The organism is Rhodococcus sp. P4_B6 (assembly GCF_056402215.1).
Genome location: NZ_JBFUHV010000035.1, coordinates 1 through 56,376 on the forward strand (window position 1 = coordinate 1; position 56,376 = coordinate 56,376).

Here is a 56,376-nt window from a genome sequence, read left to right on the forward strand (position 1 = left end):
GAACGTACCCGATGCCGGCCTCTCCCCTCAACTTCGCCGAATCGGGACGACTCCCCGCACGTCGCGCCCCCCAACTGGGCGAGCACACGGACGAAATCCTCACCGACGTACTCGGTTTGGCCGACCATGAGATCGGAAAACTCCACGATTGCGGCGTCGTCGCAGGGCTGCTGAAGTAATTTCCGAGAGCACGGGGTGTGCCCATCTCTGATTTCCGATCGACTTCAATAGCGTCAACAACGTTGACTGACCACGTCACAGACGGTGCGCGTCAGGTCGGTCCAGACCAACCGACCGACACTCGGGGCACCGTTCGCATGTAGAGGAGAATCATGGTTGAGAACTCGAACAACACGAAGGCGCTCGAGGGCCTTCGCGTGATCGACGCAGCGTCGCTCGCCGCAGCGCCATTGGTCGCGACTTACCTCGCGGAGTTCGGCGCGGAAGTGGTCAAAATCGAAGAACCCCAAGGTGGGGACGCACTTCGCGCATGGGGAGTCCGCAAGGACGGTATCGGCCTCATGTGGAAGAGCGTCGCACGCAACAAGAAGACTGCCACCGCCAACCTGCGTACCGCCGAAGGGCAACAGCTGATACGAGACCTGGCCGCCGAGGCGGACGTAATTGTCTTCAACACAAGGCCGAGCACACTCGAGAAGTGGGGACTCGACTACGAGTCGATGCGCCACACTCACCCGCATCTAATTTATCTACACATCACGGCGTTCGGCGAGGGTGGCCCCGACAGCGACCGTCCTGGCTTCGGAACCCTCGGCGAAGCAATGAGCGGTTTCGCGTACACCACCGGTGAAGCCGGAGGCCCGCCGACTCTCCCCTCCTTCATGCTCGCAGACGGTGTCGCCTCTCTCAACGCTGTCTACGCCACCATGATTGCGCTCTATCACCGCGACCTTCGAGGTGGAGGTGGACAGAAGATAGACGTAAACCTCGTCGAGCCCCTCGCGCGACTGCTCGAGCAGTCCGTTCTCACCTACGATCAACTCGGAATCAATACCACACGCCAAGGCAATCGGTGGGCGATCACCGTTCCGCGCAACACCTATCGAACCAAAGATGACCGATGGATTGTCATGTCGGGCAGTGCACCCTCGATCGCGCTGCGCGTCTACAAGGCGATCGGGCGACCCGAACTGGTCGACGTACCGGAGTTCGCGGACCCGCAGATGCGGCTCGAACACGCCGATGAGATCGATGAAATGGTCGCGAACTGGGTAGAGGCCCGCACATTTGACGAGGTCATGGAGACCTTCAGTCGCGAGCAGGTTGCCGTGGCACCGGTGTATAACGCACAGCAACTGCTCGATGATGAGCATCACATGGCCCGCGGAACGTTTGTCCGCGTATCAGATTCCGACCTGGGCAGCATGCAGGTGCAAGGACCAGTACCTCGCTTGTCGGCGACGCCGGGCAGGGTGGAGCACCTAGGGCGCGACCTGGGAGCCGACACGGAGACAATCTACACATCATGGCTTGGCCTTGAAGCCGATGAGATCGCAAAACTCAAGGCGGCGGGAACAATATAGTGTTCGCCGACCCAGCATGAGTTCGGGTCGCCGCCGGCCGGCCACCAACACCGTGTATCCGTCTTCGACGACACGAAGTCACGAACTGGATGCCCTTGGGCCGAGGTCGTCCAGAAGCGTTTGACGATCGACCGGATGCGGTGACGTCGCCCCGGTCGGCGGCCGGCCGGGGCGGGGCTTCCCGACTACCTCACGCGAAGGTGTCGGAAAATCCGTGGAACGCCCGGCGGAAGTAGACTGTCGGAACCCGGGGGCTGAGTTGAGTATCCTCCACTCTTCCAATCAAAATCGTGTGGTCTCCGCCGTCGGACTTTGCATGAGCCACGCACCWGAGGAGAACGCTCGCGTCAGGGAGGACCGGTATTCCGTGTCGGTCGGCCTGAAATGTGCCGCCTGCAAATTTGTCCGCACCTCGAGTTGCAAACCGACCCGCAATATCCTGCTGTTGATCATGGATGATGTGAACGTTCCAGCGAGATGCTTTCTCGAATGCGGTATGACATTGCGCTGTCTTGGCGAGACAGGAGAGGACGAGGGGCGGATCCATTGATACGGAGCAAAACGACGACGCCGTGAATCCCCACCATTCTCCTCGGTCGTCCACAGTCGTCACGATTGTCACGCCACTCGGAAAAGAAGCCATTGCATCCTTGAATAGTTTGGCTTCGGTAATACTCGGATCTGAGCCGAGATCAGACAATGCTCGCGAGTTCATGAGGGTCCTTCCAGCTTTGGGGCTTCGATGTACGCGTTCGTCCGCAGGTGCATGGCAGAAGTGCCGAAGAGTCTCCAATATATCAGAATGACCTGATATATTGGAGACTCGTTCGGGCGTGCGTCGGGAGTCGGGTGACGCAGCAGAAACGGTCGAAATCAACTCGGTCACCACCGCACACCCACCGAACGCAACGACCACTCGACCGACGCCCGCGCAAGGGTCAAAGATCCCGGCATTTTCCGAGGTCAGGCGCCTCATTGCATATTTCGACCGATTGGTCTAATGTTGCCTCCGTCACACACGTTCAATTGCCTTTGCTTGTTACTCGACCCACTTCGTCCCCGCATGGTCGTCGACCGGTCCATCCAAGAGAGTGACCGGCATGTCCGAGAGAGTCAGTATCGATGTCTTCAGAAGTCAGCGACAGCGTTCGGCCGCTACGACCACTTTCGGTCATCATCGGAATCCTTCTCTTCGCAGACATAGTCAGCGGATTCGAATCGACGATGATGTTCACCGCACTTCCGCGGTTGATGACGGCGTTCGACGCCTCTCCTGCTGATGTCAGCTGGGTGTTGACCGCGTTCCTGCTCACCGCCGCCGCCTCCGCAGCCGTATGCGGAAGACTCGGTGACATCTACGGACGCCGCCGAATGCTGATCCTCCTGCTGCTGATCTCGGCAATTGGGTCGATCATCAGCGTGTCAACAGGAACGCTCATCGGGGTTATCGTCGGTCGAGCGGTTCAAGGCGTGGCTGGAGGGATCCTGCCGTTGTGCTTTGGGCTCGCACGCGAGTACCTCCCGAAGGAACGCGTCCCAGTAGCAGTGGCGGTAATCGCGGGGAGCGCAATGCTCGCCGGCGCATCCGGAAACATCATCGCCGGCGCGCTGATCGACACATTGGATTGGCACTACATCTTCATCGCCGCCACGGGGGTCGCCCTGCTCGCGGCAGCGGCTTGCACAGCACTCCCCCGATCGACGGTCGTCGCACAGGTCGCGCGCATCGATTGGATCGGCGCCGTACTGTTCGCGCCGGCAATTGCATTGGTGCTTTTCGGTATTACCAACTCCAAGTCGTGGACGTGGATGGACAGCCGGACGATCGGTACCATCCTCGCCGGAATCGCATTGTTCGGGCTGTGGGCTTGGTGGGAGCTTCGTATCGACTCTCCGATGATCAATTTACGTCTGTTCTTCCATCGGAATCTCATGCTGACGATGTTTGCGACCGCCTTTCTTGCGATCGGCACGATGGGTTCGACGGGTTTCCTTCTCCCGCTCATCATGCAGAATCCGACAACCGCGCCCGTCGGTCTGGGTCTCAGCCCAACCGCAGCGGGTGCGCTGGCATTCTGCACGGCAATCGTGGGGTTCCTGTTCTCACCGGTCAGCGGTTGGGTGTCTGCACGTGCTGGGTCCCGGCGAGCGTTGATTATCGGCACCGTTTTCGCCATGCTCGGGGCGGTCGCCCTCTCGGTGCTTCATACGACCGTCGCGGGCATGATCGTCGCTGCGTTGTTCCTGACGATGGCCACGTCATTCATACTCTCGTCGCTGCCGAACCTCGTCGTCGAAGCCGTTCCGGCGGAGAACACCAGCGAAGCCACCGGCGTCAACGCGGTTGCCCGCCAAGCCTTCGCCGGGATCGGAACCTCGATCTCCACGATGATTCTGAGCATGTCCGTCGTTCCGGGAACAAACTTCAGCACGGAAAGCGCCTATCTGCAGGTCTTCGCTCTCATCGGCGTATGCAGCCTTGCCGCTCTACTTCTCGCGCTCCTCATTCGTACGCCCGCCCGCAAAGTTGTCGGGGAGAGCAAGACTTCCTTGGCCCGCGCGAACTGAAGGGGACGAGTGACGTGCCGCATCAGTAACAAATGCGCACCGGATCAGGAGAATCGTATGCGGGACTCATAGGGCGGCGCCCGCGATGGTGCGCCGCTCCCGTCACTCAGTTCTGGTCGACAGAGATCCGAGTCAGGGGCGGTCGCACCATGTCGGACAATGCGAGGGAACGGTCACGTGCAGCTGTCAGTGCTTCCTGAAAAGTCCGTCGAATCTCGGATCCTTCGAAGACCTCCAACGCCGCGGCAGTTGTCCCCGCAGGCGATGTCACGGCTGCCCGTAATTCGACCAGGTCGACATCACCGATACCTAGCATCGCGGCTGAACCGGCCAACGTTCCGGTCACCAACCGGCCTGCCGTATCCCGGTCCAGTCCCAGTGCCATTGCGGCGTCGATCATCATCTCCGCGACGAGGAACACGTACGCAGGACCCGATCCGGAGACTGCGGTGACGGCATCGAGCTGGTCCTCGGAAACGCGCAGTACCTCACCGACCGATTCCAGCACGGACTCGACAAGCCTCAAATCGTGTTCGGTTGCTGCGGCGCCACGCGCGATCGCGGTGACCGCCGCGCCCACCGTCATCGGCGTGTTCGGCATCGCGCGTACCACCGGCATCACCGAGGGAAGAAATTGCTCGATCCGCTTGGTAGCCACCCCGGCCACCACCGACAGCACGACAGGGCGAATAGTCGAGCCGCGCAACGCTGACCCGAGGCCGGTCAGCACCTCCTCGATCTGCTGCGGCTTCACCGCCACGACCAGGACGTCACATTCGTCGGGAAGATCGCGCAGATCGGTTACTCGGACCCCGTGCCTACGCGCGACCTCGAATGTCCGTTCCACGCTGCGACCGATGACGGTGATCGATTCGGCGGGCATCCCCGCTCGACACAGTCCTGCTACGAGTGCCTCGCCTATCCGGCCGACACCAATGACGGTAACTCTCACCCAAGAATGTTCACACGACATGGGTTGTGCCACAAACTGTCTCGGGCACCCACTGTCCAGAAGCTTCCTCAACGGTCAGGTGTCCGCCCCACGAGGTCGACAACCGGATGAACACTCGCAGTGCCCACGGCAATTCGGAACCGCCGAACCTTGCCGACACTGGTGCGTGGGAGTTCATCGATGACGTGCCACGATCGCGGCCTCGCTGCAGGCGCCAAGTTGCCGATCGCCCATTGTTCCAGGGCATCGACATCTGGTGGTTGCGTGCTGTCCCGCGGCACCACGTACGCCACAGGAACATGATCGCGGATGGGGTCTGGTTGCGCGATCACGGCGGCCTCCAATACTCCCGGCGCCTGCGCGACTATTGACTCCACCTCGGTAAGACTGACGTTTTCGCCAGATACCTTGATGACGTCGTCGGCACGACCCACGAACTGGTACATACCGCTGTCCGGATCGGCTACCACGAGGTCGCCGGTGTCGAACCAGCTCGTGCCGTCCGGGAGATCGGTGAAGGCGCGGTTCGTCGTCTCCTGGTCGTCCAAATAGCACTGAAAGAGGTCAGAACCCCGCACTCCCCGTACGCGGAGCTTTCCCGGCGTGCCGGGTGGAGTCGGTTGGCCATCTTCGGCATCGACAACGTCCACCACACGACTGCCTAACGGTTCCCCGATGACGTCATGACGCAAGGGGACACTGGTGTCGCCGGTCACCGCGGCAACCGTCTCCGTCATGCCGTAGAGCTGGCGAGGACGGCAACCCACGAGCTCGGCGAAATGCTCATAGTGCTCACGGCCGAGGCTCTGGGCGAACCACACGTGTTCGAGATGCAGTGGCGGACGATCGATGCCGCATCGAGCGAGAATCATACGAATGGGTGCGGCGAACAGGCTGGCGTGGGTGGCCCCCAATTCGTGTGCTTGATGAACCCAGCGCGAGGCCGAGAAGGTTCGGGTCAGTGCGACACTCGCTCCGGTCACGATGGCAGGGGCAAAACAGTAGTACTGAGCGTTGGCGTGGAAGAGCGGCAGTGCCACCAGCCAGCGGTGATCTGGACGGAGACCGACGGCAGCAGCCATGACTTCTCCGACCGTGCTGTAGTTCTCCTGGGTGAGGCTTACGCCCTTCGGCTCGGAGGTTGTGCCTGACGTGAACATCACCGCGAGTCGATCGAATAGTGCGATGTCACAGGTTGCCACGGTGACCGGTTGGTCAGCGACAAGTGGCCCGTCAGGCGATACGTCGGAGGTCGTTTCGTCCATCTCGAGAATTGTGGGGACCATTCCCTGTGCCCCAGCCCGGTACGTCTCCGCCCGGGATCGGGCACATACCCCCACCGTGGGTTGGGTCCGTCGAATCTGGCTGGCGATATCGCGTACTGCAGAGGCTGGGTCAACCGGCACCAGGAAGGCACCGAGTCGCGCGGTTGCGAGCCAGAGCGCCACGAACGCGGGACTGTTTCGCAGGGCGACGTGTACTGCAGAGCCTCGCCGGACCCCGTGCCGGCAGAGGGTGCCCCCGGTCTCTGCAACGATCTGATCGAAGTCTCGGTATGAATACGTCGTTGTGTCCGTGTCGTCGTGAAACACCAGGAACGGTTGGTCGCCGTGGTCGGCGACGGCAGCTTCCCAGTGCTCGTTGAACGTTCGGCGGAGACTCTGACCTCTCACGAGTCGGCTCCGGTCAGCCGGTTACTCGCAAGCGCCACGGAAAGCCCGACGCCTACGGTGCCCGCCATCGGGTTCAGCACTCTGTCCTCGAGATTCACAACACCCGCCTCAATCCCGGTAGGACGGGTCGGTGCGGTCGAGCTTGCGCAGCAGAGACGGCCATTCCCGGTCGTTGGAGGTGCCGAGATCATTGAGCCACTGCCGGACGGTCAGTTCGATTACCTCCGTTGGAGGAATGATCAGGGGCCTGCCTGTGGACAGTGCGAGTAGCTGGGTCCGAGCGGACTTGTCCAGATAGTAGGTTTCGGTGAACGCATGTCCCACACTGCGTCCAACCGTGAGGGTGCCGTGGTTGCGCAGGATCAGACCAATATTGTCGCCGAGGTCGGTGATGAATCGCTGCTGCTCGTCCGAGCTGAGCGCAATGCCTTCGTAGTCGTGATATCCGAGACGACCGTGGAAGCGCATCGCGTGCTGGGTTAGCGGCAGCAGTCCGTTCTCGAAGGTGGACAAGGCCATGCCCGCTTCAGTGTGTAGGTGCATCACACACTGAGCGTCTTCCCGCGCGCCGTGGATCGCACCGTGGATGACGAAGCCGGCAGCGTTTGGCCGGTGCGGACTGTCACCGATGACGTTGCCGTCGAGGTCGATCTTGACCAGGTTCGAGGCGGTGACCTCGTCGAAGCCGAGGCCGAGAGGGTTGACAAGGAAATGATGCTCCGGCCCTGGTACGCGAGCTGAGATGTGGGTGTAGATCAGGTCGTCCCAGCCGAATAGTGCACAGAGTCGGTAAGCGGCGGCCAGGTCGCAGCGGACGGCGAGCTCTGCATCCGAGATCGGGCCGTTGTCTTCCCTTCGAGTGACTGGCAATTCGAAGGAGGAGTACTCCGGATCGGGGGCAGTAGACATTGGCGCTCTTCTTTCGGGAGGTCTGTCCGAACTTATAATAGAACTGAACGTTCAGTTCATAACAGTGGCCTTCATTGTTGGAGGCGGATGGCTCTATGTCAACACCCGACAGGCGGAGAACAGCGATAGAGGCGCACAGAAGCATCCGGACAGACGGACGGCCATTCATGCAATGAGCCGGTCAGGGCCGCGCGAGCAAATAGACGATCTACGACCGGCCGTCTACGGTGGCGGGCGGACAATTGAACTGAACTGTGCGTTCAGACGATGCAGTGAGGTGCCCCTATGCCAACTCCGACAGAAGCCGAGTCGACCAAACCTGGGACCACGCGCCCACGGCGAACCCAGAACGGTCCGCGTGCCGAAGCAGCGATCCTCGACGCGGCCTATCAGCTGCTACTGGAGCAGGGCCTGGAGGCCGCGACAGTCGAGGCCATCGCCGCGAAAGCCGGCGTCAGTAAGGTAACCATCTACAAGTGGTGGCCGAACCGAGCCGCGGTCATAATGTCGGCCTTTCTTCGCGAATCGGGGGACGTGTTGCCGTACCCGGACAACTTCCAACTCGATCAGGTCGAGGACCGACTGCTGCAGATGGCCGAGTCCTTCCGCGGCGCCACAGGCACCGCGATGGCCGCCCTTATCGCCGCGGGACAGTTCGATCCCGAGATTGCGCAAGCCTTCCGCGACGGCTACATCAACGAACGGCGACGCCACGGGCTGGATATTGTGCGCGCAGCTATCGACGCCGGACAGATCCGACCTGCCGACCCTGATGTCGTACTCGACTTGCTCTATGCACCCCTCTACTTCCGCCTTGTCGTCGGCCACAGGCCGCTCGATGACGATGCCGTCCGTGAACACGTCCGCCTCGTGTTGGCTGGCCTCGAGCCCGAGTGAAGAGACGAGCAGCACGTCCGCATCCGCCCGCGAATGCCCCATGCGATACGGGTTCTGCCGGCAGACCCAGGCACCTACCGGCAAATCCCCACTGCCGGAGCGGTACCCCAGGCTGGAGTGAAGCGAGATGTCCTCCGCCCACTGACACTTCGGACCCTTTCACATTCACCACGGCCGCAATCTAGCGGAATTTTCGACCGGACGATACATTAAACCTGCCGAGCGACGCACGTGCCGGAGACGCTGTTCTGAGGCCATGAACACGGAAGAGATGACGAGCAAGCCCGATTGAGGGTGGTTCGCCGACTCTCAGGTCGAGAAAAGCCTCCGTCGAACAATGAGCGACGAGATGCGGACGTCGCTGTGGAATGACCGATGAAGTCAACATGCGCACCGGCGAAGTCCGCAGCGCAGGAGGGAAAATGCGAATGCGTTTAGAGGACAGGGTCGCAGTCATCACCGGCGCGGGTTCGGGCATCGGAAAGGCCATGGCACATCGATTCGCCAGCGAAGGAGCGAAGGTCGTCTGCGTAAGCATCAGCCGGAATGGCATCGACGTCGCCGACGAGATCGGTACCGCGGCCGTCGGGGTTCAAGCAGATGTCAGTGAGGAAGCGGATGTTCGACGATTCATCGCGACGGCCGAGGAAGAATACGGCCGGATCGACATCCTTGTGAACAACGCGGGATTCGGCGGCGGACTGATGCCACTGCACGAGCAGACCACAGAGAATTGGGACCGTGTTCATGGAGTCAACCTCAGAGGGGTCTTCTTCTGCATGAAGTACGGCATCCTTTCCATGCGGGAGTCCGGCGGCGGATCGATTGTCAATATCTCATCGGCAACGGCGGTCGTCGGCTGGAAGCATCATGGCGTGTACAGCGCGGCGAAGGCGGGCGTCAACCAGCTCACGAAGGCCGCCGCACTCGACTACGCCGACGACAACATCCGGGTGAATGCAGTGTGCCCCGGCACGATCTGGACGGGCCTTGTGCCGCACGCCCGACTGTTCCCAACTCCGCCGGCAGGCACATCCCGAGTCGCGGGAATCCCTATGGATCGTTGGGGTCTATCTGATGAGATCGCCGCTGCTGCGCTGTTCTTGGCAAGCGATGAATCCTCTTACATGACTGGAGTAGTGATGCCAGTGGACGGTGGTTACTCAGTGGGGTTCTCAGGTATGGGCGCAGAGAAGACCGGCCAGTCCAGTGYGTGAGACATGCCAAACGGCGTGATCGTGGTTCCAGAACTGGCGCGCAGAAACACCTTCGATCCTCCACCCGTCGCAGAAGGGCACGATCACCGGGGTCGTCCGTGCACCCCGCACCAACGCCACGAAGCGGCGCCCCGTCTCCGGGGCGCCGCTCTTCGGGACGCTCAGTAACTCGGCACCGATGCGCCGATGGCTTCGGCCGCCGCGGACACGGTGTCGCGCTGTGAACCCGCGACCATGAGCGACACGAGGTCGAATACCACGGTAGCGGCTGCGACACAGGTGATTTCGGCGTGATCATAGGCCGGGGCCACCTCGACGACGTCGGCGCCGACGACGTTGAGCCCGGTCAGCTGGCGCAGCATCCGGAGCAGTTCGCGGGATGTCAGGCCACCTGCTTCCGGCGTGCCGGTTCCGGGGGCGAATGCGGGGTCGAGGACGTCGATGTCGATCGACACGTACACCGGGACGTCCCCGACGCGCCGGCGGACCACGTCGACGGCCGCCTCGATGCCCATCACGTCCAGATCGCCCGCGCGGATGATCMGGAATCCCATCCGCGCGTCGTCGTTCAGGTCGGCCTGGTCGTAGATCGGACCGCGGATTCCGACGTGGATGGAGTGGTCCTCGACCAGAAGACCCTCTTCGAACGCGCGCCGGAAGATCGTCCCGTGCGTCACCGGTGCGTTGAAATAGGTGTCCCAGGTGTCGAGGTGAGCGTCGAAGTGCACCAGGGCAATCGGTCCGTGCTTGGCGTGCAGCGCCCGCAGATTCGGCAGGGCGATCGTGTGGTCGCCGCCGATCGAGACGATCTTGCGGTCGCCGCCGCCGAGAATCTCGGCGGCGTGTGCCTCGATCTGCCGGCAGGCCTCGCCGATGTCGTACGGCGTCACTGTCACGTCACCGGCGTCGACGACCTGCACTTCTTCGAGCGGTGCGACGCCGAGTTCGACGTGATAGCCGGGGCGCAGCGCACGCGCCGCCTGCCGGACGGCCATGGGGCCGAACCGGGCGCCGGGCCGGTACGACGTGCCGCCGTCGAAGGGGACACCGAGGATCGCGATGTCGTAGTCGTCGACCTCGTGGATGTCGGCGATGCGGGCGAACGTGCCCTTGCCGGCGTAGCGGGGAACCTGGGTTGCGGGCAGTGCACCGACGAGGGATTCTCTGGGCTGGGGCATGGCTGTCTCTCCTGTACTCGGGAAGGTTCTTGTCAGGTCAGGCGCGGGTCACGGGCGCCGGGTCGGGATCGGCGGACTTCTCTACTTCTGATTCGGTTTTCGACGCGGTGTCCGACAGCGACGCGCCGCGGGTCTCCGGTGCGAGGAAAATGGAGGCGACGAGTCCGACCAGGGTGACCACCGCGCCGATCATCAACGCCCCGCTGGCTCCGAACGTCACCAGCGCCATCGGCATCAGATAGGTGCCTGCGGCAGAGCCGATGCGGCTGATCGCCGTGCCCATACCGACCGCGGTGGCCCGAACCTCGGTGGGGAACAACTCGTTCGGGTAGACCACCTCGAGGAAGCTCGAGGCACCCGAGCTGATGGCGAACACCGCGAGTGCGAGGAAGAAGATCTTCGCCGAGACGTCGGGAATCAGCGCGGGCACGGCGAGGGCGACGACGATGATCGCGAACGACCCGATCAGCAACTTCCGGCGGCCGATCTTCTCGACCAGCCACAGTCCGGGTATGCCGCCGACCACGAACAGGATCGCGATGAGGAGCGAGCCGCCGTACAGGTTGGCGTCGCCGTACAGCCCGAAGGACTCGAGAAGGTCGGGGGCGAACGTGTACACCGCGAACAGCGGGATCACCTGGGCCGTCCAGAAGATCGCCACGAAGATGGTGCGTCGCAGGTAGGGCTTCTGGAACACCCGGAAGAAGGACGTGCTGACGACGGGTTCCTCGGGAAGGTCGGCGACGCCGTACTGCTCGCCGAAGACGCGCTTGATGGACGCGTCGGCCTCCGCCATCCGCCCCTTGCTCATCAGCCAGCGGGGAGACTCCGGGGTGCCCATCCGGGCGAGCAGCGTGATGATCGCGAAGATCGCCGGGCTCGCCAGCAGGAAGCGCCACGCGTCGGGTCCGAGGCCTCTCGCGAAGAAACCGACCACGTACGCGGCCGCGGCGCCGACGGCCCACACCACGAACATGGCACCCAGCAGTCGGCCACGCTGCCGTTTCGGCAGGAACTCGGCGAGCAGCGACGTGGCGATCGGATAGTCGGCGCCGATGGCGACACCCAGCAGGAACCGCAGCAGGATGACCTGCCAGGCCTCACCGCAGAACGCGGAGAGGACGGAGAACACGGCGAGCGCGACGAGGTCGGCGATGTACATGACGTGCCGGCCGATCTTGTCCGTCACGTACCCGAACACACCGCCGCCGACGAAGATACCGACCAGACTGGCCGCGCCGATGAGACCGATCTCGGTGGCACTGAGATCCATGGCCGGTTCGAGGGTGATCAGCGCGACGCCGATGATCGACAACGCGAAGCCGTCGATGAACGGCCCGCCGGAGGAGAACGCTGTCAGCTTCTTGTGGAAGGAGGTCAACGGTGCATCGTCTATGAGATGACCGGTACTAGTCATTGGGGCTCCTGGACTGGATCAAGTGCGGGTGCTGCCGGTTGTGACGTCCAACACAGACTGCCTGGCCGTTCCGGCGCAGCACGAGTAGCCAATGCGCAAAACCGGTGGTTACGCTTTATTCGATCGCACAAACGTGATTGGGCATTGACGCAGAGGAGGCTCCGTGGCTGTCACCGTCGGCGAGCTGGTCGAGATCCCGCACCTGCGCCTGGAGGTGTATTCCGGGGCGTCCGGTCTCGGTCGCGAGGTCTCCTGGACCCACACCTCCGACCTGCCCGAACCGTGGCGATGGGTCACCGGCGGCGAGTTCCTGATGACCAACGGCATGTCGTTCCCGAAGTCGGCGAAGGAGCAGGCCGACCTGGTCCGGCACCTCGCGGACGCCGGAGTAGCCGGGCTGGGCATCGGCGAGAACATGTACTGCCCGCGCCTGACGGCGGCATTCACACGCACCAGCGACGAACTGGGCTTCCCGGTCCTGTGGATCCGGTACCCCCTCCCCTTCGTCGCCATTTCCCGGTCGGTGGCCGAAGCCACCCTCGTCGACCAGTCGCATCGCCTCGCTCGCACCGTCCGGATCTACGACCTGATCCGCAGGCACACCGCCCGCGGCGCCGCGCCCGCCGACCTTCTGTCTGCACTCGCGCGCGAACTGGGTTGCGAGATTCAGGTGTGCGACCGCGCCACCGGGGAGCCCTGGTTTCCGGGCACGACCCCGCTGGACCCGACGATCAGCGACGCCGTGGTGGCGTTGTCCGAGGCGTCGAAGAACGTGGCGGGCGGCGCGTACGGACTTCCGTCGGTCGGCGACCGGGCGGCGATGCTCACCGACATCCCCCGCCACGCGGGCGCCGCACTCGTCACGCTGAGCGATCCACGGGTCGGCGTCGACCCGATCCAACTCCAGCACGCTGCCACCGTGGTCGCCATCGAACTGTCCCAGACACAGTTGATGCTCGAACACGAACGCCGTTACGGTTCAGGGCTTCTCACCCAGATGCTCGAAGGACGCATGGATATCGCCGGGGTCACCGCCCAGCTCGCCGATCTCGGCTTGAAACCCGAGTCCGCCGTGTTGGTGGCGGCGCGCAGCGAAGAGCCGGAACGGATGCTCGAACTGCACAATTCGCTGTGGCGGCACACCCTTCCGTATCTGTGCCTGGTGCGCATGGGTACCGCGCACGTCCTGGTGCCGGACGGCCCGGACACCGACTCCGTGCTGTCCCGCGCGCTGGGCCCGACCGCCCGCATCGGCATCAGCCGAACCCTCGGGTCCCTCGCACGTTTTCAGGATGCGGCCCGGGAGGCCCTGTGGGCACTGTCGATCGCCGAACGACGCGAGACGATCGTTTCCCGATACGGCAGCGCCGTCCCGTGGGTCGGGCTGTCGAGCGTGGCCGACGCACAAACCCTGGTGGACAGGATCCTGCGCCCGGTTCTGGACTACGACGAACAGCACAACTCGAGACTCGTCGAAACACTCGACGCGTTCCTGCAGAACCAGCGGTCGTGGCAGCAGACCGCGCAGGCGATGCACATTCACCGGCAGACCGTCATGTACCGCATCCGCAAGGTCGAGGCGCTGACGTCCCGCGACCTGGCGGACACCAATTCACTGTCCGAGCTCTGGCTCGCCGTGCGCGCTGCGGAACTGCTCTACACCCGCGACCGGGACTGGTCGGAGTCGACGGACGACAATCTCAGGCCGACACCGAGAAGACGTCGGCCAGGTGGGTGATTCGCAAGGCGCGAGCGAGTTTGGGGAGGTCGCTACCGTCGGCGACGTTCTCGCCCTGTGCGCCGAGTTGTGCGATGACCTCGGTGGCCCATGCCACGTCGGTGTGTTGCGGGGACAGTTCACGATTGACGGTCGCCGTGTCACCGGCACGCATGCAGAGCTTGCCGGTCATGCCCATCGTCCTGGTGACGGCCAGGGCGTCGGTGAGATCGGGTTCGCCTGTCAGGCACGGGCCGTCGATGGGACCGGAGATCCCGGCGGCGCGGCTGGCGACGACGAGTCGCCCCCGCGCGTACGCCAATGCGTCGGGGGCATCGCCCGCGCCGGTGTCCCGGCGGAAGTCGCCGGTGCCGAACGCTATTCGGGTCGTCGAGTCCGCCGAGGCGATGTCGAAGGCGAACTCCACGCCCCGCGCCGATTCGACCAGGGCGAGGATCGGCGTCTGCGGCAGCTCGGCGGCCGTGCGGTCGACGTGGTCCGCGGATTCGGTCTTGGCGAGCATCACGCCGCGCAGGCCGGGGAGCCCGCGGATCGCGTCCAGATCATCGGCCCAGTCCGCGGTGGTGACATTGTTGATGCGCACCCACCCAGCACCCCCACCGGCGAGGAAGCCGGCCACATGGTCGCGGGCCCGCGTTTTCGAGGCCGGAACGACGCCGTCCTCGAGGTCGAAGATGACTGCGTCGGCCGCCGAGTTCGTGGCTGCGGCGAACTCTTCCGGGCGCGAGCCCGCGACCAGGAGCCAGGAGCGCGCATGTGTCGCGGGGACTGCGACGGCCTGTGCCGGAGATGTGAGGGTCATCCGATTCTCGTTTCTCTCGATAGTGCGGGGTGGGATGCGTCGATCAGTGCGCGGCGACACCGGTGACGGGGTCGAGCGCGGCGAATTCGCGGTCCACGGTGGGCGCGGTGAGCAGGCCGGCGAGCCGACGGGGCGACAGGATGTCGTCGACCTGCGCCTGGGTGAGCAGACCGTCGTCGACGGCGAGGTCGCCGACGTAGGCGCCGGTCGCCAGGGCCCGCTTGGCGATGTCCGCGCTGGCGGTGTACCCGATGAACGGCGAGAGCGCGGTGACGATGCCGATCGAGCGCCGCACCCCCCTCTCGAGGTGGTCGCGGTTGGCGGTGATCCCGTCGACGCACTTCACAGCCAGGGTGTCCGCTGCCGCGGCCAGGTGCGTCGTCGAGCGCAGCAAGCTGTAGACGATCACGGGTTCGAACGCGTTGAGCTGAAGTTGCCCACCCTCGGCGGCCATCGTGACCGTCAGATCGTTCCCGATCACCTCGAACGCGACCTGGTTGACCATTTCGGGGATGACCGGGTTGACCTTGCCGGGCATGATCGACGAACCGGCCTGGGCCGGAGGCAGATTGATCTCGCCGAGCCCCGCCGTCGGCCCTGAGGACGTGAGCCGCAGATCGTTGCACGTCTTGGACAGTTTCACGGCGACACGTTTGAGGATGCCGGAGACCTGGACGAATGCTCCGCAATCCTGGGTGGCCTCGATGAGATTGCCTGCCGGGACGACCGGTTCACCGGTCAACTCACGCAAATAGTTGCAGGCGAGCGCGGAGTACTCGGGATGGCCGTTGATCCCGGTACCGATGGCGGTGCCACCGAGGTTGGATTCCAACAGCAGAAGCGCTCCCTCGGAGAGCCGGGCGCAGTCCTCGTTCAACATGATCGAGTAGGCCGCGAACTCCTGCCCCAGGGTCATCGGTACCGCGTCCTGCAGTTGGGTGCGACCCATCTTGACGATGTCGTCGAATTCGATCGACTTGCGCTCGAACGACTCCGCGAGCCGGCCGAGCGACGCGATCAACCGCCGGAGATGCTCGACCAGCGCCAGCTTGATCGCGGTCGGATACACGTCGTTGGTGGACTGCCCCAGGTTCACATGAGTGAGGGGGTCGAGTTCGGTGTAGGCGCCGCGTCCGAACCCCAGGATCTCGAGAGCACGATTCGCAATGACCTCGTTGGCGTTCATGTTCGACGAGGTACCCGCTCCGCCCTGGATCGGGTCGATCGGAAACTGGTCGAACAGCGCCCCGCCGCGGATCTCCGCGCACGCGGCGACAATGGCATCGGCGCGCCGGTCATCGATGAGACCCAGGTCTCGGTTCGCTTGGCAAGCAGCCTGTTTCACTGTCGCCAGCGATGCAACCAGCGCCGGGTACTGACCGATCGCTGACCCGGTGATCGCGAAATTCTCCATCGCGCGGGTGGTGTGGACGCCGTAGTACGCCCGCGCCGGTACCGCCAGATCTCCAATCGAGTCGTGCTCGATCCGCACATCGCACTCGCTCAACTTTTCCACCAACACCTATTCGCCGTTCTTCTCGACAGGGTCTATGACGTCGATCGCCGCTCGTCGAACAGTACACCACATCCAATATATTGGTTTGGTGACGGAAGATGTTCTCGGTGTCTTCACGGCAAGGGCGCCGGGCAGTCGCCCACGCGCCCCCAGGAGCGTGCGGCCTGCAGAGTTACAGTATCCAGTATGTTGCGTGATAATCCGGTGGAGCGCCCTCGCATGAGCGACGTCGCGTTCGAGCGGATCTGCGACGCGATCGTCACCGGTGAACTCGCGCCCGGATCCAAGGTCAAAGACAGCGAACTGGCCGAACATCTGGGCTTGAGCCGGACCCCGGTCCGTGAGGCGCTTGCACGGCTGATCGACACCGGACTCGTCGAGGCCAAACCCGCCGCCTTCACCCGGATCACCCCGTTGAACCGCGCCGACGTCGAATCAACGCTCGCAGTGATGGAAGTTCTGGACCAGCTGGCCGTGAAGACGGGGGTTCCCAACCTTACCGACGACATGATCGCCGTGATGCGCGGCGCCAACGACGACCTCGCGCAGGCGATCAAGGCCAACGACATCGGTGCCGCCCTCGCCGCGGACGACACCCTTCACGGCATCATCGTCGAGGCGGCCGCCAACCCACTGCTCAAGCGGCTCATGCACCAGGTGCACCCGCAGATCCACCGGATCTACTACCGCAAGTTCTCCAGCCTCCGCGGCTGGCAGGACGCCATCGAACACCACGACAAACTGATCGCCCTGTGCGCAACCCGGGACGGCGAAGCGGCGGCCGAAGTGTCCTCGCAGCACCGGCGATTCCTGGGCGGTCTGATCGGCGAACTCTTCGACATCGACGAGTCCGCCTCCGACACGTCGTAACCAGCTACAACAGACCGAACTCCTGTCAATACATACGTACGTATGGTCAGGCGAGCCGCACCCGCACCGGCACCGATTCCCACGACCGCAGCGTGTTGTTGAGGTGACGGCGCACCGGCCCGGCGATCTCCAGCGACTCCACCCGGGATGCCAGCGCCGTCAGCAACGCCTCCGATTCGAGGCGGGCGACATGCTGGCCGACGCACTGGTGGATGCCCATCCCGTACCCCACGTGCCCGGACGGATTCCGGTCGAGATCGAACGCGTCCGGATCGTCCCACCTGCGCGGATCACGGTTCGCGGCGCCGAGGAACATCAGAATCTTCCTGCCGTCGGGGATCACCGTGCCGCCGATCTCGGTGTCACGCGTGGCCGTGCGGAAGAACGTCTGCACCGGTGACTCCCACCGCACGGCCTCGTCGAACGCCGTCCGGGCCAGCGTGCGATTCTCGCGCAGCCTCGCCCACTGCTCCGGATGCCGCGCGAACGCGTAGAGCACGGCCGCGAGCCCGTTGACCGTGGTGTCCACGCCTGCCGTCAACAGCGAGCGCACGGCGAGCGGCGCCTGCTCGTACGTGATGTCGCCGCGGTCCGCCGCCGCCCAGATCTGCGCACCGAAGCCGTCGCCGGTGAGCGCGTCGCGCGCGCACTGCTCGTTGACCCAGCCGGACAGTTCGGCTACCCGGGGCGCCCCCTTCTCCACCAGGCTGTTGAGCGGACCGAAACTGTTGAAGGCGTGGTCCCCGTACGGCAGCAGGTTCTCCCGTCCGGTGCCGGAGATGCCGACGGCATCCGGGAAGACCCGCAGCGGGAACGCGGCAGCGAGGTCGGTGACCACGTCGAATTCGGTTGTGTTAGAGAGCAACTGGTCGACAAGGATGTCTGCGTCCCGAATCCACGACGCCCTGAGCTTCTGCAGTGCGCGCGGACCCAGAATTTTGCTCAGCACCGCCCGCGGGGCGTCGTGGTGCGGCGGGTCGGCCTCGAGCAGGATGCTCGGGGGCCGCCACGGGGTCTCGTACCGGAAGTTGCTCAACCCGACCCCGGCGGCGGAGTGGAACGACTGCCAGTCGGTCAGCGCGGCATGGACCTGCTCGTAGCGACCGAGCGCGAAGACGTCGTAGCGCCGCAGGTACACGACCGGGCCCGCATCCCGCAGGTCCGCCTGGAACGGCAACGGGTCCTGCAGGACGTCGAGGGCGAACGGGTCGGCGTCGCTGACGGGCAACGCGGGGGCGGGGGCGAACATCGTCACGGGAAATCCCTTCGCTGGGTGTGTCAGAGATCGAGCACGAGACGGTCGGAGCACGACCGTGAGACGCAGATGAGCATGCAGTCGCCTGCGGATCGCTCGTCGTCATCGAGGACGGAATCGCGGTGGTCGGGGGCGCCGGCGAGGACGGTCGTCTCGCAGGTCCCGCACGTGCCCTCGCGGCACGAGGACAGGACGTTGACCCCGGCCGCCTGCACCGCGTCGAGGACGCTGGCGCCGGGAGTCACCGTCACCGCGAGGCCGGAGCGCGCGAGTTCCACCTCGAACGGTACGTCGCGCAGCGGTGCGCCCCGGTCCTGCGGCACGAAACGCTCGGTCCGTAGCGAGCCCACACGCCAGTCGGCGCAACAGCTTTCGACGGCCGCGAGCAGCGGCCCGGGTCCGCACACGTAGACCTTCGCCTCGGCGGCGGCCGCGGCGGCGAGATACGCGGGCAGGTCGGGGTGGCCCTGCTCGTCCCGGGGCACGACGACCACCCGGTCGCCGTAGCCGGCGAGTTCGTCCCGGAACGCCATGGACGTCCGGGTGCGGCCGCCGTACAGGAGTTGCCAGTCGATTCCCATCAGTTCTGCCTGGCGGATCATCGGCAGCAGCGGAGTGATTCCGATACCGCCGGCGATGAACAGGTACCTCGGCGCGGGGGCGAGCGGGAAGTTGTTGCGCGGGCCGCCGACCCCGACGAGGTCGCCCTCGGCCAGTTCGTCGTGGACGTACGCGGACCCGCCGCGGCCGGCGGGTTCCCGCAGCACCCCGACCCGGTAGGTGTGCGCCTCCCAACGGTCACCGCACAGCGAGTACTGGCGGGTCAGCCCGTTCGGGAGCATCAGGTCGATGTGGGCGCCGGGCGCCCAGTCCGGCAGCCGCCGGCCGTCCGGGTGCCGCAAGGTCAGCGCTACGACACCCTCCGCGACAACCTCTTTGGCGACAACTCGCAGCGCCGCGTCCGCTGGCGCACCGGAAGAAACCGGGTTCTGTGGCATCTCGACTCCTCGATCTCGCGTTTGTTCGAGGATCTTCCGAGCAGGGGCCGAGCCGCCAGAGCATTTTCAATAGTTGAAAGTCGAGGCCGCAACCGAGGTCACTCCCCCAGGCGAATTTCCGGTGCCGTCACACGCTCGAGTCCGTCCAGAACGAGATCCAGCCCGTACTCGTACTCGTCGCCGAAGTCGTAGCCGGGAGCCATCGCGTGCTCCGTCACGAACTCGGTGAGGTGGGGGTACTCGTCGGCCCGGACACTCGCCAGGATCGCCTCCGCCACGTCGGCGAGTTCGCCGGAGGAGCCGAACGGCAGACTCGCCTCCTGCATCGCGAACCCGTAGATATAGCTGTCCAGCACCGAGAAGGCGTGCGCGGCAAGCTCGATGGAGAATCCCGCTGCCCGCAGAATCCCCAGCACCGCGTCGTGGTGGCGGAGCGTCGCGGGACCGGGCGTCACGCGGGACTCCATCAGAACGGTGGCCCAGCGGTGCCGCGCGAGCACGTCGCGTGCGGAGATCGCCCGCCGGCGCATCGCGGTCGTCCAATCGAGCCCGGTCTGCGGCAGGTCGATCTCGCCGAAGACGACGTCGACCATGCCGTCGAGGAGGTCGGGCTTGTTCTTCACGTGGCGGTACAGCGACATCGCCTCCACCCCGAGCGTCTGCGCGATCCGGCGCATGGTGAGTGCGTCGACACCGCTGTCGTCGGCCAGGTCGACGGCGGCGCGCAGGACACGCTCCCGGGTCAGGGGAACACGGAGTTCCGTCATCGCTCATTCTCCATCGGGACAGTCAACGTTGTAAGCATCAGACTTACATTGTAAGCGTACGCTGTAAGCAGATGGCCGATCACTCTCCGAACGGAGCCCCGACAATGGAGTCACCGACCGAACCCGAACGCCCCACTTCCGCGTCCGAGCACCAACGCGGCACGATGAAGGCCGTCGTCCGGGACGTCTACGGGCCGCCCGAGATCCTCGAACTGGGGGACGTCGCGATACCCGTTCCCGCCGCCGAACAGGTGCTGGTCCGAGTGCACGCGGCGGGAGTCGATCGCGGCGTGGCGCACCTCGTGACCGGACTCCCGTACCCGTTGCGCCTCGCCGGGTACGGCCTCCGCAGGCCCAAGGTCGCCGTTCCCGGGATGGACCTCGCCGGGCGCGTCGAAGCGGTCGGCCCCGGCGTCACCGGATTCCGGCCCGGCGACGACGTGTTCGGCATCGGCACCGGGACGTTCGCGGAGTACGCGTGCGCGCCCGCGGCCAAACTCGCACACAAGCCGGCCGACCTGACGTTCGAGCAGGCCGCGGCGATCGCGATCTCCGGGCTCACCGCGCTGCAGGCGGTACGCGACCACGGCAGGGTCGCGGCGGGGCAGTCGGTGTTGATCCTCGGCGCCTCTGGCGGTGTGGGCACGTTCGCCGTGCAGATCGCCAAGGCGTACGGCGCGGAGGTCACCGGCGTGTGCAGCACCGCGAAGGTCGACCTGGTCCGGTCGATCGGCGCCGATCACGTCGTCGACTACACAACCGAAGACGTCACCCGGCTCGGACGACGCTACGACGTCGTCCTCGACATCGGCGGCAACACGTCGCTGTCGCGGCTGCGCCGGGTCCTCACTCCGCGCGGGAGACTCGTCATCGTCGGCGGCGAAACGGATGGACGGTGGCTGGGCGGCACGGATCGCCAACTCCGCGCGCTGGCGCTGTCCCCCTTCGTGAGTCAGACACTGTGCGTGTTCGTCTCGAAGGAGGACGGTAACGACCTGCTCGTGCTTCGCGACCTCGTCGAGTCGGGAGACGTCAGACCGATCGTCGAGCGGACGTACCCGCTGGGCGACGCCGCCACGGCCCTCCGTCGCCTCGTCGACGGGCAGGTGCGCGGAAAAGTCGTGCTCTCCGTGTCTGCCGACTGAGTCAGGAGGTGTGTGCCCGTCGGCTGATGTCCTTGTCGACCGCGGTGGCGATGTCGTGCACGAGCCGGGAATGCCAGAGTTTGTGTGCCTCGAGATCCGCGGTGAGGGCGTGGCAGTCCGGGCATTCCAGGGGGCTGGGTTGTGCGGTGCTTTCCATGGTGCTGCGCTTTCCGGGAGAAGTGGTTCCGATTCCACCGTGGCACGGGCGGGTCGGATAGTCCACCGCAGAGGGCCTACTTCGACGCGGTCGCCATCACCCGGGTGATGCCCTTCGCGGCCGCCTGCAGCGCGGGGATCTGCGCGTACGCCTTCTCGTCGTTCGGCACGACGACCGACAGCGCTGCGACCACCTTGCCGGTGCCGTCCCGCACCGGAACGGCGACACCCGTCGTGTCCGGGTACAGGTGACCGGCACAGAGGATGTAGCCGTGCCGGCGCACGTCCGCCAGCACACCCCGCAACTGTCGTGGGGTACGAATCGTCTTGTCGGTGAACACCTTCAACGGCTCTCCGAGGATCCGTTCCTGGAGCTCCGACGGTCCGTGCGCGAGCAGGATCAGCCCGGACGAAGAGACGTGCAGCGGCATCCGGCCGGCGATGCGCGTGTAGTTGACGACGGCTCCGGGCGCCGTGAGTCGCTCGATGAACAACACCTCGTCGCCTTCGAGGACACCGAGTTGCGTGTGCTGCCCGACGACGGCGTGTAGGTCCTCCATGAACGGCATCGCCGCTTCCCTGAGCCCGAGGGTCGGGGACGCCCGCGACGCGACCTCCCACAGGCGCACCCCGATCCGCACCTTCCGGTCCTCACGCTCGAGCCAGCCGCATCCCACCAGTTCGTCGATCAGCCGCGACGTCGTGGAGATGTGGAGACCGGACCGCCGGGCGATCTCGGACACCGTGAGCAGCGAATCGTCGGAACGGAACGATTCGACGATCCGCACCGTCCGGGCCAGGACGGACTCGCCGGTGTGCACACGTGCCATGCCTTCAGTGTGCACACCGGCCGGGGATCAGCGCAGATCGCGCCGCCGGAACGCCGCCACACCCACCACGATCAGCGCGGCCGTGATCAGCAGCAGCCACCCGATCGGCGCCCATTCGAACTGGCCGCCCGGCAGCTTCGGAGCGTGGCTGAACGGTTCGAGATTCAGTACCGCCTGCGGGAACTGCGCGATCGACCCCACCATGAAGATCAGCAGGAACGCGACGAGCACTCCCCACGCCACCGGCGTGAACCGCGGAACGACACCGAACAGCAGGACCGTCACTCCGGCCAGCATCCAGATCGCGGGAAGCTGCACGAGCGCCGCCCCGACCACGCCGGGCAGGGCCCCACCCACGTCGCCGACGGACGCGCCGTAGGTGAGCCCGCCGGCCACCCCGGCCACCACCATCGCGACCGCCGGACCCAGCAACGCGAACAGGATGTGGCTCGACGCCCACCGGACCCGGCCGACGGAACCGGCGGTCACGGGCTCGAGACGCTGCGCGTTCTCCTCCGAGTACAACCGCAACGACGCGGAGATCGCGTAGGCCGCGGCCGCGATGGCGAGCATGGTGAACGCGTAGCCGATGAACGATTCCTCCAGCGACTGCGACCCACCCATCCGCAGGATGATGTCGCGGATCGTCTGACTGTTGCCGACCTGGCCGCCGACGCCGTTCGCGGCGCTGCCGATCAGCAGTCCGTACAGTCCGAGCCCGGCGGTCCAGGCCGCGAGTGTGCCGCGGTGCATCCGCCACGCAAGCCCGAGGGTTCCGGCGAGCGCAGGCGATGCGTCGGTGGGACCGGGCCGTTCGGCGATCAGGCCGGCGCCGACATCGCGACGGCGCAGGAGAGCGTATGCCGCCCAGGTGAGTACGGCCGCCGTAACCAGGCTGGGGATAACGACCCACCAGCGTTCGTCGGCATACGGACGGATCTGCAAGGCCCAGCCGAGCGGCGAGAACCACGACAGGGTGCCGCTGCCGGCGTCACCGACCGCGCGCAACGCGAACGCGACGCCCAGCACCGTCAACGCGATGCCGCGCGCGACGCGGGCGCCGGTGCTCACCTGGGCCGCAACGGTCGCCACCGCCGTCAACACCAGACCGGAGCAGGCCAGCGACGTCCCGAAGGCCACCGAGCCGCCCACCGGGAGGTCGCGGGCGAGTAACGCTGCCGCACAGAAAATCCCGGTGACGACGGAGGCACCACCGGCGAGGATCAGCGCCGCGGTCAGACCTGAATACCGTCCGACGGCGGTGGAGTCGAGAAGCTCGGCCCGGCCGGTCTCTTCCTCGGCGCGGGTGTGCCGGATGACGGTCAGGATCACCACCAGCCCGATCAGCGTGTAGTAGATGCCGGCCTTCCAGACCCCCACCGAACCGAGGCTGGAGTTGAAGATCGGCCCGTACATGGCGATCTGCGCGGGGCTGGCCGCCGTGGTGGCCGCGAACTCCGCCAGGTCGGCCGGCGAGGTGTAGATGTCGGCGATGCTCGTGACGTACAGCGCGGGCGCGAACGCGAAGATCAGCACCCACAGGGGCAGCGCGATCCGGTCCCGGCGCAGGAACAACCGCAGAAAGTGCAGCGTCCCCGTGAAATCCGAGGAAGATACCGGCGCCGGTTCCACGGGCCGGAACCGGGACACCGTCGCGGTAGTCATGCCCGCACCTTCTCCACCGTGTCGGACGACGCCGTCGGGCCGTCGTCGATCTCGTAGTGCCGCAGGAAGAGTTCTTCGAGGGTCGGGGGCTTGCTGACGAGGCTCCGCACCCCCGTGTCGCCGAGCACCCGGATGAGTTGGCCGAGATGCTCGCTGTCGACCTGGCAGTGCAGCGTGGTCCCGTCGAACTGGATGTCCGCCACACCGTCGATGCGACTCAGATCGCCGGGATCACCGAGAAGTTCGGCAGTGATCGATGTTCGGCTGAGATGCCGCATCGACGCCAGTGTCCCGGATTCGACGGTCCGCCCCGACCGGATGATGGTCACCCGCTCGCACAGCGCCTCCACCTCGGACAGGATGTGACTGGACAGCAGCACCGTCACCCCGCGGTCGCGGGCCTCGCCCACGCACTCACGGAACACCTGCTCCATCAACGGATCCAGCCCGGACGTCGGCTCGTCGAGCAGCAGCAGGCGGGCGTCGGACGAAAACGCCGACACCAGGGCCACCTTCTGCCGATTGCCCTTCGAATACGCTCGCCCCTTCTTCCGCGGGTCGAGGTCGAAACGCTCGATCAGATCCTTCTTGCGGGTCTCGTCCAGTCCGCCGCGCATCCGCGCGAGGAGGTCGATGGTCTCGCCGCCGGACAACGACGGCCACAGTGTCACGTCGCCGGGGACGTACGCCATGTCGAGGTGCAGTGCGACGGCGTCGCGCCACGGATCGCGGCCGAACACGATGGCCTCACCGCTGTCGGGGTGCAGGCTGCCGAGGAGGACGCGGATGGTGGTGGACTTGCCTGCCCCGTTCGGCCCGAGGAATCCATGTACTTCCCCTTCGCCGACCTCGAGGTCGAGTCCGTCCAGCGCCCGGGTTCGTCCGAACGTCTTCACCAGGTTGCGCACTTCGATGATCGCGCTCATAGCTGCTCCTAGTTCGGGGAGTCGGTATGTTCTGGGGGTGCCGCACCCGCCTGCGCGGCGCCGTCTTCGGTGGCCAGATATGCCTCGAGCATCGACGAATCCGGCAGCAGACCCTCGGTGTACATCTCGAGGGCGGGCAGCGTGACGTCGGTGGCGAGGTCGCGGATGGCGGTGGCGTAATCGAGCGGAACTTCCTTGTCTGCGCGCATCTGCAGGTAGAGCAGCATCGCGCCGACGTTGTAGAGGGTCAGGTAGCGCGCCCGCGCCGCTGGGTTGCGGCTGGGCCGGACATTTCCGGTCGCCACTCCCAGTTCGAGGTACTGCGTGGTGTCTTCCACCATGTGCTCGAAGAGGGATTCGCCGAGACCTCCGCCCGCCTGGAAACTCCGCACGATATACGCGACCAATGGGGCGTACTGCTCGATGTCGGCGAGGGCCTGCATGGCTCCCGCCGGTCCGGGCGTCGATATTGCCTCCGCCTTCTGCTCCCGGATGATCCGCAGAACGTGCTCGTCGCATTCGGCACGCAGGCCGTCCTTCGAACCGAAATGGTGGATGACCAGGCCGGGTGACACCCCGGCGGCGGTGGCGATCGCCCGCACTCCGGTGCCGAAACCGTGATTGCCGAACACCGTGATGGCCGCGTCGCGCACTCGGGCGCGGGTGGTCATGTCGGGTTGCGGAACCCCGGAAGCGGCATTGGTTGAACGCATGTTTAATACGCTAAACGCGCGTTCAACCGGGCGCAAGGGGTGACTGCGTCAAGATTTCGTCAAGGCGGAAACAGCCGGGCGCCCAGTGAACACGACACTCGGGCGGGGGAACCGATTCCGGGCGCAGGTCTCGTCCAGGGCTTCGTCGACAGCCTCGCGCAGATCGACCCGATCCGCGTCCGCCAGGACCAGCTCCGTCAGGATCACCCCGTGGTCGCGCCGGACCTGTTCCATCAGCCCGATCGCGTCGTCGATGGCTTCGGAATCCGCGGCGCAGCGAAAACCGACGAGCCGCGGTTGCGGCTGTTCCATCACCGCACGCAGCGCATCCTCGATGCCCGGGCCGGTCGCGCCGAGGACCGACAGGTCGAGCAGCGTGTTCTGCCGCGACTGCTCGTGCGCGAACAGATGGGGAAGATGAAGCGTCATCGGAACCTCCTCGATCCGTCGACGGCCGTGGGTGGGCCGACTCGGGGATTCAGTTCCAGATCTACCCCCGTCGCGCGAGGATTCGGCGGGTCTTGACGCCGATCTGACTCCGGCGACCGCAATCCTGACGCGGTGTTGGCGCGGCCCTATGCCGTGGTGGCCTTCGCGACCGCGTCGCGCGTGAGACCGGTCAGCTTGTCGACGTTCTCGGGAGTGGCCGGATAGCCGGCCGAGGTCACCCCGATGACGTACTCACCGGCGAGCGCGCCGTACCCGATGTGCGTGTCTTCGCCCTGAGTGACGGCACCGGCGAACGCCTTGTCGCCGACGCCTGCCGGCGCGGGCAGCGCCACGAAACCCGGCACGACTTCACTCTTGCCGATCGCCTGCTCGAACGCGGTGGACGCCGCAGCGGAGCTGGCGTATTGATCCACGGAGATGGTGACCCTTCGCCCGTCGCCGCCTTCGTAGATGACCATTCGCGTCGCTTCGGGGGCACCGGCCGCCGTGGAGTTCTCACCCGTCGCGGTCTGTCGCTCGATCTCAGGGAAGTAGCTCTGCACTCCGTCCAGCGCGACGACCACGTCCTCGGGCACGAGGTTCGCCTCGGACGTCGTCTGATCCTGCTGCGACTCGGCATCGGACCCGGAGTCCTGCTGCCCGCACCCCGCCGCGAGCACGACCCCGGCCAGGACGATCGAGAGGAAGGCGAGAGATCCGCGACCGCCGCGCGTGCGCACGCCGTGCCGCTCCGTCGATTGCACCACGCCGGATACCCCCTACTGCTCGGGACGAACCACCCGTCGAGCCTAGTATGGAAAAGATCCGAGTACCTGCAGTTTCGACGCCGCCCACCCGGTTTCGGCGTCCGGCCAACACTGTGAGGAGTCCACGTGACGAGCGAGGGAAGCATCCGGATCGGCAGCCGGACCATCACGTATCTCGAAGCCGGTGACCCGAGCGGGCCGCTCGTGCTGCACAACCACGGCGGACCGTCGAGCCGATTGGAGGCCGAACTGTTCGACTCGTACGCGAAGGCCAACGGACTGCGATTCGTCTGCGCGGATCGGCCGGGCATCGGTCGGTCCGACCTCCAGCCGGGTCGCACCTTCGAAAGCTGGACCGACGACCTCCTGCTGCTGGCCGACTCGTTCGACGCCGACCGGTTCGCGGTGACCGGCTGGTCCGAGGGCGGACCGTGGGCCCTGGCGGCGGCCGCGTATCTGGACCCGATGCGACTGGTCAGCGTCGTGTGCATCGCCGGCGGCAACTACGGAACGTTCGGCGCGAACTGGGCCGCGGATCATCTGAGCAGCGTGGACGCGCTGGGCGGTCGCCTGGCGCTGCACTTCCACCCCGGTTTCACCCTTATGTACGAGCTGCTCGGCATGAGCGCCACACATTTCGAGGAGCGTTACGGGCAGGCGATCACAAAGTCGGCGTGCGCGGCAGACCGGGAGGTACTGGCCGACGAGGAAGTCCTCACAACATTCCTGAAGGCAAGCCGGGAGTGCTTTCGTCACGGCGCAGACGGACTCGTCGTCGACGCCACGATGCTCTACGAGGCCTGGCCGTTCGACATGACCAAAGTGAAACGCCCGGTGCACTTCTGGCAGGGCGGCGCAGACACCCTCGTCCCCGAGATCATCAACAAGACGGTGGCCGACAGGACTCCGGGCGCCGTCTGGCACCCGGTCAGCGGTGGTGGTCATTTCATCGCCGTCAGCCACGCCGACGACATCCTCGCGCTGACAGCGAGCGACCTTGCGTCAGCATCCAACTGAAGGGCCCGGCCGAGAACTGCCACGCCACTGCCGCTTCCGGCATCCGGTCGGGACCGAAATTCACTGTGTAATGGTCATGTTCCGAGTTACTTTGGGTTAATGCCACCCTGCTACCACGTCACCTCGGTGTTGAATCGTGCATCCATTTCCCGATACGGATTGGACTGGAGTCGGATGGGTGCGGCTCGCGGTATCGCAGGGAGCTACCGCCCCGAGCAGCAGGGCTGTTTCCTCGCTGCAGGCGAGCGGGAACGCGACTGGTTCGTGCGGATGAACAACACCGGTGGAGCAGTGGACGTGTGGGAAGTCCACGGCATCGATGATGCCGATCTGGTCCAGTCTCCGGAAGGCTACTTCTACTTTCCCGGTGTCATCGAAGCCTCCGAATTGCTGTTGGTGCAACGCGACCTGCCACCGGCCCGGAACTAGTGAATGCGTGTGCGTGAGAGAGGCCCGACTCGCACGAGCTGTAACGAATTCTTGTCCGCCGCCGAAAGTCCAGGGGGCGAGGTACGTCTCGAGTCTCGGGGAATGAAGAAATGGGAGGGCTCATGAGCAACCAGTTGGGGCGCCGCGCATGCGCTGCGGCACTCACTGCTGTCGGGTTGGGAACCGCTGTCGTGGCAGGAGGGGGTGCGGTCGCACATGCTCAGCCCGCACCACCGACATCGACGACGATGACGTGCTCGAGCGCGAATCCGCTCGTCTGGGCGCCGCCGTTCACGTGGACCGTCAATGCTTCGTCCGGGGAGTCGCTGCGACCGGGTGGGTCGGTGTTGGAGCCGGCGATCCTGCTCAGCGGCGGGAACGAACTGCCCACGCCGCCCGGCGGTCTGATCCCGAGCATCGGAATCAACTGGTACGGCACGCGGGTGTCGGTCGACTGGCACAACACGACGACGGGCGCGACCGGCCACAGCGTCAGCGACGAGGCGGCGTGGCAGCAGAACCCGGGAATCCCGATCAACCGGACCTGGACGGGAACCGGAACGGTGTCGTTCACCGTCACCGTCCAGACCGGCGCGGGATGGTGGTTCGTCAATTCCCAGAACGCCGTCTGCCAGGGAACGATCTCCGTCGTACCGGGGCGGTAATCGGAGCCGTCGGCGGCGTGGCGCACAGTGCCCGCCGCCGACAGTCCTCGGCTGTCAGGCGGGTGGTTGCCCGTCGTTCGCCTCGGCGAGTTCGGCAAGCCGGTCCGCCGACGCCAGCAGCCAGTCGGACGTGGTGATGCGGGCACGCTCGCGTCGTTTCGGGTCGTCGGTCAAGCGCGACCAATCATAGGTATGCGTGACCCGGACGCGGCTCTCGTCGAGCGGCTCCAGCTCCCAGCGCCACAGATGCCCCGGCGGTGGATGACCCTGCTCGGACGGCGTCCAGGCGATCAGCCGCCCCTCTTCGAATTCCACCACGTGGTTGTCGCGGATGCCTGCGTTGGTCAACGTCATGGTGAATACGTCACCCACGGCGCGCACCCGCTGCCCGGGCGCAGCCTCGGCCAGGTTGTCGTTGCCGTCCCAGCGCGGCTGTTGCACCGGGTCGGCGATCAGTTCGAAGATCACCCGCGCCGGGGCAGTGATGACGCGGCTGGCGGTGACGATCGTGGGAATCTCGTTCTCCTCGGTCATGACTCGATCACACCACGGAGTGACTACAGGTTCGACGCCGACGCTCGGTTTCCGAGGTACCGTCGGAACCATTGACCGACGGCGATCTGGAGCACCATGCCTCTTCTTCCTACGCTCGGCAAGTCGATCGCGATCACCGGACTGGCGCTGGCCGGATTGTTCGGTGCCGCCGCCCCGGCCGCGGCGGACCAAACCCAGGACCGGTGGGTGAACATTCCGGACACCGCGACGGTTGCTCACGGTATTGCCTGTGGCGGCAGGATCGGAGGAGTCACCGTTGCCACCGACGCGCTGCCCGGGCTGGTCTACGTTCGGCTGAACGCGACGTTCGTCGGTGTGTCGGCGACGCCGGGAGTGCTGTGCTCGGTATTCGCGACGCTGCACTGGCGCAACCTGGATACCGGTGCCACAGGATCGTGGTCGGCCGATGTCAGCGGCGGACTGCTCGACTTCCCGGCGGAACCGTGGGCCCACCTCGAGACGGGATCCGGTCGCGTCGAGGTCACGCTGACCACCGACCGCCCGCACATCCCCAGCAGCACCGAGATCACTGTGTATTGAGTACCGGACAACCGAGGAAAGGGCACAACATGCGCAACCTTCGACGTACGGCAGTGGCGGGGGCAATGATCGCGGGACTGATGGCCGTCGGAACGGCAACGGCGTCCGCCGCGCCGTTCGGCTCCCTGGGTGACGGCCCCGATCTCGTGATCACCCAGGCAAATATCGAAGGCATCAGTGCGTGCGCCGTGCGCGTCACCAACGAGGGCGACGGCACCGCCACCGGTGTCACTGTCCACACCCCGCTCGTGTACGAGAGCACGACCCTCGGCACGCTCGCTCCCGGCGAATCGAAAATCGCCCAGTACTTCGACTGCGGATTCTCCGAGCGCATCTTCTACTTCGCCACGACTGCCGGTGAGACGAACTGGGGCGACAACTTCCTGTACCTCGAACTCTGACCGCCCGTGGGCGCGGGAAGCACCCCTTGCCGACCTCGATAATCACGGATCCAATGAACTTTTTCAGAATATTTAAAAGAAGCCATTGACTCGCTGAAGATCTTCACTATAGTTCTGTGAGTCAGGTCACCCAGTGGGAGGAAAAGCCAATGACGGCTGAGAGCTCAACGCACACTCCCCCCGCGACGAGTGCCCTGTTGACGACCGTCGGCAACAAGATTCGCACCATGCGCAAGGAGAAGGGCCTGACCCTTGCGCAGCTCTCGGACATCACCGGACTCAGCCCGGCGATCGTCAGTCAGATCGAGCGCGGTCTGGCCAATCCGTCCTTCACCACACTCGCCCAGCTGGCCCACGGGCTGGACATCCCGGTCGGCAGATTCTTCATCGGCCAACCGGACACCACGTCGCCCGTCGTGCGAAAACACGAGCGGCGCAACCTCGTCGGCGTCACCAAGAAGTCGATGGGGGAAGCCGTCTACGAGCTGCTCACCCCCGAACTGGGCGGCGGCGCACTGGAGGCGCAATGGATCGAAACTCCGCCCGGACACGACACCAGCGCAACCCCGTTCCGTCACAGCGGCGAAGAGTTCGGCATCATCCTCGCCGGCCGCAAAGACATCTATCTGGATGGGGAATGCCATTCCCTGGAAGCGGGTGACTCGATCACCTTCTCCTCGGACATTCCGCACTGGTACAAGAACAGCTACGAAGAGGTATGCGTAGCGATCTGGGTCAACGCACCACACGCGTGGTGACCGCGGCGTACATCCGCACCGGTACCAGAACAGCTACGAAGAGGTATGCGTAGCGAATTGGGTTGACACACCACCGTGGTGAACACGGCGTCCACCGCCTGCCGTCAGCCCAACCTCCTTACCGTCAGGCCGTCTCCCCGGCCGGACACAACGCGTCGCGTTGCCGTGATGCGTCATATCCTCTTGCACCCTCGAGGTGCCAGCGTAAGGACAAGTCCATTGCTAGACACCACTGTGACAGCACCGAGCAGGCATCAACAACTCACACCCGAGGTCCGCAAAGGCCTTCTCGGCCTCGGCCTCGGCAACGCCCTCGAATGGTACGACTGGATGGTCTTCGGACTCCTGTCGGCGTTCATCGGACCGAACTTCTTCCCCTCCACCGATCCCCTCAGCGCGACGCTGAACACCCTGGCTGTCTTCGCCGTCGGCTTCGCCTTCCGGCCGCTGGGCGGCGTCCTGCTCGGAACCCTCGCGGACCGGATCGGCCGTCGCCGGGTCATGCTGATCTCCATCAGCACGATGGCCGTGACCACCCTGATCATCGCGATCACCCCCGGCTACGCTCACATCGGAGCGTGGGCAGGCGCCATCCTCGTCGCCTGCCGCATCATGCAGGGCGTCTCCACCGGCATCGAGGCGCCACTCTCCACCGCCCACGCCGTCGAACTCGTCCCCGCCGGACGAGAAGGCCTCGTCGCCGGTGTCATGTCGTTCTACGTCAACCTCGGTGTGCTCCTGGCGTCCCTGGTCAGCTTCCTGTGCAGTCTGATCATCGGCGGTGCAGCCATGGGTGAATGGGGCTGGCGGATTCCCTTCGTCATCGGCGCCGTGTTCGGCATCGTCGTCGTGTACCTGCGCCGCGCTCTGCCCGAAACCATGCGTCCGGAGGAACTGTCGGACAACACCACCGGCGCCGTCTGGACGGGCGTCCGCAAACATTGGCTCAGCGTTCTCGCCATCATCTTCGTGGTGGGTGCCGCCCAGGCCTACAACTACGCGTGGAACGTCGGACTGCCGGCCGCCGCACGCAGCAACTTCAAGGAAGATCCCACCTCGGTGTTCGCCCTGACGACTGCGCTCGGCGTCATTCTGGTCGCCGGCAGCTGGGTGGTCGGCAAGCTGACGGACGGCAAATCCATGTCACGCTGGTTCCTCTGGACCCGCGCGCTGGCCGTCCCCGCTGTTTTCCTGATGCTGATGTACGTGCAACCCGGGATCGGCGGCTTCGCGGTCGTGCTTCTGGGCGGCTCGGTGGTCCTGGTGCTGAACATGACCCTGTACAACGTGGTCAGCACGTCACTGATGCCCAAGAACTGCCGTGGCGCCGGCGTCTCACTGGGGTACGGGATCGGCGTCGCACTCTTCGGCGGCACTGCTTCCTACCTGCTCGTGTGGTTCCAATCCGTCAACGCGACTTGGATATTTCCGGTCTACGTGGCCGTGCTCTCCATCCTCAGCATCGTCTTCTACCTGCTTGCTCGCCGTGCCAACGGCATCTTCGTCGGAAAGTAAGGACTCCCATGACCAACCTCRATCTGCGCGTCGCCAGCCACGACCTCACGGCGCCCGTCGTCAACCGCTCCCAGGTGCTCGTGGTGGGCGGTGGCCCCGCCGGAGTGTCCGCCGCGGTCACGGCCGCCCGTTCCGGCGCCAGTGTCACTCTGCTGGAGCGCTACTCGTCGCTCGGAGGCCTGGCGTCCGGCGGCATGGTGCTGGTTCTCGACGACATGATCAACGGCCAGGACATCACGGTCACCGGAATCGTCTCCGAGTACGTGGAGCGGCTCCAGGCACTGGACCTCGCCGTCGTCCCGCCCAGGGAAGACCGCACGGCTTCCACCGAACTGTGGAACAAATGGGGCCGCTACGGAACCTTCGATTTCCACTCCCACACCAATCCCAAACCGATCTGCTACGCCGCCGCATTCGATCCCGACGGCTGGAAGCGCGTCTCCAACGACCTCGTCCGCGAGGCCGGCGTCAACCTCCGACTGCACACCTGGTTCTCGCGTCCCATCGTCGACGACGGCGTCGTCAAGGGTGTGGTGTGCGAGACCAAGTCCGGTCCCCAGGCGTTCCTGGCGGACGTGGTCATCGACACGACGGGCGACATCGACGTCGCATCCCGTGCCGGTGCCGCCCATATCAAGGACAGCTACATCACCACCCTCGTGTTCCGGTTGGGCGGCGTGGACACGGCCGCTGCCGAGCGCTTCGAACAGGAGAATCCCAAGGAGGCGCGGGCAATCAACCGCAAGATCAAGCGACTGCTCGGCGGCGCCTGGGAGCTGTGGTGGCTCAAGACACCGCTCGACGGCGTCGTCTGGTGCAACGCCCCGCACATGAGCGGTTTCGACGGCACCGACCCGGGCGACCTCACGGCCGCCGAGTTCGCAGCCCGCGACCGCATCACCGAGGCGGTGGAATACGTCAAGGAGCACCTCCCCGGGTTCGGCAACTGCTACGTCGTGGACGTCGCATCCCAGCTGGGCGTCCGCCAGACCCGCCTCCTCGAAGGCGAGTACGTCATGACCAAGGAAGACGTGACCACCCGGCGGCACTTCGCCGACTCCGTCGCCCGCGGACGCGACTACTACTACCCGTACCGCTCACTCCTCCCCAAGGAAGTGGAGCAGTTGCTCGTTGCCGGCAGGCACTACTCGGCGACCCCCGACGCCCAGAAGATGTCCCGCGAGATCCCGCCCTGCATGGCCATGGGCCAGGCGGTCGGTGTCGCGGCGGCCATCGCCGTCCGGGACGGCGTGACCGTCCGCGACGTGGCCGCCGTCGAAATCCAGGCAGGCATGCGCAACCACGGCGCGGATCCCGGCGACATCCCCTCCGCCAACGCCACCCTCGACCAGGAAGCGACGGTCCCGGCATGAGCACCACCACCGAAGAACTGAACGTCACCACCGCAGATCACCCGACGCGGACGGCGTTCGCCGATGTCCCGGCTCCGGCAGCCCCGAAGCTTCCGCTGACCGGCGTCAAGATCGTCGACTTCACCCAGGTCTACATGGGACCGAGCGCGACGCAGATGCTGGGCGACTACGGCGCGGACATCATCAAGGTCGAACGCCCCGGTGCCGGCGACATCGCCCGCAACTCGTTCCCGGACCCGGACGGACAGGACAACCCGATCTTCCTGGCCATCAACCGCAACAAGCGCAGCATCAGCGTGGACACGCGCACCGAGGACGGCCGGGCCGTGCTGCGCAAGGTCATGAGCGATGCGGACGTGGTGGTCAGCAACTTCCGGGCCGGCGTCATGGAACGCATGGGCTTCGGATACGAGAAGCTGAAGAAGGACAACCCCGGGATCATCTGGGCGTCCGGCACCGGTTTCGGCACCGAAGGTCCGTACTCCCACAAGGGCGGCCAGGACGCGATCGCGCAGGCCTACTCCGGCGTGATGTGGCGGCGTGAGTCGGACGACGCGCCGCCCGTCGTCTACCCGACCACCCTGTGCGACTACACCACCGGCATGCACCTGATGCAGGGGATCCTGCTGGCGCTGCGCGCCCGCGAGCAGTACGGCACCGGGCAGAAGGTGGAAGTGACCATGTACGACTCCATGCTGCACATGCAGATGCAGGAGGCGTGCATGCAGCTCAATCGCGGTTACGAGGTCAATTGGGGCGCAATGCCCTTCACTGGGGTCTTCCCCACCACGGACGGGGCCGTCTGCATGGTCGGCGGGTTCACGGCCGACCCGCTCCTGCACATTTCCCGCGCCCTCGGCCTGGACGAGGACCTCACGCTCCGACCGGAGTTCTCCACGAAGGAACTCCAATTCGACAACAAACCGGCACTGCAGGCGATCTTCCGGGAACACTTCGCGCAAAACACCACGGAGTACTGGACGGCGAGACTCGAGGAGGAGGGTCTGCTGAACGCCCCGGTGAACACCCTCGAGCAGACGCTGGCCGACGAGCAGACCCGCATCAACGGCATGATCGTGGAAGCCGACCACCCGACTGTCGGCACGGTGAAGATGCTGAACGCCCCCATCCGGCTCTCGGCGACCCCACCGTCCATCCGGCACAGCGCACCCCGTCTCGGCGAGCACAATGCCGAGGTGTTGCGGGAACACGGATTCGACGACGACGTGATCGCGCGTCTCGTCGCGCTGGGGGTCCTTGCATGACCGACAGCACGACCGAGAACGGTGACGACGTCATCCTCACCGTCGACGACGGTGTGGCCACCGTGACGATCAATCGTCCGCACGTGCTGAACGCCGTCGACGGTCCCACCACGGCACGCCTGAACGGCATCTGGGAACAGTTGGAGCGGGACAACAGCATTCGCGCGGTCGTCGTCACCGGCACCGGACCGAAGGCCTTCTGCACCGGGGCCGACATGACGGCCGCCGCGGTGGACAAGACCGGACTGGAGTACTGGGCCGAACTGGACGCCAACGGCTTCGGCGGACTGAGTCTGCGCACCACCCTCGATGTTCCGGTGATCGCCAAGGTGAACGGCTACGCACTGGGCGGCGGCATGGAAATCGTTCTGGGCGCGGACATCGTGGTGGCCGCCGACAACGCCCGGTTCGGTCTGACCGAGCCGCGGGTCGGGCGTCTGGCGCTCGACGGCGGCATCCATCAGCTGGTGCGCCGGGTTCCCTACACCCAGGCCATGGGCATGCTGCTGACTGGACGCAAGGCCGACGCCGCCGAGATGCAGGCGATGGGGCTCGTCAACGAGGTGGTCCCGGCCGAGGAGCTGGACGCCGCCGTGGATCGCTGGCTCGACCAGATCCGGGCGTGTTCGCCCACCTCACTGCGGGCCGTCAAGCAGATGGTCACGCGCACCGCCCATCTCACCGCCGCCGAGGCGCGGGGACTGCGGCTTCCGGCACTCATGGACGCCTTGGACAGCAAGGACTCCGCCGAAGGCGTGCTGGCGTTCCAGGAAAAGCGCGCGCCCGTGTGGTCCGGCGCGTAGCTCGAACGGAAAGGAAGAACCATGCGCGAATCATTGGAACACGGGGTGTGGGGCGTCGTCGCCACACCGTTCATCGGCAGCACCCAGGATGTCGACACCGACAGCCTCGCGAATCTGGTGGAGCACTACGAGAGGATCGGCGCCGTCGGTTTGACGGTGCTCGGGGTGTTCGGTGAAGCCGCGGCACTGTCCACGGAAGAACGAGCCCTTGTGCTCGAAACGGTCAGCGAGGCTTCCGATCTCCCGCTGGTGGTGGGTGTCACCGCCCTCACCACCCGCCCGGTCGTCGAGGAGATCCGTGCCGCCCGAGCCGCGGCGGGCGAGCGGATCCGGGCGTTCATGGTGCAGGCCAACTCGGCCGACGCCGACGTCGTCACCGACCATCTGCAAGCCGTGCACCGGGTGACCGGCGCCGCGATCGTGCTGCAGGACTACCCCGCGGCCAGCGGCGTGGCCATCGGCACCGCCGCGCTGGCCGCAGTCGTGCGGCGTTGCGAGTTCGTCGCGGCCGTCAAGGCGGAGTCACCACCGACGTCCGTGGCCGTCGCCGAACTCACCGCCGCCGTGAATGTCTCGGTCTTCGGCGGACTCGGCGGGCAGGGCCTGCTGGACGAACTGAAATCCGGCGCCGCAGGCGCCATGACCGGATTCTCCTATCCCGAAGCGCTGGTGGCCTGTGTCCGGGCCTGGCAGACGGGCGGATACGAGGCCGCACGCGAAGTCCTGCAACCGTTCCTGCCCCTCGTCAATTTCGAGCAGCAGGCGAGGATCGCTCTCGCCGTCCGCAAGGAGTTGTTGTTGCAGCGCGGACTGATCCGGGACTCGGCGGTGCGCGCCCCGGCCGCATCGTTCCCGGAGGTGCTCCGCGACAGTCTGACAACGCATCTGGCCGAGGCCTCACGGGCCATCGAGACGCTCACCGCCGGGAGGATCTGATGGATCTCGGAATCCGCGGCAAGACCGCGCTCGTCGCAGCGTCCACCGGCGGCCTCGGCCTCGCCGTCGCCCGGGCCCTCTCCGCCGAGGGCGCACGCGTGGCGATCACCGGACGGCGGCGCGAGCGTGCCGAGGAGATCGCGTCGTCGCTGGGCGGTGCCATCGCGATCGAGGCCGACCTGAGCACCCCGGAAGGCACCGCGACCGCCGTCGAGCGCACCGAGGCGGAACTGGGACCGGTTGACATCGTGGTGCTCAACGGGCCCGGGCCCAGACCGGGCGCGGCGGCGACCCTGGGCGCGGACGATCTCGCGGCGGCATTCGACATCTTGCTCCGCCCGCACCACGCACTCGTCTCGACCGTCCTACCCGGCATGCGGGAGCGTCGCTGGGGCCGGGTTCTGGCCATCGGCTCCTCCGGAGTTGCTGCGCCCCTGCCCAATCTGGCGATGTCCAACACCGGTCGCGCGGCCCTGGCGGGGTACCTCAAGACCCTCGCAGCCGAAGTCGCCCTCGACTGCGTCACCGTCAACCTGCTGCTGCCGGGCCGGATCGCCACCGACCGGGTGGCCGAGCTGGACGCGGCCGCCGCCAAGCGCCGAGGTGTCACCGTCACCGACATCGAAATCGAATCGCGCAAGACGATCCCGGCCCGCCGCTACGGCGACCCCGACGAATTCGGCGCCGCCGCCGCGTTCCTGTGCAGCGCCCCGGCGTCGTACATCACCGGCGTCGCACTCCGCTGCGACGGCGGCCTGATCCGCAGCCTCTAGGGCAGAACACAGCCCTCCACCTCCCGAGGAGACACGATGACCACGACCGTCACCGAGCCCACCGGCTCACACATCCGGAACGACGTCCCGACCGCGCAGCACCTCGTCAACGGCGAATGGCTGGGCGGCGCCGACACCGCGCGCTGGAACCCGGCCCGCCCGAACGAGCTCGCCGCCTACTCGCCGAGTGGTGGTACCGCCGAGGTGGACGCCGCAGTCACGGCCGCCGCCGCGGCGCAGCCGGCCTGGGCCGCGCTCCCCGCACCGGCCCGGGGCGCCATCCTCATCACGGCGGCACACCTGTTGCAGGAACGGGGTTCCGCGGTGGCCGCGGATCTCGTCCGTGAAGAAGGCAAGACCCTCGCCGAGGCCCGGGGCGAAGTCACGCGCGCCGTGGACGTACTGCGGTTCTTCGGGTCCCTCGGATGGGCGGCCACCGGCGAGGTGCTCCCCAGCGGGCTGCCCGGAACCAGCATCACCACCCGCCGCGAGCCCCTGGGCGTCTTCGGGCTCATCACGCCGTGGAACTTTCCCATCGCCATCCCGGCGTGGAAGACGGCACCCGCTCTGATCTCGGGCAACACCGTGGTGCTCAAGCCGGCCGAACTGACGCCCCTGTCGGCCACCCACCTCGCCCGCGCCCTGCACGACGCCGGTCTCCCCGCCGGGGTATTCAACGTGGTCCACGGCAAGGGACGGGTGGTCGGTGACGCCCTGGCCCGCGACCCCCGCGTCGCGGGGCTGTCCTTCACCGGCTCCACCACCGTCGGGTTGGGGCTGCAGGACATCCTGAACGCGCGCCGGGCCCGGGTACAGCTCGAGATGGGCGGCAAGAACGCGGTGCTGGTGCTCGACGACGCCCGGAACGCCGCACAGGTGGTGGCTGCGGGCGCGTTCGGGCTCACCGGGCAGGCCTGCACGGCGACGTCCCGCGTGTACGTCACCCCCGGGATCCGCGAAGCGTTCGTCGATGCGCTGGTCGAGGAGGCCGCGCGGTACGTTCCGGGTGACGGCTCGGCGGACACGACCCGGATGGGCGCGGTGGTCAGCCGCGCGCAGTTCGAGCAGGATCAGGCCGCGGTCCGCTCCGCCGTCGAACGCGGCGCCACACTGCGGCACGGCGACTACGCCGGCGACCCGTCCGCCGGGCTCTTCTTCCCGGCCACCGTGCTCACCGATCTCCCGCTCGACGATCCGGCGGTCACGGACGAGATCTTCGGGCCGGTCGTCGCCGTCCTGGAGGTCGCCGACTACGAGACCGGGCTCGCCGCCGTCAACGATTCCCGCTACGGACTCACCGCGGGCATCTGCACCGACAGCCTGGCGCGCTCGACGGACTTCGCCGCCCGGGCACAGGCCGGCGTCGTCAAGATCAACCGCCCGACGGCCGGGCTGGACCTGAACGTGCCGTTCGGCGGGGTGAAGGACTCGTCCACGAACACGTTCCGGGAGCAGGGTCGCAGCGCCGTGGACTTCTACACCTGGGGGAAGACCGTGTACACGGGCGTCTGATCGCAAGAGTGTGATCGTGTGTGTGGCGGAAACGGTGGCTGTGCTGTACAACTAAAACAGCGAGACCGGTTTGTGACATGAACCACACCTAAACGTTACTTTTACACACGGCAATATCGACATGAACGACAGTTCCGGGGGGAACGGATCCGCGCAGGCAGATCCCGTTTCGGGAACGGTAAGGACACCACATGCTGTTCCCGATGGCGCCGACCGACTCACTGTTTCTGCTCGGCGAGTCTCGCGAGCATCCGATGCACGTCGGCGGCCTGGCGGTGTTCACCCCACCCGACGGATCGTCCGCGTCCGACGTGCGAGCGATGTTCGATGCGGCGCTGATCGGCGATCAGGTGGCGGCGCCCTTCCGTAAGCGGGCCCGCCGTTCGGTGACGTCGCTCGGCCAGTGGGGCTGGGACACTCTTCCGCACGACGAGGTCGATCTGGAACACCACGTGCGCCGCGACGCCCTGCCCCAGCCGGGCGGAATGGCCGAACTGATGACCCTGGTGTCGCGGCTGCACGGCACCCTGCTCGACCGCAGCCGGCCGTTGTGGGAGATGCACCTGATCGAGGGCCTCGCCGACGGCCGCTACGCGATCTACACCAAGATCCACCACGCCCTCGCCGACGGCGCGTCCGCGATGAGGTTGCTCCGCGACAGCATGAGCGAGGACCCGCACCGCCGGAACATGCCCACSCCCTGGCAGCCCCGGACCCCGCTGGCGGCCGTGCCGGACGCGGGCACGGCCGTCACGACCGGTCCCGGCKCCGCGCTTCCSGCCATGGCGTGGGACGCGGCCCGCGCCGCGGCRGGCGAGGTGGCCGGACTGCTGCCCGCGGCGTTGGGCACCGTGGACCGCGCYCTGCACGGCAAGGGTSGTGCGTTGTCGCTCACCGCGCCGCACACCCTGTTCAACGTGCCGATCAGCGGGGCCCGTCACGTCGCCGCCCGRTCGTTCCCCATCGAACGGATCCGGCTGCTGGCCAAGCACGCCGACRCCACCATCAACGACATCGTGCTGACGATGTGCGCGGGCACSCTGCGGGCCTACCTGCACACCCGCGACGCGTTGCCSGACAACCCGCTGATCGCGATGGTCCCCGTGTCGCTGCGCGCGCCGGAGACCGGAACCGGTGACCGYACTCCCGGAGGCAACCGGGTGGGAGTGCTCATGTGCAACCTGGCCACCCACCTTCCCGACCCCGCGCACCGCCTCGAGACGGTGCGCAACTGCATGAACGAGGGCAAGGCCGCGCTGCAGGCGATGAGCCCCGCCCAGGTGCTCGCGATGAGCGCCCTCGGCGCCGCCCCGCTCGGAGTCGAGATGTTCCTCGGCCGACGGGGGCCGCTCCGTCCGCCGTTCAACCTCGTCATCTCCAACGTCGCCGGCCCCCGAACCCCGTTGTACTGGAACGGCGCCCGCCTCGAATCCCTCTACCCGCTCTCGATCCCCACCACCGGGCAGGCACTCAACATCACCTGCACCAGCAGCGACGACCAGATCGTCTTCGGCCTCACCGGCTGCCGCCGCACCGTCCCGGATCTGCACCCCATGCTCGACCACCTCGACGCCGAACTCGACCTGCTCGAGACCGCCGTCGGACTGTGACCTCCACGCCCACCCGCACAGAATCTCCCAAATCGAGACGAAGACAGGAACCGCCACGATGAACACCCCGACCACACCAGCCACCGCAACAAACACCGCCGTCCACGGCACCACACACGCCGCGGCGATCAGTACCGAGGAAATCAAGGCCCGGATCGAGGCCATGTTCGCCGACGACCGCCCCGATCAGCACCATCAGGCGCGCTGACACCCGCCCCCGACAGACCCGCGGGCCGTACCCGACACCAGTTCTCGTGGCTACGCGAGTGTGGGCGTCGCGGGCGGGGTGACCGAGATCGTCGAGACATCGATCAGCGAGGCGCCGACCTCAGTGCGCGGGACCCACCCCTTACTCGATGCCCTCGTCGACGCACCCTCCGAGGGTTCGTCTTACACCGTGGCGCCTCGTTCCGGCTGGCACACCACTTATCGCACAGACCGTGGGATGGCGCCCGCACTGCGCGTGAGCGGGTCTGCCGGCAGCGCCTCGGGTGCGGGCCGGCTCGGCGGGCTATGACATCGGGGCCACTTACCGGACCCGAGAGGCGCAATCTACGGTAGACTTCTATATAGAAGTGAGTCGAGGGTTCCTGCCCGGGCACCGAGGAGGGGAACATGGCACACACGACCGCGGGCTCGAGCTACGAGGCCGATCCGCAACCACAGCGCAGCGGCGTGAGCGACCACGAGTTCATCGCCCGGATGCGAGCCGAGCTGTACAAGAGGCCGAGCATGCGGCTGGTCGCCGACAGGGTCACCCACATCATGCTGGCCGGACGGATCGATCGAGACGACCCGATCCTCGAGCTCATCGAATCGGACGACATCCTCGACGAGAAGACAGTGCTCAGCGACGCCGTCGAACGCATCCTGTCGTTCCCGCACCTCTCCGCCAAAGAGGTCGCCGACACCTACGACAAGAACTGGGCCAATCCCAGCGATGCGCTGCGCAAGCTCAGCGCCAAAAGCGAAGTCATCGGGCTCAAGCGGGCCGGGAAGTTCCGGTATCCGCAATTCCAGTTCTCCCCGCCGGGCGAGGCGACTCAGGTAGTGCGGGAAACCAACGTGGCTCTCGGCGCCCGGGACGATCCGTGGGGTGTCGCGTCGTGGTGGCTCTCACCCAACCCGTCGGCCGAAGACCGCAAGTCCCCGGCCCAACTGCTCGGCGAAGGTGCCTACGACTCCGTGCGCGCGTTGCTACGAGCCGAGATCTCCGGCGACCCGAACCGGGGCGCCCTGACCCTGAATCCGACCCCGGCGGGAGCGGGAAGCGGACGGTTCGACTCCTCCGACGGGTCGTACCACTACAGCTATTTCGGGGAGGACGTCTCCACCTGCATCGCGGAGACCTACTGTCGGTCGTTGCCGTTGGATGATCACGTTCCCAGAATCCTGCGGAAGGCCAAGCTGGCCGGTCGGGTCCTGTCCCAGGTCACCGTCACAGACGATGTCCCGGTCGCACTCGTGCACGGCTCACATCTGGCGGCGATCGGCCAGGACACCTGGCTGACGAAATGCGGCCCCGTCGACTACCGGACCACCTGGGACTGGGCGGCAGCCATCCTGCACGCGACCGACGGGGTTCTCGGAATCAAATACCGGGCACGCAACGACGAGGACAGGTTCTCCGTCGTGATGGCAATCACGCCCAATGCCGGTGTGGGGCTGCCTGATCTGATGAGGATGTCCCGGGGCCCGATCGCGCTCGATGACCGAGCCGGGTTGGAGCTGGTCCGATCCCATCTCGCAAAGTACAACGCAACACTCATCTAAGCGTCTACGTCGATCTCATGCAGAGATTGCCATGGTTTCGTGTGGCGGTGGGCGGTGCGAGACCAACTCGAAACGGCTGATCGCCCGCCGTCCGGCCGAGCTGCGGCCGATCCTCCCCCACAGGACCGAAGTCGCACGGCGATACGGTGCTGGTCGCTCTGCCGCCCTTCCTACCCAGGCCTTCGTAGGGTCGGTGAATGACACTTTCGCGGCATGTCGGCGCGGGGGGGACGGATTCGGCCGTCATTCCCTCCCGAACCGTGCCCCACTCCACAGTTGTTTCGCGGGCTCGCCGCGGGATGTCACCCGGCTGACCGGTTTGTCCGACTCCAGTTCTATAGTTCGACATCCCGGCATATAGGACCGGTCGGTTTCTGTGGAGGGGTTCGTGACGCGAGCATGCCAACCGCTACGTGAGGCAATTCCCGCCCTGTCGTTCGAGCGACCGGTGACCCGCCGCTACGTGCACCGCCAGGCGGTCGCCGAGGTCTTCCTCACCGATTGCGTCGAGCTCCCTGAGCCGAACGGGTTCGCCGTCGCAGCGCAGTGGCCGCGACTGCACGGCTTCTACCGCGCCCGAGACGGCCTGTACGACCCGATGCTGCTGGGAGAAACACTGCGACAAGCGGCGATCTACCTCGCCCACAGCCGATACCGGGTGCCGCTGAACCGGCGATTCATCATGCAGGACCTGCACGTCCGCGCGCACCTCGACGCCTTGGAGGTCGGGGCGGCGGCCGCGGACGTGACCGCGACCGCCACACTGTCCGATCTGATGTTTGGCGGTGCGGTGCTGACGAGGTTCCGCATAGAGCTGCGGTTCTGGCTGGCGGGCAGGGAGATCGGATCGGCATCGGGTGTCGCCGCTGCACTCCCGCCGTCCGCCTACACGAGGGCACGGTGGGGCACCGCCGGCCCGCGTACCCCCGGCCCGGCGAGGTGCGGCACCGCCATTACGCCCGCCGTGGTGGGACACGTCGACGACCAGCACGTGGTCCTCGGCCGGCAGGCCGCGCCGGGCGAGTGGGAGTTGCGGGTCGACGTGACCCACCCGGTGCTGTTCGACCACCCACTCGATCATCTGCCCGGAATGCTGCTCCTGGAAGCGCTACGCCAGGGCGCGTTCGCGGCCCTCGAGGTTCCGGACGCCCACCTGGAATCGATCGACGCGGTGTTCCACCGATTCGCCGAACTCGATCAGCGTGCCACCGTCCGTGTCCGGGTCCTCGATGAGGATCCGCTGTCGGTGAGGGCGGTGATCAGGCAGGCCGGTGTCGACATCACCACGGGACACGTACGGCTTGCCCGCCGCTGAGCTGCTCAGCCTCGTGCCGCCACCTGCCCGATACCGACAACGGGTGCGCCGCCGCTGCGGGCCTGGCGGATCCGCTCGATGTCCGGCTGCCGGTCTGCGGGCATGATCCCGGGCAGCAGGAACGTCCACATGTCGTCGACCCGCTGTTCCAGGTCGGTGCGTTGCGTGAGCACCTGCGAGACCGTTTGGACACCGGTGAAGGCACCGATCACGAACCGGGCGAACCTCGGCGGATCGATGTCGGACTTGAGGTCGCCCTGAGCGATGGCGCACCGGACCAACTGCTCGCAGGCGTTGATCCAGTCCAGGTAGGGATCGGTGGGGCCCTGCTCGTCGGCGCTGAGTTCGAGGGTGATCCGGATGCCGGCGCGGACGATCGGGTCGTGCACGATCTGCCGGGCCATCTCATGGCAGAGCATCACAATCTGCTCGATCGCCGAAGCCTCTTCGCGGCCGATCGCCTCGACCGAGGCGATGGAGGTGGCATGCTGCTCGGCGACGATGTGCCGCGCCAACTCGTCTTTCGACCGAAAATGAAAGTACAGAGCGCCCTTCGTGAGGCCGGCGTTCTCGATGATCGTTCCGACGCTGGCTCCGACGTAGCCCTGCTTCTCGAACGTCTCCGCCGCTCCGAGCACGATCTGCGCTCTCGTCGCCACAGCCCTGGCCTGTTGAGACACTGAAACACCTTCCCTGCCCCCGTGAGCGAGAAAAAGACCAACGAATGGACCCACCCCGATTAGCTGGACGAACGCTACCAGTGCTCAGCGGGAGTCGCGGACCGGAACGACCCGAGACCATCGTGGTGGCCCGCACGTGTTCTCGCTTGTGCGGGCATCGTTTCCACGGAACGACTTCGAGGCGTGCGGCCATCTCAAAGAACGAGACCATTCGGACGGTATTGATGCTTATCGTCCTCTCGTCAGGGTCGGTCAGGTGACACGGGAACTCAGGGACCCAGCGGGCTGGGTGCAACAGCACTCGCGCACGGGGCGGGTAGAGCCGGAGCGCAGCGACCGGTGGTGCGGTGGTGATAACCGATCGCCTCCACCCGCCGGGCCAGAGCGACCGGGGCGTAGGCCCGCTCCCCGCCCATGCCGTAGGTGGCGACGTCGACCAGATACGCGGCGGCGGTCACCGGGTGCGACGGCAACGCCGTGCGCCCGTGCGCCGTGCACCACCGTTCGAACCGCCGCCACGCCGACGTGTACGTCAGTCCGCCGGCGGACGCCTCGGAACGGGACGCGGTTACCGCCCCGGCGATACGGGCGGACACCTCCTCCGACAACTGCCGGTGGCAGTGCCCACCCGTCTGCCGGGACCACATCCGATGCGGCGGAACACAATTCGGATCCGGCCTGACCATCGACACCGCAGCCGACGGACTCTCCTGCCACGGATTTGCGTTGCACTGACACCTGTCTACGGCTGCTCCTTCACCAACCCGAGCACTGCCGGGCCCACCATCATCGACGATGCGAATGCGGCGCCTCCCGGCAGGACGACGTGGGCCGGAGTCAGCCCAATCAGGACAGTCGCAATTCCGGTTCCCATCGCGAAGACGATCGCAATAGCGACTACCAAAACCGGCGCCCACAACAGTGGGAAGCGTTGCGGGTTCGCAGTATTGGCCAGCGTTTTCCTAGTAGTGAGGACATTTGACCCAGACCAGGCCGAAGGCAATCGGGCGGGAGTGCTCAGGTGCAACCTGGCCACCCACCTCCCCGACCCCGCGCACCGCCTCGAGACCGTCCACAACTGCCACGAGGGCAGAGCCGCCCTCCAGGCGATGAGTCCCGCCCAGGTGCTCGCGATGAGCGCCCTCGGGTCGCCCGCTCGGACGGGCGATGCGGTGTCAGTGGGCGTCGTGGAAGGCTTGGACGATGTCGGCGCGGATCCGGCCCCGCGAGGGCATCTCGTAGCCGTGTTCTCTCGCCCACTCGCGGATCTTCTTGACCTCGCCCGTCCTCGGAGTCGATCCGCTCGGGTCCGTTACCCGATTCGAGCGGTGCTTCCTGCCTCCGACCCTCCGGGAATGAGCAATGTAGTAGTCGAGGGCGTCGCGGAACTCCTTGGCGTGCTCGCCCTTCAGGTCGATCTCGTACTCGACGCCATCAACCGCGTAGTGGATGCTCTCCCCCGCGTCGCCGAACACGGTCCCGTCGATATCGTCCACCAACTCCACCACAGCCCTACGCGCCACGGATTCCACTCCCACCGTCATCGATACGAACGAAACAACAGTACTCGCGCCAGACAACCCATCACTGCTAGCTACGCTAGCTACGATTGCATCGCACCAAAACGCCAGCGACGAATCTCGTCGTCGCACAGCACCCTGCCCTCGTGTGCGAGCCGGCGCCGCCGGAGTCCTTTAAGAATCCACATCAGCGGCGCCAACCGGCGTTTCACCAGACGATCCCAACCCTCGCCACTTTCGTCACTGTGATGCAATTCGAGCGCCGGTCGCCGTGCCACCCCTCCGATCGCCCCCGCCCGAAGACCGAACATGAAGCCGCAGAAGCACTCTCGACCCGCATGTCAGCGGCATCATCGGCATCCGACGGGCCGAATACACGGAGGGCTGCCGCAACCTCCTGTGTCCACCTCTGCCTGTGCACACCGCCACTCCCCCGTGCAGGGGTTCCGCCGGGGTAGTGTGGCCCAGCCCCATCCAAGGCGCTCGGGCATCCGACCAGCAGACGAATCGGACGACCCGGCACCGTCAGCAGTCGCCGCCGCGTTCGGGCCCGGGGACCGCGGGAAAGCTCAGCGGTTTCGCGAAGGGAAACGCAACCGTCGTCTGCTTCGGCGGCACGGCACCGTTCCTTCTTCACCGGCACCGTGGCGATGAAGTAACCCAGCTCGGTCCGGTCCCCGGGGACACGGTCTCGGGCTGGTTCGTCCACCGGCCGGGGCCGGTCTACCCGGCGGATCCTGGCGTGCTCGGGTCGGCGGTGAGGTCGTCGGTGTCGGCGAAGACCAGGCGCCCGTCGTCGAGGGCGACAGCCCACCGGTGCACCGACGCCCAGGCGTGCCCGCGCTCCTCGGTGTCGGTCAGCTCGGCGTAATCCTCGACGATCCGACCGGTCTGCGCCGACTCAGCCGGCCGGCGCACCAGCACCCGCGCGCCCGCACCGAATGGACCGGGTTCGGGTCTCGGACTGTGATCCTTCTTCTCGGGCATCGGTCTGCGCCTTCCCCTCGGCTACCCGCCCGGATCATAAGCACCTCGCCGACGAAACCTCATGCAAGGCGCTACCAAGGGGCTGAGCGATCGACAACGATCCGGGCTCCTGTGCTTGCGCCCCGGCCAACGGCGGTTCCCATGGCTCGCTCGGCGGGTTGCCGGAGCATCCCGCGGCCGCGGCAGGTTGCCGACGAGCACCAACTCACCGCCCTCCCCGGACTCGGCCGCACCGTCCGCGGCACCCTGAACCTGATCCACGACCCGCACCAGCACGGCATCGGAATCCGATTCCGCCCAAAGCTCTCCGGGCGCGATCCCCTCAATGCTGCCGGTCGGTTCTCGCTGTCGCAGAGGAGAATGGTCTCACCCTCGAGGAGTCGGATCAGAGCCTCGGACACGTCGTCCGAGGCTCCGCCTTCTCCTCGGTGAGGGAGAGACGCCCGCCCGGGCCTGCAGTGGGTGTAAACAACACGGAATTGAGGTACCCGCAGGCAGCGGCCGATCCGAGGGGAGCAACGGTGTTCGAGAGGTTTACCGACCAAGCGCGGCGCACCGTCGTCCTGGCCTCCGACGCGGCCCGGGCCCACCACCAGGACTATCTCGGAACCGAGCACATCCTGCTGGGCCTCATCCGCGAACGTGACGGCGCAGCGGCGCGAGCGCTGGAATCGTTCGGCGTGTCGGCGGCCGTCATCGACGGCCGACTCACCACCGGTCACGGCGAGCAGGCCCGCTCCGGGCACATCCCGTTCACCCGGCACGCCAAACGGATCCTCGAACAGAGCCTGCGTGAAACTTCTCTGCTCGGCCACGACCGTATCGGCACCGAACAGATCCTTCTCGCTCTCATCGACGACCGCGAATCCACCGGCGCACGGTTGCTCGGCGAGGTCCTACCGGTGGACGTCGAGCAACTGCGTCAGCACATCCTCCGGCAAGTCACCGAGCATCGGCTCACCGCCGAGCTGGGGTTGGGGCCGACGCACGTCACCAGCCTCAGGTTGACCGACGCAGAACATGCGTTGTGTGTAGCCGCGGCCGCCGAGGCCGGCCAACCCCTCGACGCCTGGATGCGAGACCGGATCCTCGACGCGGCCCGTGCCGGCGGCGCGGGTACCGAATAGGGCCTGCGCCTCGGGCGAGACCGCGCGCCCGGACGCCGCGGCGGGTCCTCGGCACCAATTTCCACTGCGGTGAGGCCGGCCGGTCGGGATCCGGCCCGGTGACGGCGTCACCGCGGCCCTGGCCGGCGTTACGATCGGAGCATGGGACCGGTCGCCGTGGCGCGAGCGCTGATGCGGGCTACATACCGGCTCGTTCGTTTCCCGTTCCACCTGGTCGACGACGTGGTGCTGCCGGTAGTCTTCGACGAGCAGGCGCCGGTGCGGCGGGCGTACGGGAAGTTCCTCCTCGACTGCGACGCTGCCGCGGTGTACCTGCTCGCCGACGACACGGCGACGGTCCGTGCCGCCTTCCTCCGTCGACGCAGCGCCGCCCTCCAATACGCGATCGCCCGCCACCCAAGCAGCATCCACGCCGAATCCGAAGTCGTGATGGAACACCACCGGGCGCGCTTCCGCGAACGCCGCCGCGCTACCCACCCACCCGGCAACTCGACGACCCTCCCACCCCGGTAACAGCCCCGGGACCAAGCATGTGACGGAAGTCGGATGCGCTGCGCCGGCGTCGCCGCCGCCGCCGAGAACATCCACGTCGACCACGCGGGCGGGGTCAAAGCGTCACGGCCCCAATTCGATCTGGTCCTGCAGCGGCTGCGCGATGACGACGTCCTGGTGAGCATTCGGCTGGACCGGCTCGGACGGTCTTGCTGTCGAGTTCCAGCGCGAGCTGATCTGGCGAACACTCGCGATGGGCTGGCCGCCGCCCGTGCCCGCGGCCGCAAGGGTGGACGGCACTCGAAAACTCAGCCCCGACCAGATCGAACTCGCGCAACGCCTGTACGACGCCGGGAACACACCGTCGCCCAGATCTCCGGCATGCTGAAAGTGCCGCGCACCGAGCACCGGCCCCGCACGCCGCGGCACGCGCGACCGGAGTCCGGCGGAACCGGGGACGCGGCTCCTGGTAACTAGCACTAACGGCCTTCTGGTAACCATTCGGGACGAGCGCGGAAGCCCGGCGACCGGCGGAGTGCACGATGATGATGCGTATGCGGACGAAGTTTCACGACCAGCTCGACGACCTGACCGACCGGTTGGCGTCGATGTGCCACCTGGCCGGGGAGGCCATCGAGACGGCCACCGACGCCCTCGTGCGGGCCGACCTTCCGCAGGCGGAGCGGGTGTTCGACCTCACCGAGCAGATCGAGCAGTTACACGGTCCGTGCGAGGAGCAGGCGCTGGCGCTGCTSGCGTTGCAGGCCCCGGTGGCCCGGGACCTGCGCCAGGTCGTCACCGGGGTGCATCTGGTGTCGGATCTGAGCCGRATGGGCGGGCTGGCGCAACACGTCGCCGAGAGCGTGCGCCGCCGGCACCCCGACCACGTCGCCTCCGGGGAGGCGGAGGAATTGCTYGCCCGGATGGGGCGGGTGGCGGGCGAGYTGGCCCGAGGCGCCGAACAGGTCCTCCGCAAGCATGATCCCGAGCTGGCCGTCGAGCTCGGCAGGCGAGACGACGAGCTCGACGACCTGCACCGGCGACTGCTCACCCTGATCCAGGACCCGTCTTGGACCGGCAGCATCACCGCCGCGGTCGATGTCACCCTGCTCGGCCGCTTCTACGAACGCTTTGGCGACCACACCGTCGTGGTCGGGCGCCGGGTGATCTTCCTCGTCACCGGCGAACAGCTGAGCCCGTAGACGGACACACACTCGGGAGGCGCGGTGGTGCAGTCCGCCGGCGGATACCCGAGATGTCCGACCCGCCCGCCCGCCGCACCCTCGTCGGCAGCACCGGTGACGAGTCGATCCGCGGCATTGCGGTGGGCCGCGGGGCGCGCGTAGATTGAGATTCGCGGATCGAGAGAGTCATCGGTAACGGTGAAAAACTCGAGAAGCAGAGATCCGGCCGAGAATGTGAAAGCATTCCCGGCCGAACCCCTGTCCGGGGCATGTCCCGTGACTTCCCGGTGTTCAGTGCTCGGGGACGTTCGCCACCCTTCCGCCTCGGCACGCGGCACAACGTCGGACAAAGATGACGGCGATGTCGCTCGTGGATCACGCACAGCACGGTGGAGGATCCCGCCCTAGCTCCTAGCCGGTCGTGTCCGGGAACGCCGGCGGCGGCGGCCCCCTTCCCGCGTGAACCGAAGCTCCGCGGCAGGTGATCCCGGCGACGGCGGAGATCACTGGTCTGCCGGCCGTGCGCCGTCGGGTCGTTCCGTCCGGCCGTCGGTCGGTCGGTCGGTCGGTCGGTCGAGCCTCGGCCGTCGGTGCGACGCCTGCGGGCTCGTGCCGGGAGGGGGTGGGAGGGTTCATCGCATCGGGATCGGGTACGCCCGCTCCATGGTCACCGAACAGCAACCCCACCGGCATCCACCGCGGTCGAGCGAGTTCCCCGACCCCCGGGCGACGGATGCCCGGGAGGAGGAGCTACAGCAAACCCTGGTGCGGGTGGTGAAGCTCCTCTCGGCCAAGGGGATCCGGTTCGCCGTGGCCGGCGACTGCGCCGCCCACCTGCTCGGCGGGCCACCCGCCGAGCAGGACGTGACCATCGTCCTCACACCAGACGATGCGCGGCGCGCAGCCCAGACCTTGGCCACCGCCGGAATGCGGGCCGCCGGGCGACGCGAGGACCGGCTGAACACGGTCTATGACGGCGACACCCCGGTCGACCTGGTGTTCGGTCGTCCGAACTCCGTCGCGGTCACCGGGCGTCTGCTGGACCGGGCCTCACCGATGCAGATCGGGAGCGCCGCGGCCCCGGTGATCGCTGCCACCGATCTGATGATCGACAAACTTCACGAACTCGGCACGCATCGGTGCGACTTCGTGCCGATGGTGCAGCTCGCCCGGGCCCTGGGCGAACGGGTCGACTGGCCGGCCGTCGCCGCAACCACCGCCGACTCCCCCTATGCACGCGCCTTCCTCGGGCTCCTCGCGGATCTGTCGATCGCGGCGGCGACACCCCCCGCCGCGGGTGGAGGCGCGCGGTCGTATCCGACGACCCGAGCATCGGGCCCCGGGCCGGAGCCACCGGTCCGATGAGCAGCGCGGGCCACGGGGAGGGGGTGCAATGGTGTTCGAGTCGCAGGGCCCCGACCTGTGGCGGTCGGTGTTCGAGCGGGCCACGGACCTGGTGATGGTGTCGGACTTCGCCTCCGGCCGCATCCTGTCTCTCAACCCGGCGGGAATCCGGTTGGTGGGCCTGCGCGACGATTCGGACGCCCGCGCCCGGACCACCGCCGAGTTCCTCACCGACGCCGGGCTGGCCCAGACCCCTGCGGTGGAGGCGGCCCTGACCTGCGACGGGCACTGGGAGGGGATCAGCGAGCTGCGGCACTTCGGCACCGGGGCGCCGATCCCGGTGTCCGTCGCCACCCTTAGCGACAAGCACGGTGACCTGCACGAGTCGGCCGCCACCGTCTGCAGGAGCCGGTAGCAGTCCAGCAATGCGGTGGCCGGGCTTTGACGGACGGGGTCACGCGGGAGGTCGGTGCGCCGGTGTCGGTGCCCTGGTGTGCAGTAGTCATGTCGATCCCTCATTCCCCGTTCGCGCACTGATTCATGTCGCACGAGAAGTCGCCGCATCCGCAGAACGTGCCTGCACAGCGATTGGTCGCGGCGCCCTGGTCGCCTTCCCGGTAGTCGTCCTCGTTCGTCGCCACCGGTAACCTTTCGCTCGAGCCGGGACGTAACTCGTGCCCCGCCAATTCTTTTCGTCTTCGGGCAAGGGGGAGGTCCGCCGGGATCAGGGACGCAGTGCCACCGTCGGGCCGGAGAGTTTTCGGGGGGAGCCAAGCGGAGGGAGAAAAGCCTTCGGAGCCCTTGGGCCCGCCGCATGCGCCGGCGGTTGCGCGCAGGACCGGCCCGGCGAGACTCGGAAGCCGGAAGGAGAAACAAATGGCGCTTTTGCAGGGCGCAGCACAGCGGAGCTCGATCCGGGGGACACCGGAGGCGGCCTCGCTCGGGCCGAAGGACCGCGGCCGTCGAAGGTGGGCGTACAGACGAAAGTCCGGGCATTAATGTGCCCCGACGTCGGGGGGTGACGCCGGGGCGGGGGGTTCCGAGAATCGAATGGGGGGAGGAGTCCCGGAACTGCGCACAGAGTACACGGCGCGACCGACATGAGACCGTGCGGCCACGGTCCCGCGGTCGGTGTCTCGGAAACGGTCGATAACTGTAGTCGGCGATACCGCGTCTTTCATGTAGCCCACGTGGTGTTTCGGTGCCGATGGTGCGTTGTGGAGGGGATCTCGCCGTGCGGGTGATGCGGGTCGTTGATTCGGGCGATGTGCGCGGCGTCTTCGTGGCGCTGGTCAGCCGGTGAACCAGCGGTGGCGGCGGGTGGCGGCGAACTCCGCCTTCTCCCGGGCGAGTTCGACCGAGGGCCCGAAGAACGGGGCGACCGGGGTGGGGCCGGAGAGGAAGTCCGCATCCACCTTGCCGACCAGCCCGTCCCCGAACTCGATGTAGCAGGTGCCCTGGCCACGGTATTTCTCCGGCGGGGGCGAGCCGTGCAACCCGGCGGCGATGCCGGCGGCGACGGTGCGGGCGGCGTTCTCGGCGAAGGCGCCTGCCCGGGGAACGGGCGCGTCGGCGCAATCCCCGATGGCGTAGACCCCCGGGTACCGGGTGGCGAGGGTGCGCGGGTCGACGGCGACCCAGCCGTCGGTGCCGCCCTCGGTGAGGCCTGATGCCTCGATGACCGCCGGGACACGATGCGTCGGGATCCCGATGAACAGGTCGTAGGCGAGGTCACCGGTGCGGGTGGCCGCCACATGCCCGGCCGGGTCCAGCGCTTGCACCCGCAGGCCCGGGGAGTACGCGATGTCGCGGTCGGCCAGCGCGTCGACGAGCGCGGACGAGGTGTCCGCGGACACCGGGATCGGCGAGTCCATCGGGCTGAGCACATGGATACGGGTGCTCTCCCGGACTCCGCGCCGGGTCAGCTTCTCGTGCAGGAGCATCGCGCCCTCATAGGGTGCCGGTGGGCACTTGAACGGGACACTGAGGATCGCGAGCAGCACGGTCCCGCCGGTAAAGCTCTCGAGCCGCTCCCGCAACCGGCAGGCCCCGTCGATGGAGTAGTACTCGTGCCCGTCCTCGACGAAACCCGGGGTGGCGGCCGGGTCGTAGTCGGCGCCGAGCGCGACGACGAGGATGTCCGGCTGGTACTCGGACCGGTCGGTGGTCACGCGCCGGGTGTGTGGGTCGATCGAGGTCACCGCCTCCCGGCGGAACTCGACATCCGGCCGGGTGAGGTCGGCGTACGGAATCCGGACCGCCTCGGGCGGCTGGTCGTGGAAGAGGATGTCCATCTTGGAGAAGCCGAACATGAACGCGTCGTTCTGGTCGATCAGCACGACCTGGACCTCGCCGGCCAGCGACTCCGACAGGCAGGCGGCCAACTCCAGGCCGCCGAACCCGGCGCCGAGGATCAACACGGTCCGCATGTCACCAGTATTCCCCGGTCGGGGCGGTCGCGGCGGTCGCGGGCGAATCGCGATCCCGCCCGGCGGCGGTGCCGACGCGCGGACGCCCGGAACGGTGCCCCGCGTAGTCCGTCGACGCACTGACTGCACACCACCGAACGCCGATCGGTCATCGGTTGCACCACCGAACTAGCGGCCACCCGATTCCGCACCGAGCAGCGGTCCGTCGAACACATTGTCCGCAACGCAGATCTGCAGGCCACCGACGGACTCGAGTGGACGACTAAAGATATCGGTCGTTTCTGACGCACTGATCCGTGACCCACATCAATTCGAATGCAAACAATGCTCGGCATGGCAGGGTCAGATGTCTCGAGCAAGTTGTCGTCGATGGCCGGTGCCTATCTCCCTGATGCAGCGCCTCAGCACTGGTGCGGTGCCTCAACACTGCTCGAATGAGAGGCAATCCGAAGCAGTGTATAACTATGCAGAATTCGTGCCGATACGCTCGGACCTACTGTCAAACAGGACCAACCAGTCTTGACCTTTCGCCGATCAGCAGCGGACGATTGAGGTTCCTAGATTTCCACCCATCTACCCGCCGGAATCCGCGGCCGCACCGCACTACGTCGGCAAGACCACGGCTTCACGACGGCCGGCGTGTACGTCGGTTGAAGAGTCGATTCGAAAGGCAACCTCACATGGGCAGCACGGACCTCATCACCTACTTGAACTACATGTCTACCTGGGAGACCGAATCAGAGGAAAACATCGACGGCATTATTTCCGAGCAGGCTCTCTTTGTAAATCTTGGAGAATTCGATTCAGACACGGCGGTCAACGCCGAATTCACGACGCTGTACGACTTGTCGTGCGAGGTGCGTGACCTGACCATTGCGGAGGACGCTACCCAGATTGCCGCCGACGGAGCCGCGGTAGCTGCAATCTGGTCTTTCGGACTTGGGATGGCAGCGTTCGCCGCTCTCGAAGCTGCCGAGATCATTCAGCAAAAAGTTATTTCATCGAAGGCCACCGACCTCAACAATAAGCTGACATCGGCCGACGCTGACATCTCCGCTCAAATCAAAAACTCGCAGGTGAGTGATTACGTCGCTAAATACAAGCAAAACAACAATCTGATTGCGAGCAAGGCTCCGGTGGGCCTCGACACGCGAACATGTCGCGGCCTTCTACTGCAATTCTTAGCGCAGGTGCAGAGAAACACGACGTTGAATGTTGGGACTTTCAAGCAGTACGCCGAGTCCGCGCGGCGTCTATACAACAGCGACGAGATAAACGCGGTCTACGATGCTTTGGATACGCTGAATCTCAGTCAAAAGACCGATGCCGACGTCAAGAAATTCATGGACTTTCTGGCGGGTTGGAATTTCCCCGGTAAGCCCGAGATATCCATGATCCAAAATGCGTGCATCGCGATTATGTTTTATAAATTGAAAATTGCGAACGACACCATTAAGGCACAGGCAGAAGCTGCCGGCCTTCCTGTGGAGGAAGTGGACGCCACTGCTTTTGGCGCCATGGATGCTGTCGGCAAGTTCATTGCAGTTGTCGCAGTCGTCATGTCGGTAGCGGACGTTGTGTTTGAAATCCTGGACATTGAGAATGTAGTCACACAGTGCGACAAGATGTGCGATCAACTGAACGGGCCCATTAAGCAAAGCTACCTCGACTATTTTAACGGAATGAAAACGTCAGCGCGTGCATACAAGGCGGCAATCCAGCCCGACTCTGGCAATAGTGCCGGACGCGACATCCAGCAGATGCAGAGTCAAATACAGCAGTGGGGCTCGATCACCCAATTCGGGATCCAGATCGCAGAGATCACGGGTACGGCAGATAATCCCGATCAGAAAAGCGGAACAGCAACCAAGACGGACCACGGGTTCTCGGGCTACAACGGGAGCTGGGAAATCGGAAACTGGGGAGACACGCTCAGATTCACCAAAGCCCCAGCGCTAGCCGATCGGGCGTCTGGGTCTTAATTCTGCCGATCGAGAATCATTTGAGTCGCCCGGTTCCCTCACCGGCCGCGAGGGTGCCGGGTCCCCACCGCGACGATACTCCCAGACCTTGGCATGGCGTGGTTGTCTCACGGATCCGCGTCTCGGAAATGGCCGAATGAGAGACAACCCAAAACTGCGCATAACTATCCAGAGCAGACCAACCGCTGTCCCGTTCGTCGCCCGTGATTCGGGATTCTTGACCGGCGGGGCTATCGGGACCCGCGCAGCTCAGCTCGTTCCAGCCATGGGCTGGCTTTCGGGACGCCCTGTCGTCGTTCCCCTTACGGACATCGACGGGGCGAGAGAACCGCGCACGCTCCGCGGCATGTTTGTGTGTCTCCGAACCGGGGATGTGTTCGGACCGGAGGCTAACCAGTCCTTCCGCGGGCCGCTCGTTCGACGTTGCGCTTGAGTACGGCCAACATTCGTGCCTGCATG

Annotated in this window: 57 protein-coding genes and 2 pseudogenes (1 of these 59 only partly in view); 32 read left to right on the top strand and 27 right to left on the bottom strand. The window is 66.2% G+C overall.

Annotated elements, in window-relative coordinates; translation table 11 throughout:
* The first annotated feature begins 332 nt into the window (after positions 1–332).
* Complete coding sequence (locus AC1DWT_RS18790; RefSeq protein WP_477921692.1) at positions 333–1,544, top strand: CaiB/BaiF CoA transferase family protein; 1,212 nt, start codon at positions 333–335, stop codon at positions 1,542–1,544.
* A 190-nt stretch (positions 1,545–1,734) separates the two neighbouring features.
* On the opposite strand, the gene AC1DWT_RS18795 is transcribed toward AC1DWT_RS18790, so the two are convergent.
* On the bottom strand, positions 1,735–2,520 hold the full coding sequence (locus AC1DWT_RS18795) for a flavin reductase family protein (protein WP_477921694.1): 786 nt from the start codon (positions 2,518–2,520) through the stop codon (positions 1,735–1,737).
* A 146-nt stretch (positions 2,521–2,666) separates the two neighbouring features.
* Here AC1DWT_RS18795 and AC1DWT_RS18800 point away from each other — a divergent pair, with 146 nt between their 5' ends.
* Positions 2,667–4,112, top strand: a complete 1,446-nt coding sequence (locus AC1DWT_RS18800; protein ID WP_095861903.1) for an MFS transporter — start codon at positions 2,667–2,669, stop codon at positions 4,110–4,112.
* A 106-nt stretch (positions 4,113–4,218) separates the two neighbouring features.
* On the opposite strand, the gene proC is transcribed toward AC1DWT_RS18800, so the two are convergent.
* The 3 genes from proC to AC1DWT_RS18815 all read right to left on the bottom strand — a co-directional run bounded on the left by proC (position 4,219) and on the right by AC1DWT_RS18815 (position 7,646).
* Positions 4,219–5,085: a pyrroline-5-carboxylate reductase gene (proC, locus tag AC1DWT_RS18805; RefSeq protein ID WP_477921696.1), complete on the bottom strand. Its 867-nt coding sequence runs from the start codon at positions 5,083–5,085 to the stop codon at positions 4,219–4,221.
* A gap of 47 nt (positions 5,086–5,132) precedes the next feature.
* The gene (locus AC1DWT_RS18810; RefSeq protein ID WP_477921699.1) at positions 5,133–6,737 is read right to left on the bottom strand and encodes a class I adenylate-forming enzyme family protein; all 1,605 of its coding nucleotides are present in this window, start codon (positions 6,735–6,737) and stop codon (positions 5,133–5,135) included.
* 108 nt (positions 6,738–6,845) lie between these two features.
* On the bottom strand, positions 6,846–7,646 hold the full coding sequence (locus tag AC1DWT_RS18815; protein ID WP_095861900.1) for a class II aldolase/adducin family protein: 801 nt from the start codon (positions 7,644–7,646) through the stop codon (positions 6,846–6,848).
* A 285-nt stretch (positions 7,647–7,931) separates the two neighbouring features.
* Between AC1DWT_RS18815 and AC1DWT_RS18820 the strand changes: the two genes are divergently transcribed.
* Both AC1DWT_RS18820 and AC1DWT_RS18825 read left to right on the top strand, forming a co-directional pair.
* Positions 7,932–8,543 carry a TetR/AcrR family transcriptional regulator gene (locus AC1DWT_RS18820; protein ID WP_378678658.1) on the top strand — a complete coding sequence of 204 codons (612 nt, stop codon included), beginning with the start codon at positions 7,932–7,934 and terminating at the stop codon, positions 8,541–8,543.
* 368 nt (positions 8,544–8,911) lie between these two features.
* Positions 8,912–9,760, top strand: coding sequence for an SDR family NAD(P)-dependent oxidoreductase (locus tag AC1DWT_RS18825; RefSeq protein ID WP_477921701.1), 849 nt, complete (start codon positions 8,912–8,914; stop codon positions 9,758–9,760).
* Between the two features lie 161 nt (positions 9,761–9,921).
* Here the strand turns inward: AC1DWT_RS18825 and speB are convergent, their stop codons facing one another.
* Positions 9,922–10,938, bottom strand: coding sequence for an agmatinase (gene speB / locus AC1DWT_RS18830; RefSeq protein WP_477921702.1), 1,017 nt, complete (start codon positions 10,936–10,938; stop codon positions 9,922–9,924).
* 37 nt (positions 10,939–10,975) lie between these two features.
* The gene (locus AC1DWT_RS18835; RefSeq protein ID WP_378678679.1) at positions 10,976–12,355 is read right to left on the bottom strand and encodes an MFS transporter; all 1,380 of its coding nucleotides are present in this window, start codon (positions 12,353–12,355) and stop codon (positions 10,976–10,978) included.
* Positions 12,356–12,518: 163 nt separating this feature from the next.
* On the opposite strand from AC1DWT_RS18835, the gene AC1DWT_RS18840 reads away from it, so the two are divergent.
* Complete coding sequence (locus AC1DWT_RS18840) at positions 12,519–14,093, top strand: PucR family transcriptional regulator (RefSeq protein WP_477921703.1); 1,575 nt, start codon at positions 12,519–12,521, stop codon at positions 14,091–14,093.
* On the opposite strand, the gene AC1DWT_RS18845 is transcribed toward AC1DWT_RS18840, so the two are convergent.
* Positions 14,056–14,895 carry an HpcH/HpaI aldolase/citrate lyase family protein gene (locus AC1DWT_RS18845; RefSeq protein ID WP_477921705.1) on the bottom strand — a complete coding sequence of 280 codons (840 nt, stop codon included), beginning with the start codon at positions 14,893–14,895 and terminating at the stop codon, positions 14,056–14,058. The genes AC1DWT_RS18840 and AC1DWT_RS18845 overlap by 38 nt on opposite strands.
* 43 nt (positions 14,896–14,938) lie before the next feature.
* Positions 14,939–16,387, bottom strand: coding sequence for an aspartate ammonia-lyase (locus AC1DWT_RS18850; RefSeq protein WP_477921814.1), 1,449 nt, complete (start codon positions 16,385–16,387; stop codon positions 14,939–14,941).
* A gap of 243 nt (positions 16,388–16,630) precedes the next feature.
* Here AC1DWT_RS18850 and AC1DWT_RS18855 point away from each other — a divergent pair, with 243 nt between their 5' ends.
* Positions 16,631–17,281: a GntR family transcriptional regulator gene (locus tag AC1DWT_RS18855; protein WP_477921707.1), complete on the top strand. Its 651-nt coding sequence runs from the start codon at positions 16,631–16,633 to the stop codon at positions 17,279–17,281.
* A gap of 46 nt (positions 17,282–17,327) precedes the next feature.
* Here the strand turns inward: AC1DWT_RS18855 and AC1DWT_RS18860 are convergent, their stop codons facing one another.
* From AC1DWT_RS18860 to AC1DWT_RS18870, 3 genes are all read right to left on the bottom strand, one after another.
* Entirely contained in the window at positions 17,328–18,530 is a 1,203-nt protein-coding gene (locus tag AC1DWT_RS18860; RefSeq protein ID WP_477921815.1) for a cytochrome P450, read from the bottom strand.
* A 29-nt stretch (positions 18,531–18,559) separates the two neighbouring features.
* Positions 18,560–19,534 (bottom strand): PDR/VanB family oxidoreductase, encoded by a 975-nt coding sequence (locus AC1DWT_RS18865; RefSeq protein ID WP_477921709.1) that lies wholly within the window; start codon positions 19,532–19,534, stop codon positions 18,560–18,562.
* A gap of 98 nt (positions 19,535–19,632) precedes the next feature.
* Positions 19,633–20,301: a TetR/AcrR family transcriptional regulator gene (locus tag AC1DWT_RS18870; protein ID WP_477921711.1), complete on the bottom strand. Its 669-nt coding sequence runs from the start codon at positions 20,299–20,301 to the stop codon at positions 19,633–19,635.
* Positions 20,302–20,405: 104 nt separating this feature from the next.
* Here AC1DWT_RS18870 and AC1DWT_RS18875 point away from each other — a divergent pair, with 104 nt between their 5' ends.
* The gene (locus AC1DWT_RS18875) at positions 20,406–21,446 is read left to right on the top strand and encodes an NAD(P)-dependent alcohol dehydrogenase (protein WP_477921713.1); all 1,041 of its coding nucleotides are present in this window, start codon (positions 20,406–20,408) and stop codon (positions 21,444–21,446) included.
* A gap of 1 nt (position 21,447) precedes the next feature.
* On the opposite strand, the gene AC1DWT_RS18880 is transcribed toward AC1DWT_RS18875, so the two are convergent.
* The 7 genes from AC1DWT_RS18880 to AC1DWT_RS18910 all read right to left on the bottom strand — a co-directional run bounded on the left by AC1DWT_RS18880 (position 21,448) and on the right by AC1DWT_RS18910 (position 26,932).
* Positions 21,448–21,603 carry a hypothetical protein gene (locus AC1DWT_RS18880; RefSeq protein ID WP_387487167.1) on the bottom strand — a complete coding sequence of 52 codons (156 nt, stop codon included), beginning with the start codon at positions 21,601–21,603 and terminating at the stop codon, positions 21,448–21,450.
* Positions 21,604–21,679: 76 nt separating this feature from the next.
* Positions 21,680–22,432: an IclR family transcriptional regulator gene (locus AC1DWT_RS18885; RefSeq protein WP_206008876.1), complete on the bottom strand. Its 753-nt coding sequence runs from the start codon at positions 22,430–22,432 to the stop codon at positions 21,680–21,682.
* 27 nt (positions 22,433–22,459) lie between these two features.
* The gene (locus AC1DWT_RS18890) at positions 22,460–24,097 is read right to left on the bottom strand and encodes an ABC transporter permease (protein WP_477921715.1); all 1,638 of its coding nucleotides are present in this window, start codon (positions 24,095–24,097) and stop codon (positions 22,460–22,462) included.
* Positions 24,094–25,023 (bottom strand): ABC transporter ATP-binding protein, encoded by a 930-nt coding sequence (locus AC1DWT_RS18895; RefSeq protein WP_477921717.1) that lies wholly within the window; start codon positions 25,021–25,023, stop codon positions 24,094–24,096. Before AC1DWT_RS18895 ends, AC1DWT_RS18890 begins: the two co-directional genes overlap by 4 nt.
* Before the next feature lie 8 nt (positions 25,024–25,031).
* The gene (locus tag AC1DWT_RS18900) at positions 25,032–25,736 is read right to left on the bottom strand and encodes a TetR/AcrR family transcriptional regulator (protein ID WP_477921719.1); all 705 of its coding nucleotides are present in this window, start codon (positions 25,734–25,736) and stop codon (positions 25,032–25,034) included.
* 48 nt (positions 25,737–25,784) lie between these two features.
* A complete protein-coding gene (locus tag AC1DWT_RS18905) occupies positions 25,785–26,165 on the bottom strand; it encodes a decarboxylase (protein WP_477921721.1) in 381 nt (126 codons plus the stop codon).
* 146 nt (positions 26,166–26,311) lie between these two features.
* A complete protein-coding gene (locus tag AC1DWT_RS18910) occupies positions 26,312–26,932 on the bottom strand; it encodes a hypothetical protein (protein WP_477921723.1) in 621 nt (206 codons plus the stop codon).
* Positions 26,933–27,058: 126 nt separating this feature from the next.
* On the opposite strand from AC1DWT_RS18910, the gene AC1DWT_RS18915 reads away from it, so the two are divergent.
* The 3 genes from AC1DWT_RS18915 to AC1DWT_RS18925 all read left to right on the top strand — a co-directional run bounded on the left by AC1DWT_RS18915 (position 27,059) and on the right by AC1DWT_RS18925 (position 29,043).
* On the top strand, positions 27,059–27,949 hold the full coding sequence (locus AC1DWT_RS18915; protein WP_477921725.1) for an alpha/beta fold hydrolase: 891 nt from the start codon (positions 27,059–27,061) through the stop codon (positions 27,947–27,949).
* A 174-nt stretch (positions 27,950–28,123) separates the two neighbouring features.
* Positions 28,124–28,378 carry a hypothetical protein gene (locus AC1DWT_RS18920; protein ID WP_477921727.1) on the top strand — a complete coding sequence of 85 codons (255 nt, stop codon included), beginning with the start codon at positions 28,124–28,126 and terminating at the stop codon, positions 28,376–28,378.
* A gap of 122 nt (positions 28,379–28,500) precedes the next feature.
* Complete coding sequence (locus AC1DWT_RS18925) at positions 28,501–29,043, top strand: hypothetical protein (RefSeq protein WP_072936856.1); 543 nt, start codon at positions 28,501–28,503, stop codon at positions 29,041–29,043.
* Between the two features lie 54 nt (positions 29,044–29,097).
* Here the strand turns inward: AC1DWT_RS18925 and AC1DWT_RS18930 are convergent, their stop codons facing one another.
* Entirely contained in the window at positions 29,098–29,577 is a 480-nt protein-coding gene (locus AC1DWT_RS18930) for an SRPBCC family protein (protein WP_477921730.1), read from the bottom strand.
* A 96-nt stretch (positions 29,578–29,673) separates the two neighbouring features.
* Here AC1DWT_RS18930 and AC1DWT_RS18935 point away from each other — a divergent pair, with 96 nt between their 5' ends.
* From AC1DWT_RS18935 to AC1DWT_RS19000, 14 genes are all read left to right on the top strand, one after another.
* On the top strand, positions 29,674–30,138 hold the full coding sequence (locus AC1DWT_RS18935; protein WP_477921732.1) for a hypothetical protein: 465 nt from the start codon (positions 29,674–29,676) through the stop codon (positions 30,136–30,138).
* Between the two features lie 29 nt (positions 30,139–30,167).
* The gene (locus tag AC1DWT_RS18940) at positions 30,168–30,539 is read left to right on the top strand and encodes a hypothetical protein (protein ID WP_477921733.1); all 372 of its coding nucleotides are present in this window, start codon (positions 30,168–30,170) and stop codon (positions 30,537–30,539) included.
* A 149-nt stretch (positions 30,540–30,688) separates the two neighbouring features.
* Positions 30,689–31,297, top strand: coding sequence for a helix-turn-helix domain-containing protein (locus AC1DWT_RS18945; protein WP_477921735.1), 609 nt, complete (start codon positions 30,689–30,691; stop codon positions 31,295–31,297).
* Between the two features lie 219 nt (positions 31,298–31,516).
* Positions 31,517–32,812, top strand: a complete 1,296-nt coding sequence (locus AC1DWT_RS18950; RefSeq protein ID WP_477921737.1) for an MFS transporter — start codon at positions 31,517–31,519, stop codon at positions 32,810–32,812.
* An 8-nt stretch (positions 32,813–32,820) separates the two neighbouring features.
* Positions 32,821–34,185 carry an FAD-dependent oxidoreductase gene (locus AC1DWT_RS18955; protein WP_477921739.1) on the top strand — a complete coding sequence of 455 codons (1,365 nt, stop codon included), beginning with the start codon at positions 32,821–32,823 and terminating at the stop codon, positions 34,183–34,185.
* On the top strand, positions 34,182–35,450 hold the full coding sequence (locus AC1DWT_RS18960) for a CaiB/BaiF CoA transferase family protein (RefSeq protein ID WP_477921741.1): 1,269 nt from the start codon (positions 34,182–34,184) through the stop codon (positions 35,448–35,450). The genes AC1DWT_RS18955 and AC1DWT_RS18960 overlap by 4 nt, the downstream gene beginning before the upstream one ends.
* Positions 35,447–36,253: an enoyl-CoA hydratase-related protein gene (locus AC1DWT_RS18965; RefSeq protein ID WP_477921744.1), complete on the top strand. Its 807-nt coding sequence runs from the start codon at positions 35,447–35,449 to the stop codon at positions 36,251–36,253. Before AC1DWT_RS18960 ends, AC1DWT_RS18965 begins: the two co-directional genes overlap by 4 nt.
* A 21-nt stretch (positions 36,254–36,274) precedes the next feature.
* On the top strand, positions 36,275–37,189 hold the full coding sequence (locus AC1DWT_RS18970; protein ID WP_477921746.1) for a dihydrodipicolinate synthase family protein: 915 nt from the start codon (positions 36,275–36,277) through the stop codon (positions 37,187–37,189).
* A complete protein-coding gene (locus AC1DWT_RS18975) occupies positions 37,189–37,962 on the top strand; it encodes an SDR family oxidoreductase (protein WP_477921747.1) in 774 nt (257 codons plus the stop codon). Before AC1DWT_RS18970 ends, AC1DWT_RS18975 begins: the two co-directional genes overlap by 1 nt.
* A gap of 36 nt (positions 37,963–37,998) precedes the next feature.
* Positions 37,999–39,474 carry an aldehyde dehydrogenase family protein gene (locus AC1DWT_RS18980; protein WP_095861845.1) on the top strand — a complete coding sequence of 492 codons (1,476 nt, stop codon included), beginning with the start codon at positions 37,999–38,001 and terminating at the stop codon, positions 39,472–39,474.
* A gap of 191 nt (positions 39,475–39,665) precedes the next feature.
* Positions 39,666–41,084, top strand: a complete 1,419-nt coding sequence (locus tag AC1DWT_RS18985) for a WS/DGAT/MGAT family O-acyltransferase (protein ID WP_477921750.1) — start codon at positions 39,666–39,668, stop codon at positions 41,082–41,084.
* Positions 41,085–41,142: 58 nt separating this feature from the next.
* Positions 41,143–41,292 carry a hypothetical protein gene (locus AC1DWT_RS18990; RefSeq protein WP_477921752.1) on the top strand — a complete coding sequence of 50 codons (150 nt, stop codon included), beginning with the start codon at positions 41,143–41,145 and terminating at the stop codon, positions 41,290–41,292.
* 407 nt (positions 41,293–41,699) lie between these two features.
* Positions 41,700–42,857 carry an RES family NAD+ phosphorylase gene (locus AC1DWT_RS18995; RefSeq protein WP_477921754.1) on the top strand — a complete coding sequence of 386 codons (1,158 nt, stop codon included), beginning with the start codon at positions 41,700–41,702 and terminating at the stop codon, positions 42,855–42,857.
* 388 nt (positions 42,858–43,245) lie between these two features.
* Positions 43,246–44,172, top strand: a complete 927-nt coding sequence (locus AC1DWT_RS19000; RefSeq protein ID WP_477921756.1) for a ScbA/BarX family gamma-butyrolactone biosynthesis protein — start codon at positions 43,246–43,248, stop codon at positions 44,170–44,172.
* A 5-nt stretch (positions 44,173–44,177) separates the two neighbouring features.
* Here the strand turns inward: AC1DWT_RS19000 and AC1DWT_RS19005 are convergent, their stop codons facing one another.
* The 3 genes from AC1DWT_RS19005 to AC1DWT_RS19015 all read right to left on the bottom strand — a co-directional run bounded on the left by AC1DWT_RS19005 (position 44,178) and on the right by AC1DWT_RS19015 (position 45,726).
* A complete protein-coding gene (locus tag AC1DWT_RS19005) occupies positions 44,178–44,852 on the bottom strand; it encodes a ScbR family autoregulator-binding transcription factor (RefSeq protein WP_477921758.1) in 675 nt (224 codons plus the stop codon).
* 269 nt (positions 44,853–45,121) lie between these two features.
* Positions 45,122–45,448: a hypothetical protein gene (locus AC1DWT_RS19010; protein WP_477921760.1), complete on the bottom strand. Its 327-nt coding sequence runs from the start codon at positions 45,446–45,448 to the stop codon at positions 45,122–45,124.
* Between the two features lie 146 nt (positions 45,449–45,594).
* On the bottom strand, positions 45,595–45,726 hold the full coding sequence (locus AC1DWT_RS19015; protein WP_477921762.1) for a hypothetical protein: 132 nt from the start codon (positions 45,724–45,726) through the stop codon (positions 45,595–45,597).
* 118 nt (positions 45,727–45,844) lie between these two features.
* On the opposite strand from AC1DWT_RS19015, the pseudogene AC1DWT_RS19020 reads away from it, so the two are divergent.
* Positions 45,845–46,003: pseudogene (locus AC1DWT_RS19020) on the top strand (WS/DGAT domain-containing protein); the annotation flags it as partial.
* Positions 46,004–46,027: 24 nt separating this feature from the next.
* Here AC1DWT_RS19020 and AC1DWT_RS19025 read toward each other — a convergent pair.
* Positions 46,028–46,375: a histone-like nucleoid-structuring protein Lsr2 gene (locus AC1DWT_RS19025; RefSeq protein WP_477921817.1), complete on the bottom strand. Its 348-nt coding sequence runs from the start codon at positions 46,373–46,375 to the stop codon at positions 46,028–46,030.
* Between the two features lie 720 nt (positions 46,376–47,095).
* The gene (locus AC1DWT_RS19030; RefSeq protein ID WP_477921764.1) at positions 47,096–47,359 is read right to left on the bottom strand and encodes a hypothetical protein; all 264 of its coding nucleotides are present in this window, start codon (positions 47,357–47,359) and stop codon (positions 47,096–47,098) included.
* A gap of 521 nt (positions 47,360–47,880) precedes the next feature.
* On the opposite strand from AC1DWT_RS19030, the gene AC1DWT_RS19035 reads away from it, so the two are divergent.
* The 6 genes and pseudogenes from AC1DWT_RS19035 (at position 47,881) to AC1DWT_RS19060 (ending at position 51,921) form a co-directional block, all read left to right on the top strand.
* Complete coding sequence (locus AC1DWT_RS19035; protein WP_477921766.1) at positions 47,881–48,486, top strand: Clp protease N-terminal domain-containing protein; 606 nt, start codon at positions 47,881–47,883, stop codon at positions 48,484–48,486.
* Positions 48,487–48,627: 141 nt separating this feature from the next.
* Complete coding sequence (locus AC1DWT_RS19040) at positions 48,628–48,999, top strand: hypothetical protein (protein ID WP_477921767.1); 372 nt, start codon at positions 48,628–48,630, stop codon at positions 48,997–48,999.
* A gap of 42 nt (positions 49,000–49,041) precedes the next feature.
* Positions 49,042–49,380 (top strand): annotated as a pseudogene (locus tag AC1DWT_RS19045) (recombinase family protein); the annotation flags it as partial.
* A 152-nt stretch (positions 49,381–49,532) separates the two neighbouring features.
* Entirely contained in the window at positions 49,533–50,180 is a 648-nt protein-coding gene (phoU, locus tag AC1DWT_RS19050; protein ID WP_477921769.1) for a phosphate signaling complex protein PhoU, read from the top strand.
* Between the two features lie 645 nt (positions 50,181–50,825).
* Positions 50,826–51,527 (top strand): hypothetical protein, encoded by a 702-nt coding sequence (locus AC1DWT_RS19055; RefSeq protein WP_477921770.1) that lies wholly within the window; start codon positions 50,826–50,828, stop codon positions 51,525–51,527.
* A gap of 28 nt (positions 51,528–51,555) precedes the next feature.
* Positions 51,556–51,921, top strand: coding sequence for a PAS domain-containing protein (locus tag AC1DWT_RS19060; RefSeq protein WP_477921771.1), 366 nt, complete (start codon positions 51,556–51,558; stop codon positions 51,919–51,921).
* 100 nt (positions 51,922–52,021) lie between these two features.
* Here AC1DWT_RS19060 and AC1DWT_RS19065 read toward each other — a convergent pair whose 3' ends face one another.
* Both AC1DWT_RS19065 and AC1DWT_RS19070 read right to left on the bottom strand, forming a co-directional pair.
* Positions 52,022–52,147 carry a hypothetical protein gene (locus AC1DWT_RS19065; protein ID WP_477921773.1) on the bottom strand — a complete coding sequence of 42 codons (126 nt, stop codon included), beginning with the start codon at positions 52,145–52,147 and terminating at the stop codon, positions 52,022–52,024.
* A gap of 651 nt (positions 52,148–52,798) precedes the next feature.
* Positions 52,799–53,935 carry an NAD(P)/FAD-dependent oxidoreductase gene (locus tag AC1DWT_RS19070; protein ID WP_477921775.1) on the bottom strand — a complete coding sequence of 379 codons (1,137 nt, stop codon included), beginning with the start codon at positions 53,933–53,935 and terminating at the stop codon, positions 52,799–52,801.
* A gap of 680 nt (positions 53,936–54,615) precedes the next feature.
* Here AC1DWT_RS19070 and AC1DWT_RS19075 point away from each other — a divergent pair.
* Positions 54,616–55,917 (top strand): hypothetical protein, encoded by a 1,302-nt coding sequence (locus AC1DWT_RS19075; RefSeq protein ID WP_477921777.1) that lies wholly within the window; start codon positions 54,616–54,618, stop codon positions 55,915–55,917.
* Positions 55,918–56,306: 389 nt separating this feature from the next.
* Here AC1DWT_RS19075 and AC1DWT_RS19080 read toward each other — a convergent pair whose 3' ends face one another.
* Positions 56,307–56,376 carry the 3' end of a hypothetical protein gene (locus AC1DWT_RS19080; protein WP_477921779.1) on the bottom strand. It continues 449 nt past the right edge of the window, so the window shows 70 of its 519 coding nt (coding positions 450–519); its start codon lies off the right edge, out of view — the gene reads right to left on this strand; the stop codon is at positions 56,307–56,309.

Bases quoted from the DNA above. Each gene is read 5' to 3' on its own strand.
- AC1DWT_RS18995 (WP_477921754.1), top strand. From the start codon at position 41,700: ATGGCACACACGACCGCGGGCTCGAGCTACGAGGCCGATCCGCAACCA.
- AC1DWT_RS19075 (WP_477921777.1), top strand. From the start codon at position 54,616: ATGGGCAGCACGGACCTCATCACCTACTTGAACTACATGTCTACCTGG.
- AC1DWT_RS18860 (WP_477921815.1), bottom strand. From the start codon at position 18,530: ATGTTCGCCCCCGCCCCCGCGTTGCCCGTCAGCGACGCCGACCCGTTC.
- AC1DWT_RS19030 (WP_477921764.1), bottom strand. From the start codon at position 47,359: ATGCCCGAGAAGAAGGATCACAGTCCGAGACCCGAACCCGGTCCATTC.
- AC1DWT_RS18965 (WP_477921744.1), top strand. From the start codon at position 35,447: ATGACCGACAGCACGACCGAGAACGGTGACGACGTCATCCTCACCGTC.
- AC1DWT_RS18800 (WP_095861903.1), top strand. From the start codon at position 2,667: ATGTCTTCAGAAGTCAGCGACAGCGTTCGGCCGCTACGACCACTTTCG.
- AC1DWT_RS18835 (WP_378678679.1), bottom strand. From the start codon at position 12,355: ATGACTAGTACCGGTCATCTCATAGACGATGCACCGTTGACCTCCTTC.
- AC1DWT_RS18945 (WP_477921735.1), top strand. From the start codon at position 30,689: ATGACGGCTGAGAGCTCAACGCACACTCCCCCCGCGACGAGTGCCCTG.
- AC1DWT_RS18935 (WP_477921732.1), top strand. From the start codon at position 29,674: ATGCCTCTTCTTCCTACGCTCGGCAAGTCGATCGCGATCACCGGACTG.
- AC1DWT_RS19040 (WP_477921767.1), top strand. From the start codon at position 48,628: ATGGGACCGGTCGCCGTGGCGCGAGCGCTGATGCGGGCTACATACCGG.
- AC1DWT_RS18815 (WP_095861900.1), bottom strand. From the start codon at position 7,646: ATGTCTACTGCCCCCGATCCGGAGTACTCCTCCTTCGAATTGCCAGTC.
- AC1DWT_RS18820 (WP_378678658.1), top strand. From the start codon at position 7,932: ATGCCAACTCCGACAGAAGCCGAGTCGACCAAACCTGGGACCACGCGC.
- AC1DWT_RS18925 (WP_072936856.1), top strand. From the start codon at position 28,501: ATGAGCAACCAGTTGGGGCGCCGCGCATGCGCTGCGGCACTCACTGCT.
- AC1DWT_RS18870 (WP_477921711.1), bottom strand. From the start codon at position 20,301: ATGACGGAACTCCGTGTTCCCCTGACCCGGGAGCGTGTCCTGCGCGCC.
- AC1DWT_RS18885 (WP_206008876.1), bottom strand. From the start codon at position 22,432: ATGGCACGTGTGCACACCGGCGAGTCCGTCCTGGCCCGGACGGTGCGG.
- AC1DWT_RS19060 (WP_477921771.1), top strand. From the start codon at position 51,556: ATGGTGTTCGAGTCGCAGGGCCCCGACCTGTGGCGGTCGGTGTTCGAG.
- AC1DWT_RS18855 (WP_477921707.1), top strand. From the start codon at position 16,631: ATGAGCGACGTCGCGTTCGAGCGGATCTGCGACGCGATCGTCACCGGT.
- AC1DWT_RS18930 (WP_477921730.1), bottom strand. From the start codon at position 29,577: ATGACCGAGGAGAACGAGATTCCCACGATCGTCACCGCCAGCCGCGTC.
- AC1DWT_RS18980 (WP_095861845.1), top strand. From the start codon at position 37,999: ATGACCACGACCGTCACCGAGCCCACCGGCTCACACATCCGGAACGAC.
- AC1DWT_RS18895 (WP_477921717.1), bottom strand. From the start codon at position 25,023: ATGAGCGCGATCATCGAAGTGCGCAACCTGGTGAAGACGTTCGGACGA.
- AC1DWT_RS18845 (WP_477921705.1), bottom strand. From the start codon at position 14,895: ATGACCCTCACATCTCCGGCACAGGCCGTCGCAGTCCCCGCGACACAT.
- AC1DWT_RS19055 (WP_477921770.1), top strand. From the start codon at position 50,826: ATGGTCACCGAACAGCAACCCCACCGGCATCCACCGCGGTCGAGCGAG.
- AC1DWT_RS18900 (WP_477921719.1), bottom strand. From the start codon at position 25,736: ATGCGTTCAACCAATGCCGCTTCCGGGGTTCCGCAACCCGACATGACC.
- AC1DWT_RS18790 (WP_477921692.1), top strand. From the start codon at position 333: ATGGTTGAGAACTCGAACAACACGAAGGCGCTCGAGGGCCTTCGCGTG.
- AC1DWT_RS18920 (WP_477921727.1), top strand. From the start codon at position 28,124: ATGGGTGCGGCTCGCGGTATCGCAGGGAGCTACCGCCCCGAGCAGCAG.
- AC1DWT_RS19015 (WP_477921762.1), bottom strand. From the start codon at position 45,726: ATGGGAACCGGAATTGCGACTGTCCTGATTGGGCTGACTCCGGCCCAC.
- AC1DWT_RS18890 (WP_477921715.1), bottom strand. From the start codon at position 24,097: ATGACTACCGCGACGGTGTCCCGGTTCCGGCCCGTGGAACCGGCGCCG.
- AC1DWT_RS18960 (WP_477921741.1), top strand. From the start codon at position 34,182: ATGAGCACCACCACCGAAGAACTGAACGTCACCACCGCAGATCACCCG.
- AC1DWT_RS18865 (WP_477921709.1), bottom strand. From the start codon at position 19,534: ATGCCACAGAACCCGGTTTCTTCCGGTGCGCCAGCGGACGCGGCGCTG.
- AC1DWT_RS18990 (WP_477921752.1), top strand. From the start codon at position 41,143: ATGAACACCCCGACCACACCAGCCACCGCAACAAACACCGCCGTCCAC.
- AC1DWT_RS18970 (WP_477921746.1), top strand. From the start codon at position 36,275: ATGCGCGAATCATTGGAACACGGGGTGTGGGGCGTCGTCGCCACACCG.
- proC (WP_477921696.1), bottom strand. From the start codon at position 5,085: ATGTCGTGTGAACATTCTTGGGTGAGAGTTACCGTCATTGGTGTCGGC.
- AC1DWT_RS18875 (WP_477921713.1), top strand. From the start codon at position 20,406: ATGGAGTCACCGACCGAACCCGAACGCCCCACTTCCGCGTCCGAGCAC.
- AC1DWT_RS18975 (WP_477921747.1), top strand. From the start codon at position 37,189: ATGGATCTCGGAATCCGCGGCAAGACCGCGCTCGTCGCAGCGTCCACC.
- AC1DWT_RS18880 (WP_387487167.1), bottom strand. From the start codon at position 21,603: ATGGAAAGCACCGCACAACCCAGCCCCCTGGAATGCCCGGACTGCCAC.
- AC1DWT_RS19070 (WP_477921775.1), bottom strand. From the start codon at position 53,935: ATGCGGACCGTGTTGATCCTCGGCGCCGGGTTCGGCGGCCTGGAGTTG.
- AC1DWT_RS18940 (WP_477921733.1), top strand. From the start codon at position 30,168: ATGCGCAACCTTCGACGTACGGCAGTGGCGGGGGCAATGATCGCGGGA.
- AC1DWT_RS18905 (WP_477921721.1), bottom strand. From the start codon at position 26,165: ATGACGCTTCATCTTCCCCATCTGTTCGCGCACGAGCAGTCGCGGCAG.